48 protein-coding genes, 1 tRNA gene and 2 pseudogenes (2 of these 51 running past the window's edge) are annotated in these 57,671 nt (G+C 62.6%); 38 read left to right on the top strand and 13 right to left on the bottom strand.

Annotated features, from left to right (window positions below; all coding sequences use genetic code 11):
* From smc to ABMA59_RS05355, 13 genes and pseudogenes are all read left to right on the top strand, one after another.
* On the top strand, window positions 1-1,427 hold the end of the coding sequence (smc, locus tag ABMA59_RS05415) for a chromosome segregation protein SMC (RefSeq protein WP_349004282.1). It extends 2,032 nt beyond the left edge of the window; 1,427 of the gene's 3,459 nt are visible here — the last part of the coding sequence; its start codon lies beyond the left edge, outside the window; its stop codon occupies window positions 1,425-1,427.
* A 626-nt stretch (window positions 1,428-2,053) separates the two neighbouring features.
* Window positions 2,054-2,887, top strand: a complete 834-nt coding sequence (locus ABMA59_RS05410) for a hypothetical protein (protein WP_349004281.1) — start codon at window positions 2,054-2,056, stop codon at window positions 2,885-2,887.
* A gap of 231 nt (window positions 2,888-3,118) precedes the next feature.
* Window positions 3,119-3,403 carry a type II toxin-antitoxin system Phd/YefM family antitoxin gene (locus tag ABMA59_RS05405; protein WP_349004646.1) on the top strand — a complete coding sequence of 95 codons (285 nt, stop codon included), beginning with the start codon at window positions 3,119-3,121 and terminating at the stop codon, window positions 3,401-3,403.
* Window positions 3,400-3,825 (top strand): type II toxin-antitoxin system VapC family toxin, encoded by a 426-nt coding sequence (locus tag ABMA59_RS05400; protein WP_349004280.1) that lies wholly within the window; start codon window positions 3,400-3,402, stop codon window positions 3,823-3,825. The genes ABMA59_RS05405 and ABMA59_RS05400 overlap by 4 nt, the downstream gene beginning before the upstream one ends.
* Window positions 3,826-4,249: 424 nt before the next feature.
* Window positions 4,250-6,871, top strand: coding sequence for a bifunctional lysylphosphatidylglycerol flippase/synthetase MprF (mprF, locus tag ABMA59_RS05395; RefSeq protein ID WP_349004279.1), 2,622 nt, complete (start codon window positions 4,250-4,252; stop codon window positions 6,869-6,871).
* The gene (locus ABMA59_RS05390) at window positions 6,868-8,199 is read left to right on the top strand and encodes a virulence factor family protein (RefSeq protein ID WP_349004278.1); all 1,332 of its coding nucleotides are present in this window, start codon (window positions 6,868-6,870) and stop codon (window positions 8,197-8,199) included. The genes mprF and ABMA59_RS05390 overlap by 4 nt, the downstream gene beginning before the upstream one ends.
* Window positions 8,200-8,327: 128 nt before the next feature.
* Entirely contained in the window at window positions 8,328-9,350 is a 1,023-nt protein-coding gene (locus ABMA59_RS05385; RefSeq protein ID WP_349004277.1) for a stealth family protein, read from the top strand.
* A 535-nt stretch (window positions 9,351-9,885) separates the two neighbouring features.
* Window positions 9,886-10,221: pseudogene (locus tag ABMA59_RS05380) on the top strand (transposase family protein); the annotation flags it as partial.
* Between the two features lie 83 nt (window positions 10,222-10,304).
* Window positions 10,305-10,499 carry a hypothetical protein gene (locus tag ABMA59_RS05375; protein WP_349004276.1) on the top strand — a complete coding sequence of 65 codons (195 nt, stop codon included), beginning with the start codon at window positions 10,305-10,307 and terminating at the stop codon, window positions 10,497-10,499.
* Between the two features lie 197 nt (window positions 10,500-10,696).
* Complete coding sequence (locus tag ABMA59_RS05370; RefSeq protein ID WP_349004275.1) at window positions 10,697-11,641, top strand: substrate-binding domain-containing protein; 945 nt, start codon at window positions 10,697-10,699, stop codon at window positions 11,639-11,641.
* A gap of 127 nt (window positions 11,642-11,768) precedes the next feature.
* Window positions 11,769-13,337, top strand: a complete 1,569-nt coding sequence (locus tag ABMA59_RS05365) for a sugar ABC transporter ATP-binding protein (protein WP_349004274.1) — start codon at window positions 11,769-11,771, stop codon at window positions 13,335-13,337.
* Window positions 13,334-14,347: an ABC transporter permease gene (locus ABMA59_RS05360; protein ID WP_349004273.1), complete on the top strand. Its 1,014-nt coding sequence runs from the start codon at window positions 13,334-13,336 to the stop codon at window positions 14,345-14,347. Before ABMA59_RS05365 ends, ABMA59_RS05360 begins: the two co-directional genes overlap by 4 nt.
* A gap of 16 nt (window positions 14,348-14,363) precedes the next feature.
* On the top strand, window positions 14,364-15,377 hold the full coding sequence (locus ABMA59_RS05355; RefSeq protein ID WP_349004272.1) for a LacI family DNA-binding transcriptional regulator: 1,014 nt from the start codon (window positions 14,364-14,366) through the stop codon (window positions 15,375-15,377).
* Between the two features lie 98 nt (window positions 15,378-15,475).
* On the opposite strand, the pseudogene ABMA59_RS05350 reads toward ABMA59_RS05355, so the two are convergent.
* A pseudogene (locus ABMA59_RS05350) lies at window positions 15,476-16,284 on the bottom strand (hypothetical protein); the annotation flags it as partial.
* On the opposite strand from ABMA59_RS05350, the gene ABMA59_RS05345 reads away from it, so the two are divergent.
* A complete protein-coding gene (locus ABMA59_RS05345; protein WP_349004271.1) occupies window positions 16,176-16,583 on the top strand; it encodes a M10 family metallopeptidase C-terminal domain-containing protein in 408 nt (135 codons plus the stop codon). The pseudogene ABMA59_RS05350 and the gene ABMA59_RS05345 sit on opposite strands and share 109 nt — an antisense overlap.
* A 688-nt stretch (window positions 16,584-17,271) precedes the next feature.
* Here ABMA59_RS05345 and ABMA59_RS05340 read toward each other — a convergent pair.
* Window positions 17,272-18,204 carry a LysR family transcriptional regulator gene (locus ABMA59_RS05340; RefSeq protein WP_349004270.1) on the bottom strand — a complete coding sequence of 311 codons (933 nt, stop codon included), beginning with the start codon at window positions 18,202-18,204 and terminating at the stop codon, window positions 17,272-17,274.
* A 97-nt stretch (window positions 18,205-18,301) separates the two neighbouring features.
* Here ABMA59_RS05340 and ABMA59_RS05335 point away from each other — a divergent pair, with 97 nt between their 5' ends.
* Window positions 18,302-18,877 (top strand): YybH family protein, encoded by a 576-nt coding sequence (locus ABMA59_RS05335; protein WP_349004269.1) that lies wholly within the window; start codon window positions 18,302-18,304, stop codon window positions 18,875-18,877.
* A 26-nt stretch (window positions 18,878-18,903) separates the two neighbouring features.
* On the opposite strand, the gene ABMA59_RS05330 is transcribed toward ABMA59_RS05335, so the two are convergent.
* A complete protein-coding gene (locus ABMA59_RS05330; protein WP_349004268.1) occupies window positions 18,904-19,818 on the bottom strand; it encodes a LysR family transcriptional regulator in 915 nt (304 codons plus the stop codon).
* Window positions 19,819-20,101: 283 nt separating this feature from the next.
* On the opposite strand from ABMA59_RS05330, the gene ABMA59_RS05325 reads away from it, so the two are divergent.
* From ABMA59_RS05325 to ABMA59_RS05315, 3 genes are all read left to right on the top strand, one after another.
* Window positions 20,102-20,686: a GNAT family N-acetyltransferase gene (locus ABMA59_RS05325; RefSeq protein WP_349004267.1), complete on the top strand. Its 585-nt coding sequence runs from the start codon at window positions 20,102-20,104 to the stop codon at window positions 20,684-20,686.
* A complete protein-coding gene (locus ABMA59_RS05320) occupies window positions 20,679-21,122 on the top strand; it encodes a hypothetical protein (RefSeq protein ID WP_349004266.1) in 444 nt (147 codons plus the stop codon). The genes ABMA59_RS05325 and ABMA59_RS05320 overlap by 8 nt, the downstream gene beginning before the upstream one ends.
* A 228-nt stretch (window positions 21,123-21,350) precedes the next feature.
* Entirely contained in the window at window positions 21,351-24,119 is a 2,769-nt protein-coding gene (locus ABMA59_RS05315; RefSeq protein ID WP_349004265.1) for a beta strand repeat-containing protein, read from the top strand.
* A gap of 463 nt (window positions 24,120-24,582) precedes the next feature.
* Here the strand turns inward: ABMA59_RS05315 and ABMA59_RS05310 are convergent, their stop codons facing one another.
* The 3 genes from ABMA59_RS05310 to ABMA59_RS05300 form a co-directional block, all read right to left on the bottom strand.
* Window positions 24,583-24,825, bottom strand: a complete 243-nt coding sequence (locus ABMA59_RS05310; RefSeq protein ID WP_349004264.1) for a hypothetical protein — start codon at window positions 24,823-24,825, stop codon at window positions 24,583-24,585.
* Window positions 24,826-25,286: 461 nt separating this feature from the next.
* A tRNA-Gln gene (locus tag ABMA59_RS05305) sits at window positions 25,287-25,361 on the bottom strand.
* 118 nt (window positions 25,362-25,479) lie between these two features.
* Window positions 25,480-25,824 (bottom strand): VOC family protein, encoded by a 345-nt coding sequence (locus tag ABMA59_RS05300; protein WP_349004263.1) that lies wholly within the window; start codon window positions 25,822-25,824, stop codon window positions 25,480-25,482.
* A 179-nt stretch (window positions 25,825-26,003) separates the two neighbouring features.
* Between ABMA59_RS05300 and ppdK the strand changes: the two genes are divergently transcribed.
* From ppdK to ABMA59_RS05275, 5 genes are all read left to right on the top strand, one after another.
* Window positions 26,004-28,667: a pyruvate, phosphate dikinase gene (gene ppdK / locus ABMA59_RS05295; protein ID WP_349004262.1), complete on the top strand. Its 2,664-nt coding sequence runs from the start codon at window positions 26,004-26,006 to the stop codon at window positions 28,665-28,667.
* A gap of 32 nt (window positions 28,668-28,699) precedes the next feature.
* Window positions 28,700-29,086, top strand: a complete 387-nt coding sequence (locus ABMA59_RS05290; protein ID WP_349004261.1) for an ester cyclase — start codon at window positions 28,700-28,702, stop codon at window positions 29,084-29,086.
* Window positions 29,087-29,183: 97 nt separating this feature from the next.
* Window positions 29,184-29,654 carry a GNAT family acetyltransferase gene (locus ABMA59_RS05285; RefSeq protein ID WP_349004260.1) on the top strand — a complete coding sequence of 157 codons (471 nt, stop codon included), beginning with the start codon at window positions 29,184-29,186 and terminating at the stop codon, window positions 29,652-29,654.
* Between the two features lie 247 nt (window positions 29,655-29,901).
* On the top strand, window positions 29,902-30,951 hold the full coding sequence (locus ABMA59_RS05280; RefSeq protein ID WP_349004259.1) for a nucleotidyltransferase family protein: 1,050 nt from the start codon (window positions 29,902-29,904) through the stop codon (window positions 30,949-30,951).
* A 108-nt stretch (window positions 30,952-31,059) separates the two neighbouring features.
* On the top strand, window positions 31,060-31,785 hold the full coding sequence (locus ABMA59_RS05275) for a polysaccharide deacetylase family protein (protein ID WP_425475865.1): 726 nt from the start codon (window positions 31,060-31,062) through the stop codon (window positions 31,783-31,785).
* Between the two features lie 194 nt (window positions 31,786-31,979).
* Here the strand turns inward: ABMA59_RS05275 and ABMA59_RS05270 are convergent, their stop codons facing one another.
* Both ABMA59_RS05270 and ABMA59_RS05265 read right to left on the bottom strand, forming a co-directional pair.
* Window positions 31,980-32,357, bottom strand: coding sequence for a DUF427 domain-containing protein (locus ABMA59_RS05270; protein ID WP_349004258.1), 378 nt, complete (start codon window positions 32,355-32,357; stop codon window positions 31,980-31,982).
* Window positions 32,358-32,472: 115 nt separating this feature from the next.
* Window positions 32,473-32,829, bottom strand: coding sequence for a hypothetical protein (locus tag ABMA59_RS05265; protein WP_349004257.1), 357 nt, complete (start codon window positions 32,827-32,829; stop codon window positions 32,473-32,475).
* 191 nt (window positions 32,830-33,020) lie between these two features.
* On the opposite strand from ABMA59_RS05265, the gene ABMA59_RS05260 reads away from it, so the two are divergent.
* Window positions 33,021-34,658, top strand: a complete 1,638-nt coding sequence (locus ABMA59_RS05260; RefSeq protein ID WP_349004256.1) for a fatty-acid--CoA ligase — start codon at window positions 33,021-33,023, stop codon at window positions 34,656-34,658.
* Window positions 34,659-34,742: 84 nt separating this feature from the next.
* On the top strand, window positions 34,743-35,537 hold the full coding sequence (locus ABMA59_RS05255; RefSeq protein ID WP_349004255.1) for a DUF1499 domain-containing protein: 795 nt from the start codon (window positions 34,743-34,745) through the stop codon (window positions 35,535-35,537).
* A 7-nt stretch (window positions 35,538-35,544) separates the two neighbouring features.
* Here ABMA59_RS05255 and ABMA59_RS05250 read toward each other — a convergent pair whose 3' ends face one another.
* A complete protein-coding gene (locus ABMA59_RS05250; protein ID WP_349004644.1) occupies window positions 35,545-36,450 on the bottom strand; it encodes an MBL fold metallo-hydrolase in 906 nt (301 codons plus the stop codon).
* A 153-nt stretch (window positions 36,451-36,603) separates the two neighbouring features.
* On the opposite strand from ABMA59_RS05250, the gene ABMA59_RS05245 reads away from it, so the two are divergent.
* Entirely contained in the window at window positions 36,604-37,203 is a 600-nt protein-coding gene (locus ABMA59_RS05245; protein WP_349004254.1) for a biotin transporter BioY, read from the top strand.
* Window positions 37,204-37,237: 34 nt separating this feature from the next.
* Here ABMA59_RS05245 and ABMA59_RS05240 read toward each other — a convergent pair whose 3' ends face one another.
* Window positions 37,238-37,666, bottom strand: coding sequence for a helix-turn-helix domain-containing protein (locus tag ABMA59_RS05240; protein WP_349004253.1), 429 nt, complete (start codon window positions 37,664-37,666; stop codon window positions 37,238-37,240).
* The gene (locus ABMA59_RS05235; protein WP_349004252.1) at window positions 37,666-37,959 is read right to left on the bottom strand and encodes a type II toxin-antitoxin system HigB family toxin; all 294 of its coding nucleotides are present in this window, start codon (window positions 37,957-37,959) and stop codon (window positions 37,666-37,668) included. Before ABMA59_RS05235 ends, ABMA59_RS05240 begins: the two co-directional genes overlap by 1 nt.
* A gap of 142 nt (window positions 37,960-38,101) precedes the next feature.
* Between ABMA59_RS05235 and ABMA59_RS05230 the strand changes: the two genes are divergently transcribed.
* The 4 genes from ABMA59_RS05230 to ABMA59_RS05215 all read left to right on the top strand — a co-directional run bounded on the left by ABMA59_RS05230 (window position 38,102) and on the right by ABMA59_RS05215 (window position 43,831).
* Window positions 38,102-39,742, top strand: coding sequence for an FAD-dependent monooxygenase (locus tag ABMA59_RS05230; RefSeq protein WP_349004251.1), 1,641 nt, complete (start codon window positions 38,102-38,104; stop codon window positions 39,740-39,742).
* Window positions 39,743-40,001: 259 nt separating this feature from the next.
* Window positions 40,002-40,907 carry a sulfate adenylyltransferase subunit CysD gene (gene cysD, locus ABMA59_RS05225; RefSeq protein ID WP_349004250.1) on the top strand — a complete coding sequence of 302 codons (906 nt, stop codon included), beginning with the start codon at window positions 40,002-40,004 and terminating at the stop codon, window positions 40,905-40,907.
* Between the two features lie 3 nt (window positions 40,908-40,910).
* On the top strand, window positions 40,911-42,851 hold the full coding sequence (cysN, locus tag ABMA59_RS05220; RefSeq protein ID WP_349004249.1) for a sulfate adenylyltransferase subunit CysN: 1,941 nt from the start codon (window positions 40,911-40,913) through the stop codon (window positions 42,849-42,851).
* 152 nt (window positions 42,852-43,003) lie between these two features.
* The gene (locus ABMA59_RS05215) at window positions 43,004-43,831 is read left to right on the top strand and encodes a hypothetical protein (protein ID WP_349004248.1); all 828 of its coding nucleotides are present in this window, start codon (window positions 43,004-43,006) and stop codon (window positions 43,829-43,831) included.
* A gap of 98 nt (window positions 43,832-43,929) precedes the next feature.
* Here the strand turns inward: ABMA59_RS05215 and ABMA59_RS05210 are convergent, their stop codons facing one another.
* On the bottom strand, window positions 43,930-44,856 hold the full coding sequence (locus ABMA59_RS05210) for a carbohydrate kinase family protein (protein ID WP_349004247.1): 927 nt from the start codon (window positions 44,854-44,856) through the stop codon (window positions 43,930-43,932).
* Window positions 44,857-44,963: 107 nt separating this feature from the next.
* Complete coding sequence (locus ABMA59_RS05205) at window positions 44,964-46,190, bottom strand: ROK family transcriptional regulator (RefSeq protein WP_349004246.1); 1,227 nt, start codon at window positions 46,188-46,190, stop codon at window positions 44,964-44,966.
* Window positions 46,191-46,415: 225 nt separating this feature from the next.
* Between ABMA59_RS05205 and ABMA59_RS05200 the strand changes: the two genes are divergently transcribed.
* The 8 genes from ABMA59_RS05200 to ABMA59_RS05165 all read left to right on the top strand — a co-directional run.
* A complete protein-coding gene (locus ABMA59_RS05200) occupies window positions 46,416-47,432 on the top strand; it encodes a sugar ABC transporter substrate-binding protein (RefSeq protein WP_425475871.1) in 1,017 nt (338 codons plus the stop codon).
* A 96-nt stretch (window positions 47,433-47,528) separates the two neighbouring features.
* Window positions 47,529-48,578, top strand: coding sequence for an ABC transporter permease (locus ABMA59_RS05195; protein ID WP_349004245.1), 1,050 nt, complete (start codon window positions 47,529-47,531; stop codon window positions 48,576-48,578).
* The gene (locus tag ABMA59_RS05190; protein ID WP_349004244.1) at window positions 48,578-49,354 is read left to right on the top strand and encodes an ATP-binding cassette domain-containing protein; all 777 of its coding nucleotides are present in this window, start codon (window positions 48,578-48,580) and stop codon (window positions 49,352-49,354) included. The genes ABMA59_RS05195 and ABMA59_RS05190 overlap by 1 nt, the downstream gene beginning before the upstream one ends.
* Window positions 49,355-49,509: 155 nt before the next feature.
* The gene (locus tag ABMA59_RS05185; RefSeq protein WP_349004243.1) at window positions 49,510-51,957 is read left to right on the top strand and encodes a glycogen/starch/alpha-glucan phosphorylase; all 2,448 of its coding nucleotides are present in this window, start codon (window positions 49,510-49,512) and stop codon (window positions 51,955-51,957) included.
* 59 nt (window positions 51,958-52,016) lie between these two features.
* A complete protein-coding gene (gene glgB / locus ABMA59_RS05180) occupies window positions 52,017-54,233 on the top strand; it encodes a 1,4-alpha-glucan branching protein GlgB (RefSeq protein WP_349004242.1) in 2,217 nt (738 codons plus the stop codon).
* A gap of 19 nt (window positions 54,234-54,252) precedes the next feature.
* Window positions 54,253-55,515: a glucose-1-phosphate adenylyltransferase gene (gene glgC / locus ABMA59_RS05175; RefSeq protein WP_349004241.1), complete on the top strand. Its 1,263-nt coding sequence runs from the start codon at window positions 54,253-54,255 to the stop codon at window positions 55,513-55,515.
* A 4-nt stretch (window positions 55,516-55,519) separates the two neighbouring features.
* Complete coding sequence (gene glgA, locus ABMA59_RS05170; RefSeq protein WP_349004240.1) at window positions 55,520-56,965, top strand: glycogen synthase GlgA; 1,446 nt, start codon at window positions 55,520-55,522, stop codon at window positions 56,963-56,965.
* A gap of 3 nt (window positions 56,966-56,968) precedes the next feature.
* Window positions 56,969-57,671, top strand: partial view of an alpha-D-glucose phosphate-specific phosphoglucomutase gene (locus ABMA59_RS05165; protein ID WP_349004239.1) — the 5' end (the start) only. It continues 920 nt past the right edge of the window; only the first 703 of its 1,623 coding nucleotides appear in the window; its start codon is at window positions 56,969-56,971; its stop codon lies beyond the right edge, outside the window.

The following is a 57,671-nucleotide window of genomic DNA, read 5'->3' as shown; positions in this document are numbered from 1 at the left end:
GCTGGCGGAATGCCCAGCGACTGGTCGGCGAGGCGCGCGACGCTCTGGCGCGGGCCGAGCGCGCCGCCGGCGAACTCGTCAGCCGCCGCGCCGCGCTCGACGAGGCCAAGGCGCGTGTCGGCGCCGATCTCGCCGAGGCCGAGGCCGCCGTGACCGAGACACAGTCACGCCGCGCCGCGCAGCCGGATGTTTCCGCGCTGCAGGCAAAACTCGACCAGGCGACGCAGACGGTTTCGCGCGACCGGACCGCGGTGGTGGACGCGCGAGCCGCCTTCGACGGGCTGAAACGCGAAGCCGCGGCCCGCGCCCGCCGGCTGGAGGCCATCGCCGCCGAGCGGACGAGCTGGAAGAACCGCGCCGAAAACGCCGACTTCCAGATCAAGGCTCTGACGGACCGGCGGGCCGAGGCGGATGCCGAGCGCGAAAAAATCGCCGACGCGCCGGACGAACTCGACCAGCGCCGCCGGGCGCTGCTCTCCGAACTCTCCAAGGCCGACGAAGCACGCAAACAGGCGTCCGACACGCTGCAGGTCGCCGAAACCAAGCAGGTCGCGCTCGACAAGGCGGCGACCGAGGGAATCCAGATGCTGGCCAACGCGCGCGAGGATCGCGGCCGCGCCGAGGAGCGCCTGACCGCCGCCGACGACCGCCGCCGCGAGATCGAGGCGCATATCCAGGAAGCCCTCAACACCCCGCCGCATCTGGTCATTCGGCTGACCGGCCTGGAGCCCGACGCCCGCCTGCCGGAGATTGCCGAGGTCGACCGCCAGCTTGACCGGCTGAAGGTCGAGCGCGAACGGCTGGGCGCCGTCAACCTGCGGGCCGAGGAGGAGCAGCGCGAGCTATCGGAGCGGCTGGAGGCGATCGTCTCCGAGCGCGAAGACATCATCGAGGCGATCCGCAAGCTAAGGCAGGCGATCCAAAGCCTCAACCGCGAGGGGAGGGAGCGGCTGCTTGCCGCGTTCGATGTCGTCAACGAACAGTTCAAGCGGCTGTTCACCCATCTGTTCGGCGGCGGCACCGCCGAATTGCAGCTGATCGAGTCGGAAGACCCGCTGGAGGCCGGCCTGGAAATCCTCGCCCGCCCGCCGGGCAAGAAGCCGCAGACCATGACGCTGCTGTCGGGCGGCGAGCAGGCGCTGACGGCGATGGCGCTGATTTTCGCGGTTTTCCTTACCAATCCCGCGCCGATCTGCGTGCTCGACGAGGTCGACGCGCCGCTCGACGACCACAATGTCGAGCGCTTCTGCAACCTGATGGACGAGATGGCGCGCACCACCGAGACACGCTTCGTCGTCATCACCCACAACCCCATCACCATGGCGCGCATGAACCGGCTGTTCGGCGTCACCATGGCCGAGCAGGGGGTGAGCACACTGGTTTCGGTCGACCTTCAGGCGGCCGAACGCATGCGCGAGGCGGTCTGAGCCGGTCGGACCCGATTGCTCGTCCCGCCGGCGAAAGTCCGGGCCGAGACCGGACATTGCATAGCGTCGGCTTTCGTCGACGGACCTCCCAGGCAACGCGACGCCTCCACCGGATATGATGCCAATGCCGGCCATCTCTCCCCGCAAGGAATAGGGCAATCGCATAAGGGGCGCTTTTCCAGCTTGGGTTCCTCTCCCCGGACAGGGGGAGAGGTGGCCCGAAGGGCCGGCGAGGGGGTGGTGCCTCAGCGTCTCGCCGCGGGGGACGCGGAGAGGATCATTTGGCGAAGCAAACCATATGCGATTGACCTGCTTTATGCGGCGCGAGAGTCGATTGCCGCGCCGGGTTCGCCAATCACCGATCTTGGAGATTGGCAAAACCGGTAGCCGCTGCCCCCTTCTCTCGTCGTTACGGGGAGAAGGTCCCGGCAGGGGGATGAGGGGCGGGGCCGGCAATCTCGGCATAATTCCGATGGTAAAATACTGAAATTCCAGGGAAAATCTCTCTCGCGCGGTCCCTCGGCAACGGTCCTTGTGGGCATCCACCAGCATAATTTTTCCCGAACTTATCCCCGCCCTCCCGATCTGCGCGATAATTCCGGCGCCTGTGCTGGAAGGAAGCGGCGATGGACGGAAAGGCGGCATTCGAAAATAACCGGGAAGCGCTGAAGCGTTTCCTGGCAATGCTCATCGCCATGGCCGAAATGGGTTTCGCCGAGCTTGGCACTGGGGGACAGTTTCCTTTCTTTCGGCAGAAAAGCGCTGGCGGTGCGGAAATCGCACGGGCCGAAAAAAGGAAACTGTCCCCGGCGCTTCCGCCGCTTACCCTTCCCCGCCACCTCTATCGCGCTATCCTGAAACTGCTGCGTCCGGCCGAATCCGCCGTGCGGCGGCTGATCGTCGTGGCCGCGCGTGGCCTCGTGGTCACCCTGCCGCCGCTGCGCCAGCGCAAGCCGAAGAAGCCGCGCCGGCGCAGGGCCCGCGGCGCCGGCATGTCGGCGGAAAACCGGCACGTCCCGGCGCTGCCGCTGCTCGATCCGCTGAAACCGTGGAAGACGCGGCCATGGCGGCCGGCACCCACCAGCGTACCGCGCATCTTGTCGCTCGATGCCTATACGCCGTTCCAGCCGCTGCCTCCGCCGCCGTCGCGCGACGATCCGATCGATGCCGTGCGGCTCGCTCAGCGCCTCCAGGCATTGACCTCGGCGCTGGACGATCTGCCCGGCCAGGCAAAACGCTTCGCCCGCTGGAAGGCGCGACGCGAAGCCACTGTCAAAGAACCCACAGCGCGCCGCTGCCAGCGTCTCTCGCCGCTGCGGCCAGGGCGTCCCCCCGGCGGCCGGCTGTCGCGCTACGACCCGACTGCCACCCATCCCCGCAGCATCCGCGAGATCGACGAGATTCTTGCACATACCCACGCGCTCGCCGTGTATGCGCTGGAAACACCCGACACGTCATAAGGGCATTCCTGCCGGACACGAACATTGGATGATGAAAGCCAGCGCGGATTTTCCGCAGTCTGGCGGCGATGGATGCTGACTTCGAGCCTGTCGGCAAGCGGGAGAATCGAAAAAATCGCGCCTGGTCGCGAGGTAAGGCAGGGCGCTCTCGCGCTGGGTTTGATGACAAGGCCGGCGGCCGAACGCAAGCAAGCCTTGAACTCGACGGGAACCGGGAATATTCTAGTCAGTATGACCAGAAAGAAGGCGGTTCCGTCCACGGACGACCCATGGGCCTTACAGGATGCCAAGGCACGCTTCAGCGAACTGGTGCGTCGTGTCCACAGCGATGGCCCACAGCACGTCACCGTACATGGAAGGCGGGAAGTGGTTGTGATCACGGCGGAGGAGTTCCAACGGCTCAAAGGTGGCGCGACGGGTGAAGCCCTGATCGCCGTCATGCAAGCCTCGCCGTACCGGGACATCGAGATCGAGCCGGAACGGACGGCCATGCCGGTGCGCGACGTGATCCTTTGAGTGGCTGGCTCCTCGACACCAATATCCTGTCGGAGCTTCGCCGGACGCGACCGGAGCCGAAGGTTCTCGCCTTCGTCGCGGCCCAGCCGCTTGAAACCTTGTTCGTAAGCGCGGTCACCTTTGCCGAAATCCGCTTCGGCATAGAACGGCTTGACGACCCTGTCCGCAGAGCCGAACTGCACGACTGGCTGACCCATCGATTGAGGCCGATGTTCACCGGGCGCGTCTTGCAGGTGACCGAGGACGTGATGCTCAAATGGCGGGTGTTGGTCGAGGAAGGGCGCAAGGCACGCTACACATACTCTCAGCCTGACCTGCTCATCGCCGCCACCGCCCTGCACCACGGGCTGACGATGGTCACGCGGGATACGGCCGACTATGAGAAAGCCCATGCGCCGGTGCGCAATCCCTGGCTGGATTGAGTTCGCCGCCGCCTGTACGGCCGACCCGATCCGCGCGGTTCCCATCAACACTTGTGGCGCCGTTTGCCACAATTGCCGCTGTGCCGCGCCAATTGTGGCTTGTTCAAGCGGTTTTCACATTAATTTTCCGTTATTTGAAAACCCGCGCTGACGGCTCTAGTTCTGGTCGGAAAGCCAAGGCAGCCGGGAGCCGGATGATGCGGTCCCGCGCCTCGCGCTCGATGGGGGCTCCGGTGCACTCTCCGCGCCGGGAGCCACGTTCGTCATCGGGGAACGGCATGTCGCATACCATCGCAACTGTCGGCGTCGGTCCGGTCTGGCAAAAATCGTTGCCGGTCTGCCTTCGGCATTCGGATCGGCTGGATCGGCCCGTCTCCGCCACGGCGCGTGCTTGACCGGCCTTCCGCGATCGGGGTTGGAAAATATGCAGCAAGCTGAGACGGCCGTCGAGGAAACGCGCGGCCAAAGAAGCGTCCAGCAGTTTTGGGTCGGCCTGCTGGAGCCGCGCGTGCTCGGGCCGCTGTTCGGCGCAGGGCTGGTCGTCTTGGCGGTGGTCGTCATCCATCAGATCACCGGCCGCGTTCATCTCAACGACATCTATGCCGCGCTGGCTCAGACGATGCCGGCCGCCGTCGCCCAGTCGCTGGCGCTCACCGTCGTCAGCTTCGCGGCGATGGCGCTCTACGACGTGATGGCGGCGCGGCGGGTCGCCGCCGGCCGCGTGTCCGACAGGCTCGCCGCCTTTGCCGGCATGATCGGCTACGGCATTTCCAACGCCATCGGTTTCAATGTCTTCATCGGCGGGCCGGTGCGCTACCGCATCTATCAGTCCGCTGGGCTCGACGCGGCCGATGTCGGCCGCATCGTCGGCGTCTCCTTTCTCACCTTCGGCTCGGGCATCGTCGTGCTGGCCGGTCTTGCGCTGGTCCTCGATCCGGCCGGCGTCGCCTTCCTCAAGAACCTGTCGCCCTTCGCCGACCGTTTGATCGGCGCCGCCATCCTGTTGGCGGTGGCTGTCATCATGCTGTGGCTGGCCGGCGGCGAGCGCAACGTCGCGCTGTTGGGATGGCGCCTGCCGCTGCCGTCCGCCGGCAGCGCGCTCGCCCAGATCCTCGTCGGCGCCGTGGATATCGCCGCCGCCGCCGCGGCGCTCTACGTTCTCTTGCCGGCGGACGTCGCGCCGGGCTTCGCAACGTTCCTGCTGCTTTTTGTCGTGGCCATCACCGCCGGCGTGCTGAGCCATGCGCCGGGCGGGCTGGGCGTGCTGGAGGCGACGATCCTGGTCGGCCTCGGCGCCGGCACGCGGCCGGACGTGATGGCGGCGCTGATCGTCTTCCGCGTCATCTATTACGCGATCCCGCTCGTCTTCGCCGGCGTCTCGCTGCTTGTCTTCGAAGCCTACCGGGCGCGCGCCGCGGTGCGTTCCGTCTCGGGCCGCGCCGCCGCGGTCGTGCGGCCGGTGGTGGCGCCGCTGTCGGCGACACTGGTCTTCTGCGGCGGCGTGGTGCTGCTGCTCTCCGGCAACCTGCCGGCTGAAAACGACCGCATGGGCTTCCTGAGCGACGTGCTGCCGCTGCCCTTCGCCGAGGCCTCGCACCTTCTCGCAAGCCTCGTCGGCCTGATGCTGATCGTTCTGGCCCGCGGGCTCTACCGGCGCATCGCGCTCGCCCGCATCTTCTCGATCCTGCTTCTGGCAGCCGGCGCCGCCTTCTCGCTGCTCAAGGGATTGGACTGGGAAGAGGCGACTATCCTCATGCTCGTCGCCGGGCTGCTGTTCGCTTACCCCAAGGTTTTCTACCGGAAGGGCAATTGGCGTTCGTTCCGGCCCACCCCGACCTGGCTGGCGCTGATCGTCATCGTGCTCGCGGTGCTGACGCTGGTCGGCTTCCTTGCCTACCGCCATGTCGAGTACCAGTCGTCGCTGTGGTGGGAATTCGCCTGGGACGGCGATGCGCCGCGATTCCTCCGCGCCACGCTGGCGCTCGTGATCGTGGCGGCGGCCCTTTCCATCGACGCACTGATCAACAGGCCACACCAGCCCCGCCCTGCCAAGGCTCCGCAGCCTGTCCCCGAAGCCGTGCGCCGGCTGATCGCCGCGAGCCGCGACACCCATCCGGCGCTGGCGCTGCTCGGCGACAAGCGTTTCATGCTGTCGCCGGACGAGAAGGCTTTCATCATGTATGGCATCGCCGGCCGCAGTTGGATCACGCTCTGCGACCCGGTCGGCGAGCCGGAGGCGGCGCGAGGCCTGATCTGGCAGTTCGCCGAGGCCGCCGACCGCGCCGGCGCGCGGGCCGTCTTCTACGGCATCGGCCCCGATCTATTGACGACCTATCTCGACCTCGGCCTGGCGATCCTGAAGACCGGCGAGGTGGCGCGGGTGGACCTGGCGCAATTCACGCTGCAGGGCGGCGCGCGGGCGGATTTCCGTCACGCCGAGAAGCGGGCGGAACGCGAGGGCCTGGTATTCTCGGTCGTGCCGATGGCCGATGTCCCCGCGCTCCTGCCGGAGTTGCGGGCCGTCTCGGACGCCTGGCTCGCCACCAAGGCGGGCCGCGAGAAGCGTTTTTCGCTCGGCCGTTTCGACGAGAATTATCTCAGCGAATTCGACTGCGCCGTCATCCGCAAGGGCAACGACATCGTCGCCTTCGCCAATCTCTGGCGCAGCGGCGGCAAGAGCGAGCTATCGGTCGATCTGATGCGCTACCGTCATGGCGTGTCGAAGATCCTCATGGATGCGCTGTTCGCGAAACTGCTGCTCCACGGCAAGGCCGAAGGGTATCGCTGGTTCAATCTCGGCGCAGCACCGCTCGCCGGCCTCGCCGACCATCCGCTCGCCTCGACCTGGAACCGTGTCGGCACATTCATCTACCGGCGCGGCGACGAGTTCTACAATTTCGAGGGCCTGCGCGCCTTCAAGCAGAAATTCGATCCCGTCTGGACGCCGCAGTATCTTGCCTGCCCCAATGGCCTTGCCTTGCCGCAGGTACTGGTCGACGTCACGAACCTCATCTCAGGCAACCCGATCAGGATATTCAAACGATGAAGTTTCTTATCCCCTCCGTCATCGGCGCGGCCCTGATACTGGCAGCGCCGGCCCTCGCTCAGGCCACCGCGCCCGCCGCGCAGACGGTCTCGGCCGGGCGGCTGGAGAACATACCGATCCATGTCCCGGATGACGCCCCCGACGCGCTGGTCGTCTACCTGTCGGACCGCTCCGGCTGGAAACCGTCCGACGATGCGGCGGTCGAGGCGCTGCGGGCGCAGGGCGATGTGGTGCTCGCGGTCGACCTCGCGCGCTACGCCGCAAAGCTGGACGCCGACACCGGCGAGTGCCTTTATGTCGTCGGCGAGATCACCGATCTTGCCCAGACCGCGCAGCGGCAACTCGACATTCAGACCTACCTGCCGCCGATCGTCGTCGGCGCGGGGCAGGGCGCCACCTTCGCCTATGCGACGCTGGCCGATTCGCCGGCCAACACGCTTGGCGGCGCCGTCGCCTCCGGTTTCGATAACAGGCTCGACCTGAAGCTTCCCTTCTGCCCGGGTGCTTCCTCCAAGAAACGCGACGACGGCGGCTACAGCTACGGCTTCGACAGCGACGTTCCCGACCCGACCTATCTTTTCGTGCCGTCCGACACGCTCGACGATGTTCTGAATCGTGCCCAGGCCCGCCCGAATCTCACTGTCGACGCGCTCGACCAGAGCGACGAACCGGCGCAGATCGCCGATGCGGTAGCGGCAATCGCCGATACCGCAAAGCCGTTCGGCGACCTTCCGGCCGTCGACCTGCCGGCGGAAGGCGCGCCCAAGGCCGTGGCCGTTCTGGTCTCCGGCGACGGCGGCTGGCGCGACCTCGACAAGACCATCGGCGAATGGCTCTCGACCCAGGGCGTGCATGTCGTCGGGCTCGACGCGCTGCATTACTTCTGGGCCAAGCGTACGCCGCAGGAACTGGCCGCCGACATCGCCGACATATTGAAGGAAGCCGATCCCGACCAGAAGCTGCCGGTCATGCTGATCGGCTATTCCTTCGGTGCCGACACCGTCCCCTTCGCCTATCCGCTGCTGCCGAAGCCGTTGCAGGAGCGTACGAAACTGATCGCGCTAATGGCGCCGGGCCAGACGACGTCCTTCCAGGTCACCATCTCCGGCTGGCTCGGCATCGACGACAGCGGCTATCAGATCGTGCCGGCGATCGCCGCGCTCCCCGCCGCCGATGTCATGTGCGTCTATGGCGAGGACGAGGACGACAGCGCCTGCCCCAGCCCGGCGCTCAAGGACACGACCGTCGTGAAAACCTCTGGTGGACACCATTTCGACGGCAACTACGAGGCACTCGGCCGGCAGTTTCTGGACCGGATGGGGATATAGCCCTCGGGACTGGAACTGGCTGAAGCGCCTGAACATAAAATCCGCACATTTCGGCTTGTATCAGGCGCTTTGCGCCGGCTAAAAACGGGGCCAGCCGCATCCAAGGTAAAATCTGGATTTTCATCAAATTGCATTCAGATAAAACCCACGGGATCGATGCTGTCATAGCCTGGGTCGACGGGTCCGATCCGGAACATCAGGCAAAGCTGCATCGCTGCCTCAAACCCGCCGCCAAGGCGAGCACGACTCGCTACGCCGACCGTGGCGAGATCTATTATTGCATCGCCTCGATCCTGAAATATGCGAGCTTCATCAACCGCATATGGATCGTCACGGACGCCCAGCGGCCGCAATTCCTGGATGAATTCGCGAGAGCCGGCCTGTGCTCGCCGGATTTCATTCAGGTGGTCGACCACACAGAGCTATTCGGCGAGCATGCGGATGTGCTTCCGACCTTCGCCGCGCGCTCGATCGAGGCGATGCTGTGGCGGCTGCCGGGCCTCAGCGAGCATTTTGTCTATTTCAACGACGATTTCTTCGTGAACCGCATGATGCGGCCCGACGAATGGTTCGTCGACGGCCGGCCGGTGCTGCGCGGTGTCCGCACGCGGCCGGAACGCTGGCTGTTCCGCACCCATGCGAGGCGCATCCTGGGCGGGCTGAACGTCATCAAGCCGCGCAGCTTTAGGCAGGCCACCTATGCGCGCGCACAGGAGTTCGGCGCCCGGTGCGCTGGCGTGACCGGGCGTTTCATGCTGGCCGGTCATCATCCTCATCCTCTGCGCCGGTCGGTGCAGGAAGCGTTTTATACCTCCCATCCGGAACTGCTGCGAAAACAGATCGGCTACCGGTTCCGTGACATCGGTCAATTTTCGCCTGTCTCGCTCGCCAACCATTTGGAAATCACGCTTCACGGCGGTACCTTCGCAAGGCCGCCCAGGGAAGTTTACGCGCGGCCGGGCAGCAGGAACCTTGGCGGTCGGCTGACTGCCGGCATAGGCAGCGAGTCCCCGCTTTTCGGCTGCATTCAGAGCATGGACAAATTCGACGCCGAGACGCTGGGGCTTGTCCGCCGGCTGATGCGTCGCAAGTGGGGGGATTTCATGCCCGCCACGATCCGCCTGGTCGGAGAGGAAGGCGCGGTCGCCTGATTTGCGGCTGAAGCCTGACTGGCTTGTGTCCGCCGCATTTCGAATACGTCGCCGCGTGGCAGCACGTCCGGCGCTTCGCTGCGATCCGCGAAGCGTAGGAAATCGCCGGCAGCACCCGGCACGCGGTCCGTGTGGATCTCGGAAGATGGGTGGACGGGCTCGGCGGTAGGCGACCGCCGCCCGTCATTTGCCTGTCGCAGGCAGGCCTTAGGCGGACGGTGGGAGCATGGCTCTGTCAATGAGGTGGTCATGATGACTTCCAAGACCGTTCATCTTATCACCATCGGAATTTTGCTGTTTGGTTTGGTTGGATGCCAGACCGTCTCATTCACCAATGGCTACAAGGCCCACAACTGCGGTGGGACTGGCGCTTCCTGTACCCGGCAAGGCCGGAGCGGGACCGTGACGATGAATGCCCGCTGACAGCCGCTACGCGGAAGTGAAAGAGGCCGGCTCGAAGCCGGCAAGTTTCACGACAAGCGGCTCCATGCCGTGCGGATCATCCGCCTGACTGCGGCATTCAGCAAATTCCAATACGCCGGCTGAGGAAGCTATCGTAGTAGCATTCCGCCAAGAGACGCTGCTGCCTCTGGACGATGTGCTCGGTTGTCTGAAGGACACCATTCCCAATCTAAGCCGCAGCGCCTTGCATCGTTGCCTTCAGCGCCACGGCATATCCCGGCTGCCAGTCGAGGAGACCAAGACCCAGCGCAAGCGGTTCGAGACCTATGAGATCGGCTACGTCCATATCGACAGTTGCAAGTTGCGGCATGCCGACGGAAGGCTCGTCATGGTCCTGGCGATCGACCGGGTCTCGAAGTTCATCTATGTCGAGTTCCACGAGAGTGCCGGCAAGGTGGAAGGCGCGGCCTCGGCGGCAACGACACCTATCGCGTCTACAACGCCGGCGACCTCGTCGTCGAGGACGCGAGCCAGGGCAGCGCTGACCGGGTGATGACCTCGGTCAGCTCCACACTGGGCGCCGATGTGCATGTCGAGATTCTGACGACCAGCAGTTCCACCGCGACGGCGGCTATCAACCTCACCGGAAACGAACTCAAGCAGACGATCACCGGCAATGCCGGAGCAGACATCTTGAGCGACGGCCGCCGGCAAGGCCGATATCATGATCGGATTGGGCGGCAATGATACGTATCGTGTCTATAACGCGGGCGACGTTCAGACCTTCGGCTTACCAGGGGCTGAACCAAGCCTAGGTATCGCCGAGTGCGTCGCCTACTTTGCTGGCCGCATTCGGCATTGCGCAAACGTTTGGCTACCAATACATTTCTCCGGCCGTCACTGATGGAGGATCAGCGGCAATCGGCTATGGGAGGAGTATTTTGATGAACAGACGTGAGTTTTTACTGTCGTCCGTGGCGACCGGTGCACTGATAATTGCACCCTCGGCTCTCGCCCAGGACAAGCTGACGGTCCTCGGTTCGGTGCCGAGCCTCAGCTTCCCGTTCTTCGTGCACATGCTGAACCAGATCAAGCTCGAGGCGGAAGCCCAGGGCGTCAACCTGATTGAAAGCGACGGCCAGAATTCCGCGCCGAAGCAGACGGCCGACATCGAGTCAGCGATCGTCCAGAAGGTCAATGCCATTGTCATTTCGCCGCTGGACGTCAACGCTCTGGCGCCCGCAGTCGAGCAGGCCGTGCAGGCCGGCATCCCGCTGGTCACCATCGACCGCCGCGTGGACGGCGTGGAAGGTATTCTGGCCCATGTCGGCGCCGACAACGTCAAGGGCGGCGAAGCGGAGGCGCAGGCCATGGTCGCCGCCTTCCCGAACGGCGCGAAGATCTTCCACCTGCAGGGCCAGCCCGGCGCCGGCCCGGCGATCGACCGCAACAAGGGCGTGCATAACGTGCTCGACCCGGTCAAGGACAAGTACCAGATCATCTTCGAGCAGACCGCGAATTTCGCACGTGCCGAGGCGCTGTCGGTGACCGAGGCAGGCCTCGCCGCCAACGGCAAGCCAGATGCGATCATCTGTGCCAACGACGACATGGCACTGGGCGCCATCGAGGCCTGCGCAGCGCGCGGCTTCAAAGACGTGAAGATCTACGGCTTCGACGCCTTGCCTGAGGCCCTCGTGGCGGTTCGCGACGGCACGCTGGCCGGCACGGTCGAGCAGTTTCCGGGCGAGCAGTCGCGCACGGCGGTCCGCATTGCGGTCGCCTACGCCAAGGACAAGACCGAGCCGAAGGAGAAACTCGTGCTCTTGACCCCCGTGGTTATTGGCAAGGACAATCTCGACAAGGCTGAGCGCATCGGCGAGGTCAAGTAGACCGCGTCCCGCGATCCATTGACGGTCCATGGCCGGTGCCTTCAGGCTGCCGGCCATGCACAGGCGAGACCTCGCCGAAACGCGAAGACCGCAGGTCGGCGCCCACTGGCTCACGGAGGAGAGGCGAATGTCAGCCGAAGCAACCGCGCCCGCCGATGTGCTCCTGGCCGTCGAAGGCGTGACCAAGCATTTCGCCGGCGTCATCGCCCTCAGTAACGTCTCGCTCGACGTGCGCCGTGGCGAGATTCTCGGACTGCTGGGCGAGAACGGCGCCGGCAAATCGACGTTGCTCAAAATCCTCTCGGGCGCGCAGGCGCCGTCGGGTGGGCGCATCATCTTCGACGGCGCGGACTACAAGCCGGCCACGCCCGACGACGCCAAGAAACTCGGCATCGTCACCATCTACCAGGAACTCAGCCTTATCCCGACGCTAACCGTTGGCGAGAACATCTTCATCGGCCGCGCGCCAGTCAATCGTCTCGGCTTCGTCAATTGGCGACGCTTAGAGCGCGAATCGCGGGAGATTATCGGCCGCGTCGGTCTGAGGATCGACCCCAAGACGCCGGTCTCCGCACTGTCGGTGGCCGAGCAGCAACTAGTCGAGATCGCCCGGGCGCTGTCGCTCGAAAGCCGGCTCATCATCATGGATGAGCCGACCTCGGCGCTGACCGAGACTGAGGTGCAAAAGCTGCTGTCGATCATGGGCCGTCTCCGCAAGGACGGCGTCGCCATCATGTTTGTGACGCACAGATTGGAGGAAGCTTCCGGCATCTGCGACCGCATGACAGTCCTGCGCGACGGTAAGCTCGCCGGCCATCTTGCAAGAGATGGCAAGCCGATCGCCATCCCGCGCATCATCGAGCGCATGGTGGGCCGAGCGGCTTCCGAGCTTTACGCGCGGCCGACCGAGCGCAACATCGCGGGTGACGTCCGCCTGTCGGTGCGCGGCCTGCGCACGGTGCGCGACCCCGAGGCGCCGCATGCCATCGTGCTGGAAGGCGTCGATCTCGACCTCAAGGCCGGCGAGATTCTTGGTGTCGCCGGACTCGTCGGCTCGGGCCGCACCGAACTCGCCCGCGCCATCTTCGGCGCGGACCGCGTCGCCTCCGGAACGGTCAGCCTTGACGGCAGGCCGATCGCGCCTGAATCGCCGGCCGACGCGATCCGGCTTGGCATCGGCCTCGTGCCGGAGGACCGCAAGCATCAGGCGATCTTCGCAGCGCTCGGCATTCTGAACAATTTCTCGGTCGCCGCACTCGGCAGCTACAGCAACAAGCTCGGCTTCATGGCGGAGCGGCGCGAGCGCGAGGCGCTGGCCGTCTACAAAAAGATGCTGTCGATCCGCATGGCCTCACCCGAGCAGGCAATCGAGGGCCTGTCCGGCGGCAACCAGCAGAAGGTGATCCTCGCCCGTTGGCTGGCGCGCGACCCGAAAGTGCTGATCGTCGACGAGCCGACGCGCGGCGTGGACGTCGGCGCCAAGGCGGAGGTGCACCAGATTCTGGTGCAGCTCGCCGCGCGCGGCATTGCCGTGATGATGATTTCGTCCGAACTGCCGGAAGTGCTTGCTGTCAGCGACAGGATCGTCACCATGCGGCGCGGACGCATCACCGGCGAGATGCCGGCGATCGAAGCCAACGAAGAAAAGCTGATGGCGCTGATGGCGCTCGACCAGCGCCAGGGAGAGGCCGCATGAGCACAGTCGTCGAGGAAGAGCGCCGCGGCATCGATGTCGCTCGCTTGCTGGTCGGCTTTGGGCCGCTGATCTTTCTCGTCGCGCTAATGATCGTCTTCACCATCATGAAACCGAGCTTCATTGACCCGATCAATCTCTTCAACATCACCAGGCAAATCTCGATCACCGGCCTGATAGCGCTCGGCATGACTTTCGTCATCTTGACGGCCGGCATCGACCTTTCCGTCGGCTCGCTGCTTGCTTTCTGCGGCATGGTGGCGGCGGTCGTCGCCAAGGGCGGCACGGCCAACACGCTGTCGCTCGATCCATCTCAATCGGCCGGCTACGGCTGGTTCGCGGCGATGGTGGCCGCAATCGTTGTCGGCGCCCTCTGCGGCGGCATCCAGGGTTTCGCCATCACGCGCCTCAAGGTGCCGCCCTTCGTCGTGACCTTGGGCGGGCTCACCGTTTTCCGCGGCCTGACCCTGACCATATCGAATGGCGGTCCGATTTCCGGCTTCGACGCCTCGATGCGCTGGTTCGGCACCGGCTTGATCGGTCCGGTGCCTGTGCCGGCGATCATCTTCATCATTGCCGCCATCCTTTGCCACATCGTGCTGCGCTACACCCGCTACGGCCGAGCGGTCTATGCGGTCGGCGGCAATGCCGAGGCGGCGCGGCTTTCCGGCCTGCGCGTCGATCGCATCCTGGTCTCGGTCTACGTCATCGTTGGCTTCTTCGCTGGGCTTGCCGCCTTCGTGCTTTCAGCCCGGCTCAACTCCTCGGAAGCCGTCGCCGGCATCGGCTACGAACTAACCGTCATTTCGGCCGTGGTCATCGGTGGCACGTCGCTGTTCGGCGGCGTCGGCTCGATCACCGGCACGGTAGTCGGCGCGGCGCTTATAGGCGTCCTTCAGAACGGACTGCAGTTCAACAACGTCTCGTCTTATACGCAGTCGATCGTCATAGGCCTCATCCTGGTGGTGGCCGTGGCCTTCGACCGCTGGTTGAAATCACGGGTGAGGCGGTAGGGGAGAACGATCCCAGGTGGTCACCATCAAGGACGTCGCGCGGCAAGCGAACGTCTCGTTTACCACCGTCTCGCATGTCATCAACAGGACCCGCGCCGTCAGCCCCGAGACGGCGACGCGAGTGCACGCGGCGATCGCCGAGCTCGGCTACCTGCCGTCCGAGGTGGCGCGCTCGCTGAAGTCCAACCGCACGCGCACCATCGGCATGATTGTGACGACCACGTCGAACCCGTTCTTTGGCGAGGTCATACGCGGCGTGGAGCGGGCCTGCTTCGAGGCCGGCTACGCGCTGATGATCTGCAACACCGACGACGTCACCGAGCACCTCGTGGCCTACATGCACACGCTGTTTACCAAGCGGGTCGACGCGATCGTAGCGATGACTTCCAACGCCAGCCCGGATTTCTTCGAGGAGCTCGGCCGGATCCAGCGCGTGCCGGTGGTGGCGATTGACGCGCCGCCGCATGCCGTTTCATCGGTCGTCTCCGACGATTCTTTTCTGGGCGGACGCATCGTCGCCGACTATCTCGCAGACAGCGGTTTTTCCCGCATGGCCTGCCTCTCTGGTCCGGTTGATCACCCACGCATGATCGACCGCCTTGAAGGGTTTACGGCCGCGCTGGAGGAGCGCGGCCTGGCGCTCAATCCCGGTCTGCTGCGTCGTGCAAGTCTTACCATGGAAGGGGGGAGGGCGGCCGCTCTCGGTCTGCTCGATGGCCCGCCCGGAAGTTGGCCGCAGGCGATCTTCGCGCTGAGCGACGTGATGGCGATCGGGCTGCTGCACGGCATCCGCGAACTGGGCCTGAGCGTTCCGGAAGACGTTTCCGTCGTCGGCTACGACGACATCGATTTCGCCGCCTATACCTTTCCGCCGCTGACCACTGTCCGACAACCGGCAATCGAACTCGGCGCCGTCGCCGCCAACGCCGTCGTCGATCACCTCGACAACGACCGCCCGCTGCCGCGATCGGTCGCGATCAAGCCGACGCTGATCGTCCGCCAATCCGTGGCGCGCGTTCCTCCCGGCTGATTCCGCCAAGTGCATGGCGGCACGACAGAGCCCAATTCGCCTACCTGCACGCGCCGAACGACATACTCGTCTGCGATGTCGCGGTCTTCGACGAAGTGTTCGGCGACGAAGTCGACATCTATGTTCGGTGGCTCGCGACGTTCCTTGCTGACAAAACGCTCGAACAGCAGATCACTGATCGCGGGATCGATCGCTGTGATGCCGAGCACACAACAGACTGCGGAGTTGGCGGCCGAACCTCTCCCTGTCGCGCGACCGGGCAAACCAACAATGGAATTGACCGTCAGGAAGCAAGGGGCATAGCCGAGCCTGTCGGTCAGCGACCGTTCTTGCCTGAGCGACGTCACGACATGATCCGGCAGGCTGTCAGGATAGCGTGTCTCCGTACCTTCCCACGTCAGCTTCTCCAGGGTCTGCTGCGGCGTCCGTGAAGCATCATCGCGTTCCTCGGGATACTGATAGGTTAGTTCCTCAAGGGAGAAGCGACATCGATCTGCCATATCGAGAGTTTTGGCGATTGCCTCGGGATATTGGGCAAACAGCCGTGCCATCTCCTCAGGCGGCTTGAGATAACGATCCGCATGGCGCTCACGCCGCACGCCGACATCGATCGTGCAATTGTGTCTTATGCAGGTCACTACGTCTGCAGCATGCGCCGGCCCGGCTCGTGGACGAGCACGTCGTTGGTGACAACCGTGGGCACCTTTGCCTCACCCGCGAGATTTGCCAACTGGTGCAGACGGAGTTGATCGTTCGGCCGCCGTCGCAGGGTGAGCCCGAGATAGGCCCGCTCATCAAATGCCTGCCGTATCCGCCGCAGCCACAGCGCACAATCGTCGTTGGCCTGAGCGGGCAGGAAGATGCCGATTAGTCCCCCAGCATAGGCAGCGACATCGTCCCAGCGCAGATCGCCTCTTTGCGGCGCTCAACGAGTCGGGCATCGGCGCGGCGAAGGCAGACCAGATCACAGACTTTGCACCGGGCGACAAGATCGACATCTCCAAGATCGACGCGGTCGCCGACGGCGACGACAATGCGTTCAAGCTCGATGCAGGCGGAGCCTTTGTCGCCGGTGAAATTCACCAGACCCTCTCCGGAGGCAATCTGGTGATCGATTTCAACGTCGATGGCGACGCCGCCGCGGAAATGTCGATCGTCCTGGTCGGCCAGACAACCTTGCTCGCCGCAGCCGATTTCATCCTCTGACGAAACGAACTCGACTCAAGCCAGCACGCGACGGTTTCGCCGCGTGCTGGCGTCCACAATTTTCAGCATCGGTCCTTCAAAGTGAAGATTCTGATATGGCCGGGCAGATCGGTCCGGGTGGGAAACGCCAGAACCTGCCAATCAACCTAACTGCACGAAATGCTGGAAACCGACGCTTGCTGCAACTCGCGACTTAGCGAGGCGGATAGTTTAGGGCGCTCGTCTGCCAGTGGAATTTCCACTCGCCAGTTCTGAGCCTGGAGTAAATCTTGCAGACCCGACCCTTCCAGTGGAAATCCTCGCCGTTTCTCGTGCTGCGCCACAGCGTGTCGATATCCACCACAGCCAGGGCTGCGTCGGCGCTCGGTGCGACTTGTGAATCAGGTCGTGTGTGGCAAAGAGCGCTTGGTAGTCCTTGCGCCACTGTTCTTCGTCGAACCCACACATTCCAAAAAACGAATCGATTGGATCGTGGGCATCTGCGTTTGGAGCAATGCGGCTGACCGCCATTGTGAGTGACACGCAAAGCAGAGAGAGCCTCTCGAAATCCATTTGACGCGATGGGATGAGACGGTCGTGGCGGGCGGCATGGTGCCGATTTCAATACAGATGAATAAATAGACGCAAGGAGCGAGCCGGCGCTAATTTCTAATCCCTTTCAGTAAATGACCAAGTCGAGTTCGTATTCTCAGCTTCTCAGCAGATTGACGAGCCATGCGACTCCGCCATCCCGCAATGCAACCTGTGGCGTGACGATATTCAGCGTAAATGTGCCGAGCGGCAACGGCGGCTCAATGGCCACCACGCCGAACCGGGCGCCGTGCATGTCAACGAAGCGTCTTGGCAGTGCCGATAACAGATCGCTGGATGCCAGGACGGCAAGTGCGAACATGAAATTCGGAACGGTCAAAGCGACACGTCGGGACAGGCCCTGTCCCGACAGGATGTTGTCGACGAAGCCGTGCGGGTCGCCGGTCTGCGATACTACCAAGTGCTGCATCGCGCAGTAATTCGACAGGCTCGGATCCCCGGCGAATGGGTGCCCAGAGCGAACTGCGATGATGAAGTCTTCGCGGTAGAGCGGTTGGCGAGCGAACCGGGCTGGGAATTCCTCGTTGGGAACGATCGCCACATCCATCATTCGCGCCTCAAGATCGGCCAATGCATCCTTCCACGCGATAACGGGCGATGTCTCGCCTTGCCGAGGCAGCAACTGCCGAATGCCGATGGCGATCCCTGGGGCCGCGCGGGATAATTTCTTCATCAGGGGCGGCAAGAAGACAGCCGAGACACCGTCTGGCGATCCGATGGTGAAGCGTCTTGTCGAAGTCGCAGGATTAAATGGCTGTGCAGTGGCGACGACACTTCTCACCCGTGACAGGATATCCGCAACCGCACCGCTGATTTCTTCCGCACAATCCGTTGGCACCACACCCTTCGGTGTCTTCAGGAACAAGGGGTCCTCCAGGAGGGTGCGCAACCGGCCAAGACCGTGGCTGACCGCCGATGCCGAGAGATTGAGACGCTCCGCGGCTCGACCGACATGGCGCTCCTCAAAGACCACTTCGAACAGCACCAGGAGATTGAGGTCGAGCCGGGACAGGTCAATTTCATGCAGCATATTGATGAAATCATATCACTGGATTCACCACAAAGGAAGTGAGAGGAGAGTCCAAGCCCGGCACAACGTCGGCAACGACTTAGAAAGGTGGATTTCGATGTTCACGATCAGCCGTGAGACGACGCCAGGTGTAAAACCGAAGCAAACAAAAACAAAGTGCCTGTCCAGACGCGCAGCCTTGGGCCTGGCTCTGGCCGCTCCTATCTCCGCCGGCGCAGCGCAAGCCTCGTCTGAAAGCGAGGCCATTCTTGCCGACATCGTTCAGCGCACCGAGGAACAGGCCACCGCTTTCATGGCCGGCGACATCACGCGATGGGCGTCGCTCATACAGCTCTCCGACGACTTTACCTTGATGCAGCCCTTCGGCGGGCCGACCAGCCACGGTTTCGACGACAGCCCCGAGCACCTGGCCGAGCTTGCAGCCTACTTCCGAAACGGCGGTGGCGGACTGGAACTCATCCAATCCTACGTCACTGTTGATATGACCGTCCTGGTAATGATCGAGCGACAATTTGGGGAAGTCGGAGGTCTGCCAAGTCAGGAGTGGTCGCTGCGCGTGACCCAGGTCTATCGCCGAGACGGTTCGGTCTGGCGGCTGGTGCATCGCCATGCCGACCCGTTGACCAAGAAGATCAGCCTCGAGAAGGCAGCGGCGCTGGCGCGAGGAGAATGATGTCTCGAATGATCACGCCCGTTCCGTCAGCGCTCCGTCGCTTCCTCGGCCAGCGCTGCAGACGCAGTCCTGCGCCGCTGTTGGCGCCAATGTTTGGTGTGTGCGCTCAAGTGATCGACAAAGGCGCGGACATGCTGGGCACGACGAAGTCGTTCCGGATAGACGATCCAGATGCTTGGCGTGACGTGTTCAACGGAGCAGCAAAAATGAAGATCATGCCTGGCGTCTCCAACCGGTATTGGAAGAATGCCGACGAAGTCGTTCCCGACGATGGCGTCGACAAGCGTTGCCGTGCTGTTGGTCGAGTAGCTGATTTTGACATCGGAACGCCACGCTGCAAGCAGCACTTCCGCGCGTCCGGCGGGCGTTGCCAAAGGACGGCTGAGCGCTTCGTCCATGGTCCGCGGCGCTCCGTGCCGCTGCGCGTAGCCGACACTGCAATAGAACGCCCACGGGGTCTCGGCGACCTTGCGAGCGATCAGCGCAGGCTCATCCAACGAGAAACCACCGCGCAGCGCCACATCGGCTTCACCTCCGATCAGGTCCAATTTCCGGTCGCTCACCTCCAAGGCAATGCGGATGTCGGGGCGCTTCCGGGCGAATTGGGTGATCGCTGTTTGCGCAATCTGCTCGACCATCCAGTCGCTCGTCGTAAATCGGATCAGGCCGCGCTCGGTTCGCAGGGCTTCCACCTGCCGGCCAAACGCCTCGGCGCCGGTTTCGACAAGTTGGGCTTGCTCCATCAGGGCCGAGCCTTGGGGCGTCAGTTTGTAGCCGCTTGCCGAGCGCTCAAAGAGTGTGGTGTTCAACGCACGCTCAAGAGCAGTGATGCGGCGCGCACAGGTCGTCTGGTTCACATCGAGGGCGCGCGCAGCGCCAAGCGTCGTTCCGCTGCGCGCGACGGCGAGGAAATAACGCAGGTCGCTCCACTCGAAATGCATGGCAATCCCGGTTCTGCAATTGTGCAGAAGATTACTGCAATACGGTTGATTTCGTGTCGACCCCAACCTCGTCTAACTCAACGCATCCGAATGAGCGCGGAGAGGCCGGAAACTGGCTTTATCGATGGGACTCTCGGCAGGCCCGATCGAGCGAACACGAAGAGACAAGAGCGGGCCAGTTCTTGAAATCGTAGACCAGGTCGAGCGCAGTCCGCGCTCACCTTCCGAATCATTAATCCGGCCAACGCACCCGCAGCTCTCTCCGCTGACGATGCGATGCCGTATGGCTGAGGAACTGACAATGCTGGACATGCCAAAAACCACCATCCGGCGCGCGAGCCCAGGGGACGTGCTCGAAATCTCCGATCTCATCGGAACGGCACTGGCGCCGTTTCTTACGATGAGGCGTGAACCCGTCGATCGCTACATCGCCCACTCGCGCAACATCGTAGAGAGCTCGAACAGCGGTGACGTGCTGGTCGTCGAGGATGCCGAGGGTATCGCGGGCACGGTAACCTACATGGCAAGCCAGCGCAGGCGGGATAGACTTCTGCCCGAAGCCTGGGCGACCTTCCGCACTCTTGCCGTTCATCCGAGGGCGCGCGGTCGTGGCCTCGGGACCCGGCTCGTCAATCATTGCGTCGAGGCAGCCCGGACCGAGGGCGCCCCGGTCATCGGCCTCCACGCCGGCGCCTTCATGGCCACGGCTAGAGGCACCTTTCACAGGGCCGGGTTCGTGCGAAGCCCTGAACAAGATTTATTCGCCTCTTCTTTCCTGGCCTTTGATGCGTCGGAAGGCGACCTGCTGATCGCGGCCTATCGGCTCGACTTTGATGGCGGCACCAGACGGAAAAATCATCATGGATAAATTCTATCTGCTGCTATGGTCGTTGCTGTCGTTCTGGGAACTCGGGCAGATCTGGTTTGCACAGGTCGTCGTCTACCCGCTGTTCGCGAAGGTCGGCGAGACCGACTATGTCGCCTACCACCGCTTCTACACGAACCGAATTCCCTTTGTTGTCATCCTACCAGGCTTTGCGAGCTTCCTGCTGCCGACAGCGCTTGCCTTCTTCGGCCCAACGGTGCCCATATGGATGACGGCCGCCAACATCGGCTTGGGCGGAGTTGGCCTTCTAGTCACCGTTGGCCTGGAAATCCCCCGGCACGGGAAGCTGGAGAAGTTCGGCAAAAACGAGGCTCTTATCGCCGAACTCATCCGCTACAATTGGCCGCGAACGGCTTCGATCACTCTGCAAGCGATTGTAACTATGCTGATGCTGGTTCACGTGACCGGCTTGAGCTGACCGGCAGCGATGGACCGACAATAACAAGGCAGCGGCGATGCGCGTTGCACCGGCTTGGCCCACAATAGTCCAAGCATTCTCCGGCTGTCTCGTGCGCACGACCTAAGCCAACCCCAATCCGACTGGAACCCGACCGTCTCCGGCACCGCCGGATGGCGACCCTGCCGCTTGGCCGGCAGTAACCCGCCGCGCTTCGCGGCAGATCAAAATCTTCGAAAGGAACACATTATGGCTACTGTCAATGGTGACGGAGGCAACAACTTTCTGCAAGGATCCGCCTTTGCCGACACGATCAATGGCTTCGGCGGCAACGACACGCTGGTTGGTTTCGGCGGGCTCGATGTCCTAGATGGAAGCGTCGGTATCGATACTGTGGACTACAGTGCTTCGGGCGCGGCTGTTTTTATCGATCTCGTAAACGGAACAACGGGCGGCGGCGATGCCGAGGGAGACACTCTTGTCTCGATCGAGAATTTTATCGGCTCAGCGTTCGACGACGGTTTCTTTACAGACAATGGCAACAACACCATTTTTGGTGGCGCGGGCAATGACTTCGTTCTCGCCAACGGCGGTAACGACGTGATCGTCGGCGGCGCCGGAGGTGATACGATCTCTGGCGGCGATGGAGCCGACTTCGCCAGTTACGAGGGCTCCAATGTCGGCGTCGTCGTCAACCTGCTCACCGGCACCACCGGCGGTGGCGACGCGACCGGAGATATCCTCAGCTCTATTGAAAATCTGCGCGGATCATCATTCGGTGACACGCTTACCGGCGACAACGGCGACAATCGCATCGAAGGCGGCGGCGGCGACGACATCATCGACGGTCTCGGCGCCAACGACGTCCTCGTCGGCGGCGCTGGCCTGGACAGCCTGTCGGGCGGCGACAACAACGACTTCCTGGTCGGCGGCGCGGGTTCCGATCTGCTCAGTGGCGGTGCCGGCATCGACGCGGCCGACTATTCAGCTTCGTCCGCCGGTGTGACCGTCAAGCTAGACGGTGGCTTTGGCAATGCTGGCTTTGGTGCGGGCGGCGACGCCGAGGGAGACCTGCTTGGCGGCATCGAGAACCTTCAAGGTTCGAACCATGCCGACACCCTCGAGGGCGATGCGTTGGGCAACGCCATGAATGGTCTCAGTGGCGACGACAGCTTGCGTGGCCTTTCCGGCGACGACATTCTCGCAGGTCAGGTCGGCGCTGATACGATCGACGGCGGCGATGGTGTCGACACGGCGGCGTACGACTCGTCCGGCGCCGGCGTCAACGTCTCACTGCTGCTTGCCATCGCGCAAGGTGGCGACGCGCAAGGCGATACCCTCATAGGTATCGAGAACATCAATGGTTCGGGTTTCGGCGATATCATCAGCGGGGACGGCGCCGACAATCGCCTGCAGGGGTTGAGCGGTTCCGACGAACTCAACGGCTTCTCTGGCAATGATCGGCTGGAAGGCGGTGCGGGCATCGACCGGCTTTCCGGGGGCACCGATGACGATATCCTGATCGGTGGGGCTGATGGCGACGACTTGTTCGGCGACGACGACAACGACCTCCTGGTTGGCGGCTCCGGCGCCGATCATCTCGACGGTGGCGAGGGCATCGATATCGCGGACTATTCTGGCTCGTCGGCAGCCATCGTCCTTTCGCTCTCTTCCGACACGACCACGACCCGGGCCAATGGCCTTATAGCCCTCGGCGCCAGCGGCGGCGATGCAGAAGGCGATGTTCTCGACAATATCGAGCAGGTGCTGGGCAGCGTCTTCGATGATGACATTGAGGGGGATGCGCGTGCCAACAAGCTCAACGGCGGCGATGGTAGCGACCTTCTCAAGGGTGAAGACGGTGGCGATACACTGGATGGAGGGGCTGGTAGCGACATTCTGGTTGGTGGCGAGGGCAATGATCTCTACATCGTCACCCAGGCGGACAACGTCAGCGAAGTCGCTGGCGAAGGGAGCGCTGACCGCGTCGCGGCGCTCGAGAGCTTCATCCTAGGCGGCGGCGATGATATCGAAATCCTTTCGACGACGAATACCAACTTCAACGCAGCCATAAACCTGACTGGCAACAAGCTAAAGCAGGAGATTCTTGGCAACGCCGGCGCCAACATCCTCCACACCGGTGGCGGCGCCGCCGATGTGATGAAGGGCTTTCTGGGCAACGATACCTACCGGATCTTCAACTCCGCCGACGTCGTCGTCGAAACCGCCGGCAACGGCTCCGACACGGTGATCGCGGCGGTGGACTACAAGTTGTCGGCGAGCGCCGAGATCGAGAACCTGTTCACCAACGGCTCGTCCGGCACCTCGTCGATCGATCTGACCGGCAATGCGCTCAGACAGGAAATCGCCGGTAATGCCGCGGCGAACATTCTGCATGACGGCGGCGCCGGCGCGGCTGACGTCATGCGCGGCTTTAACGGCAACGACACCTACCGGGTCTTCAATTTCGGAGACATCCTCATCGAACTCGCTTGTGAGGGCATCGCCGACAAGGTCGTGGCCGCGGTGGACTATAGGCTCGGCTCAGGCGTCCATGTCGAGATCCTGCAGACCAACGGCTCGACCACGACATCGGCGATCGACCTGACCGGCAACGAGTTCGGCCAGCAGATCACCGGCAATGCAGGCGCCAATCGCATCGAGGGCAAGGGCGGCATCGACACCCTTCGCGGTGGCAGTGGGGCGGATACCTTCGTCTTCGCCTCGACGCTGGGCGCGGCGAACGTCGACAAGATCGTCGACTTCAGCGTGCCGGCCGACCGGATGCTCCTGTCGGACGCGACTTTCACCGCGCTCGCCACCGGAACGCTTTCGTCGGCAGCGTTCCGCGCCAACAACACCGGCCTGGCGCAGGATGCTTCCGACCGCATCATCTACGAGCGCGACAGCGGCAAGCTGTTCTATGACGCCGACGGCCTCGGCGGGCAGGGCGGCATCCACTTCGCGACGCTGACGGTCGGACTGGCGCTCACTAACGCCGACTTCTCGGTGGCTTAGCGGAAAATCAATATCCTGCCAGCGGCACGTCTGCCAGCACAGCGGCGCTGGGCTACGAATAAGCTTCAGCGTGGAGTTTGTGTTGGGCTGAGGAAACAATGAGTTCCGAGCATCTGCGGAACTCCCTGCAGAAATGGGACCGCCGGACCATAATCCAATTCACCCTTGGCCCGGCGGTCAGTGACCAGGCGTGGATGCGCTCCAGGCATCCCGACCCTCGCAGCAATATCGACGGGGATGGATTTTGAACTGTCGTACGATGAGACGACTGGCAGCGATAATCGTCCCTGCCTACGACCTGTCAGTCATCGGACGCCGGATCTGATTGAGCGTCTTTTTGGGCGGCTGAGCGGTGAAAATCTGGCGCTCCGTCTCGCCGGCTGCTAGGTGCTTCCGCATTGCGTCCAGCTTGGCGCGGCGGGCGTATTCATCGAACTCGCGCCGGCCCTTCACGACTTGAACGTCAAGCGCCGCGTCCATCAGGGTTTTTGATGTCGATGTTCTCGCGCTGCACTCGCGCAATCGCCGCTTGCTTGGCCGCGTCGATGTCGGCAGCGGTCGGCATCGCCTGCCGGGTGCGCTCGTCACGTTCAAGGCTCGCCGTGTAGTGCTGCCACGTCGCGTCCGCCTTGTCGTCAAGCGTCAGCAGACGGCGGGTGCGCACGTCATGGAATTCCCGGTTCCATGCCTCCACTACGGGCCACATGCGCCGCTTAGCCTCGCCTTCGTGCCGAGCGCCTTCACAACCTCCTTTTGCCGAAGCTATCAATGAGGTCTATGGGAACCTGACGCGGGCGTAGTAGCTCGCGCCGCGTCGTAGGAGGTAGCTAATTCGCGCCATTTTCGGACCCTGTGTAGCATCCCGGTGTTACAACTTCGTCCGAAAAAGGTCAATAATGGCAGTTAGTTAGGCGATTTCATGCCCTTGAATATTGGCTGGATTACTGTCCAGGAGTCCCAGCCATTCACTTTTTTCTCAATATGACGGTCCCAGAGCACCGTGCCGTCGACCAGGCAAACATGCATCCCCTGCTCGGCGCCGTGCTGGTCCTCCGGCTCAGCCCGTTCCATCTAATAGCCGTCTTGCGGTTTTGTGACCCGGAAACTGTTCCGGCTGCCATTTGTCCGATCGCTCTAAGTATTTGATTTTAATATATAATAGAGGATTGGCTGGGGCGCCTGGATTCGAACCAGGGGATGGCGGTACCAAAAACCGCTGCCTTACCGCTTGGCTACGCCCCAACGGTCCGGCGCGAACGCCGGAAACGCCGCCTTATAGGCAGAGTGCCGGTGAAGCGCAATTGTCATATCGCTGCTTTCCGCGTCGATCGCTTACCGAGCGAATCTGGCGCGGCGCCGGTTACTCTCCCCATACCGCCAACTCATTGCCGGCCGGGTCGACGAAATGAAAACGCCGTCCGCCGGGGAACGAGAAGATCGGCTTGACGATTTTGCCGCCGGCGTTTTCCACGGCATCGTATGTGTCGTCCAGCGCCTCCGAATAGAGCACCGGCAGCGGTTTTGCCGGCGCCTCCGCGCTGTCGGCCTGGAAGCCGCCTTCCAGCCCCTCGTCGAACGCCGAATAGGTCGGCCCGTAGTCGGTGAAGGACCAGGAGAAAGCAGCGCTGTAGAACGCTTTCATGCTGTCCAGCGTGCCATGCGCGGCCGGCAGTTCGAGATAGTCGAGCTTTCCTGTCTCTTTCATGATATGCCCCTGCATGTTCCTGATATGTTCTATATCTGCAGCGCCGCGATTGCAAGCCGCGAAAGGAGGGAACCTTCTAATCGATTGTAGGGTTCCAAGCCGCCGCGCCGCATCTTGTCTTTCGCACTGCACCACAATATCGCTGCCGATGGGGCCGGCGGTCGAGGCGAGGAGCGAGCATGACCAAATGGGTTTATACCTTCGGCGACGGAGCGGCCGAGGGGCGTGCCGGCGACAGGAACCTGCTCGGCGGCAAGGGCGCCAACCTTGCCGAGATGTGCAGCCTGGGCCTGCCCGTGCCGCCCGGCTTCACCATCACCACCCAGGCCTGCAATATCTACTACGCCAACGGCAACGTGCATCCGGCGGAGCTTGCCGGGCAGGTGAAGGATGCGCTGGCCGAGGTCGGCAAGATCGCCGGCCGGCGTTTCGGCGACCCCGAAAACCTGTTGCTGGTCTCGGTTCGCTCCGGGGCTCGCGCATCGATGCCGGGCATGATGGACACGGTTCTGAACCTCGGCCTCAACGACGTGACCGTCGAGGCGCTGGCGAAGGATTCGGGCGACGCGCGCTTCGCCTATGACAGCTACCGGCGCTTCATCCAGATGTATTCCGACGTTGTGATGGGCCTCGACCACGAAGTGTTCGAGGAAATCCTTGAGGACGAAAAGGCGCAGCGCGGCTACGAACTCGACACCGAATTCTCGGCCAAGGACTGGCAGAGCGTGATCGCGCTTTACAAGGCCAAGGTCGAGGAGGAACTCGGAAAGCCGTTTCCGCAGGATCCCGACGAGCAGCTCTGGGGCGCGATTGGCGCGGTCTTCTCGAGCTGGATGAACGCGCGGGCCATCACCTACCGCCGCCTGCACGACATTCCCGAAAGCTGGGGCACTGCGGTCAATGTCCAGGCCATGGTGTTCGGGAATATGGGCGAAACCTCCGCCACCGGCGTCGCATTCACCCGCAATCCTTCGACCGGCGAAAAGGCGCTCTACGGCGAGTTTCTGGTCAATGCCCAGGGCGAGGACGTGGTGGCCGGCATCCGCACGCCGCAGAACATCACGGAGAAGGCGCGCATCGCCGCCGGCTCCGACAAGCCCTCGCTGCAGAAGCTGATGCCCGAGGCGTTTTCGTCTTTCGTCGGCATCTGCGAGCGCCTGGAAAAGCATTACCGCGACATGCAGGACCTCGAATTTACCATCGAGCGCGGCAAATTGTGGATGCTGCAGACCCGTTCCGGCAAGCGTACGGCGAAGGCCGCGCTGAAGGCGGCTGTCGACATGGCCAACGAAGGGTTGATAACCCATGCGGAGGCCGTGGCGCGCATCGACCCCGCCTCGCTCGACCAGCTGCTGCATCCGACGATCGACCCGAAGGCGCAGCGTGATGTCATCGGCACGGGCCTGCCCGCCTCGCCGGGCGCCGCGACCGGCGAGATCGTGTTTTCCTCCGCGGAGGCCGAGGATGCGAAAAAGGCCGGCCGCAAGGTCATCCTGGTGCGCGTCGAGACCAGCCCGGAAGACATCCACGGCATGCATGCCGCCGAAGGCATCCTGACCACGCGCGGCGGTATGACCAGCCACGCGGCCGTGGTGGCGCGCGGCATGGGCAAGCCCTGCGTGTCGGGCGCCGGTTCGCTGCGGGTCGACTACCGCCTCGGCACGCTGGTCGCCATGGGCCATACGCTGAAGAAGGGCGACGTCATCACCATCGACGGCGGCACCGGGCAGGTGCTGAAGGGCGCCGTCGCCATGCTGCAGCCGGAGCTTTCCGGCGACTTCGCCGCGATCATGGAATGGGCCGACAAGTCGCGGCGCATGAAGGTGCGCGCCAATGCCGAGACGCCTGCCGATGCGCGCATGGCGCGCTCCTTCGGCGCCGAGGGCATCGGGCTCTGCCGCACCGAGCACATGTTCTTCGATGGCGACCGCATCATCGCCATGCGCGAGATGATTTTGGCCGACAACGAGAAGGGCCGCCGGGCCGCGCTCGACAAGCTGCTGCCCATGCAGCGCTCCGACTTCGTCGAACTGTTCGAGATCATGGCCGGCCTTCCGGTCACCATCCGCCTGCTCGACCCGCCGCTGCACGAGTTCCTACCCAAGACCGAGAAGGAATTCGAGGAAGTCGCGTCCGTGCTGAACGTGCCGGCGGAAAAACTCCGCCACCGCACAGAGGCGCTGCACGAGTTCAACCCGATGCTTGGCCATCGCGGCTGCCGGCTGGCGATCTCCTATCCCGAAATCGCCGAGATGCAGGCGCGCGCCATGTTCGAAGCCGCGGTCGAGGCCGGCAAGAAGACCGGCAAGCCTGTGGTTCCGGAAATCATGGTTCCGCTGGTCGGGCTGAAGAAGGAGCTGGATTTTGTCAAGGCGCGCATCGACGTCGTGGCGGCGGCGGTCATGGCTGAGACCGGCACCACGATCGATTACCTCACCGGTACGATGATCGAGTTGCCGCGCGCCGCCATCCGCGCCCATGTGATCGCCGAGAGTGCCGAGTTCTTTTCCTTCGGAACCAACGATTTGACGCAGACCACCTTCGGCATTTCGCGCGACGATGCCGCGATGTTCCTCGAGACTTACCGGCAGAAGGGCATCATCGACCGGGATCCGTTCGTGTCGATCGACGTCGACGGCGTCGGCGAACTGGTGCACATCGCTGCCGAAAAGGGCAGGGCGACGCGCCCTGCTATAAAGCTCGGCATCTGCGGCGAGCACGGCGGCGACCCCGCCTCGATCCATTTCTGCGAGAAGGTCGGGCTGGATTACGTGTCGTGCTCCCCCTTCCGCGTGCCGATCGCGCGGCTGGCGGCAGCGCAGGCGGCGGTGAATAAGGGGTAGGCTCGTCCCCTCGGTCACTGAGAAAAATCACGATGACCAAAGGCGAACTCTGTGAAGTCTATCGGGACTACATCGATTGCCTGAACATGCAGGACTGGCCGAGTCTGGGACGGTTTGTGGATGACGATGCCGCCCACAACGGCCAGCGGATCGGGCTGTCGGGGTATCGCGAGATGCTGGAAAGGGATTTTCGCGAGATTCCCGATCTTTGTTTCGATATCCGGCTGCTGGTTTCCGATCCGCCCTACGTAGCGAGCCGGCTCGGCTTCGACTGTAGGCCTGTGGGAAAATTCCTCGGGCTTGAAGTCAACGGTCGGAGAGTGTCGTTCACGGAGAATGTATTTTACGAATTTCGGAACGGCAGGATTTGCGAGGTATGGTCAGTGATCGATAAGGCTGCCATCGAAGCACAGCTTTAGGCGAAGCATTGCCGAACCTCACCGCGATACTGCCCCTTGGCAGTCCGCATCGGATGAGCAACATACGGGCGGCATCGTGGAAATGGCCGGAGGGCAAATGGCGCGGTTCAGCCGGTATCTTTTCGCGATAGCAGCAGGTTTCCTGATTGTGCTCGCCGCGTCGCTGATGGCCTTTGCCGCCTACCAGGTCGGCGCGGCTTTCGTCGCGTTGCTGACCGTCCTGGCCTCGGGCGACTTCGGCTACACCATCATCGATTCGATCGGCTACGTCGTCATCGCCATCGCCATCATCGATGTCGCAAAACATCTGATCGAGGAGGAAGTGATGGGCCGCCACGACGCGGCGTCCGGCTTCCGCGAGAATTTTTCGAAATTCATCTCCATCATTTCGATCGCCATCTTCCTGGAGGGCCTCGTGCTGGTCTTCAAGACCACGCAGGACGACATCAAGCTGTTGGTCTATCCGGTGCTGCTGCTTCTGGTCGGCGTGGCGATGACGGTCGGCCTGGCGATATTCCAGCGCTTTGGCTCCTCCCGGCCGCGCGACGGCGGACAGAGTGGGGCGTAGGAGACCGGCTCGATGGGTTTTGCATCCTTCGGCGTTCTTAAAAAGCTGGACTGTGGCACGGGAAAATAGGCCGACGGGTCGACCGCTGAAAGAAAAGCATTATTTGTGGCAGCCGGAGCGCCGTTTCCGCAGGCCAAATTCGACCCATGAATGGCTATACCCACTTTGCAAATTGGTTATAGCTTGATACGCAGCCAGCAGCCGCGTATCAAGCTATAACCAATTTGCAAAGTGGGTATAGCCATTCATGGGTCGCCGACTCGATATTATTTACACGACGATGGCCGCGGAATTGCTCGATCGCGCCCTTGATGCGCAATTTGATTCGGATTTTTCAGAAACGGGAACGTTTATCGAAGTGCCTGTCGAAGGCAGAAGCTACTGGTATTACAAATTTTCCCAGCGCGATGGGCAGAAAGATGGACGTAAATATGTTGGACCGGTCGACGACGCAGAACTGACTAGCCGAGTTCAGAAATTTCGAGAATTGAAAACCGATTTTCAGGCACGAAGGAAAATCGTCTCGACGCTCGTTCGCGAAGGCCGCCTCTTTAGCCCGGAGCGGCGGGTTGGTGACCTCATCGAAGCTTTTTGGAAAGCCGGCTTGTTCCGTCTGCGCGCCTGTCTGGTGGGAACGGTGGCATACCAAACTTACGGCACGGTCTTGGGATATCGGTTTTCCGGTTCGGCAATGCAGACTGGCGACATAGATGTGGCTCAGTTCCATTCCATCTCCGTCGCAGTGGACGATACGATCCCGCCCGTTCTCGATGTATTGCACGAGGTCGATAGCAGTTTTCGAGCAGCGCCTGCCCTCAATGACGCACAAGGATCGACGAGATATGTGGCTGATGGTGGACTTCGGGTCGACTTTCTCACGCCCAATCGAGGCAGCGACGAGTTTTCCGGAAAACCTGCGAAAATGCCTTCCTTGGGGGGAGCGGCCGCCGAGCCGCTCCGATTCCTTGACTTTCTCATCTATGAGCCGGTCCGGACAGTACTGCTGCACAAGGGTGGGATTCCCGTGACCGTTCCTGATCCGGCGCGCTTTGCCATTCACAAGCTGGTTGTCGCGGCCCGCCGCCGGATCGGCAGCGGTAAAGACATGAAAGATCTCGAACAGGCGGGAAACCTCGTCAAGGCCTTGGAGGAAACCGCGCGTCTGGAAGATCTGAGGGAAAGGTATCGCGAAGCACGTGATAGAGGGCCGGCGTGGCGCGAGGCTATAGACACTTCACTGTTGCGAATGCGCCAGTTGAAGATGAACCTTGCGCCTGACTTGCTAGCGCATGATTGAGCCGGGACCAAGCGCCGGCGTCGCAAATTTTCTTGATCATCATCGGTCACGAATAAGCCGCGATATGGCCGTCTGACCCTATCTGAACACGGCTGGGCCTAAGTATTCATGAACCCGTTGCGCAACATGCTCGTCGCCATTCTTTTTCTTCCGACGCTTTTTGACGCGGCATCGGCGGGCCAATTGGTCGAACCGACGCTGCATCTGAAGAAGTCCGCGGGCGGAGGAACGCGCGTCGCGCTGACGCTGGATGCCTGCGGCGGGCACACCGACAGCCGCATCCTGACGGCCCTGGTCGACAATAAGATTTCGGCGACCATTTTCGTCACCGGCCTTTGGCTGAAGCGCAATGCCGTGGCCTTCGCTATCATGCGGGCGCATCCCGACCTGTTTGAGATCGAGAATCACGGCGCGCGCCATGTTCCGGCCGTCGATGCGCCCGTTCATGTCTACGGCCTGAAGGCCGCGGGCAGCCTTGAAGCCGTGGATGCTGAAGTGCAAGGCGGCGCGGCCGCGATCGGAAAGGCCGGCGGCGATACCCCGCATTGGTTCCGTGGCGCCGCGGCCAAATACGACGCGACATCGCTGAAGGAAATCGAAGCTCTCGGATTCCGGGTTGCCGGCTTTTCGATCAACGCCGACGGCGGCTCGCTGCTGCCGGCGGCGACGACCGAGCGGCGCGTGGCGGCCGCCAAGGACGGCGACGTCATCATCGCACACATCAACCAGCCGACCCACGCCGCCGGCGCCGGGCTGGTGAAAGGTCTGCTGCAACTGAAGGCGCGCGGCGTGACTTTTGTTCGGCTTCAGGACGCCGACGAGATCGGCAGTTGAGGCGCGCCGCCGGGGGCTCCGACGGCGGTTGCGGATCGCGCGGCTAGGATTGGCGGTAGTCCCAATTTGCGTATGAGTAGCGCAACGAGCGTGATTCGCCGAATTCACCTGCGTTATAGGAAAGTGGAGCTTTTCCTATAACCGGAGTTTTTGCCTCGTGAAGCCTTCAGGTTTGGCGTCCGAATGGTCGGCTTTCATCCGGCTTTGATCTGCACCTTGTTCGGGTAGAACGCGCCGTGGTCCTTGATGGCAATCGTCTCATCATACGGCGCCTCATAGGCCCACATGGCGTTTTCGCCATTGTCACCCGCCGGCTTAACGCTCCAGTAGCTGGCGTCGCCCTTGTACGGGCAATGCGTCGAATGCGCGGTCTTTGAGAGTTTCCCGAAGTCGATATCTTCGAACGGGACATAGAGTACCGCCGGGTAGGGCGTTTCGCTGAGAACCTTGGCATGCGACGAGCGCGCGATCTCGACGCCGCCGGCGCCGACGGTGACGACGCCTTCATGCGGTTCGATGACTATGACCTTTGACGGATTCTTGGCGAAGCCCGGTGCCGGATTGGAACTCATCTCAAAATCCCTTCGATCTCGCGTCACGCAGCCGAACGCTTGATGTGGGGCATTTTCGGGGCGCCGCAAGGGTGGAATGGCAGGAGCGTGCAGGAACCAAGCAACCGTCGAGCGCCTAAGCCGCCGTTGCCAATGCCTCCGCTAGCCCGGCATACGACGCGGCAATGCCGGCGACCGGGCTCTTGCTGTTGGCGGCCTGCTCGACTCGCAACTGGCCGCCCGCGACCGGCAGGGAGAGAATCAGGAAATGACGGGTGTCGCCATTGCCGACCAAGGCTGCCGCGACGTGCTCGGCGTCACCCTCCGCGTCGATCCGCATCTTGAACAGCATGGTTCCGTCGACGCCACCCAACGCCTCCGTCACGATTTCCTCGAACCGCTCCTCGCTAACGGCCGGCGCGTCCTCCGCCGTCGCCGGCGTTTCCTCATTCACCGATTTGTCGAGTTTCTCGACGAGTTTCTGCGCGTCCATGACAAACCTCGCGCTCTGCCAACCGATCGTTTCGCCCACAAGCATGCTTGTCGCCGACATTGGCCGCAATGTGACGCGGGGCTCTGACACTGGGTGATGTCGTGCCTTTGGTATGGGGCGCCGTTCGGCCACTGGACATCGCGCCGGCTTCCACCCAAAACTTGCAGCAAGAACAAACGGGAGGAATTTCGATGCTCGGTCTCATGCAGCAGTGGCCTTTGCTCTGCCACAAAATCCTGGATTACGCCGCCGCCCAGCATGGGGAGCGCGAGATCGTGTCGCGCTCGGTCGAAGGTCCGATCGTTCGAACCAACTATGTGGAACTGCGCCGGCGTGCCTTGAGGGTCGCGCAGCGGCTGGAGCGCGACGGTTATGGCCTGGGCGACCGCATCGCGACGCTCGCCTGGAACACCGCCCGGCACCTCGAGGTCTGGTACGGCGCCATGGGCGTCGGCGCGATCTACCACACGCTCAACCCACGGCTTTTCCCGGATCAGATCGTCTGGATCATGAACCATGCCGAGGACCGCCTGCTGTTCGTCGACCTGACGTTCCTGCCGCTGGTCGAGAAACACTGCCCCGGCGTGAAATCGGCGAAAAAGGTGGTGGTGCTGACCGACCAGGCCCACATGCCGCAGACCACCTTGCCCAATGCCGTCGCCTATGAGGAATGGCTGGCGGAGGCCGACGGGGACTTCGCCTGGAAAAGCTTTGACGAAAACACCGCCGCCGGCATGTGTTACACCTCGGGGACCACCGGTAATCCCAAGGGCGTGATCTACAGCCATCGCTCGAATGTGCTGCATGCCATGATGGCCGCGATGCCGGACGCCATGGGCATTTCCACGCGCGACACCGTGCTGCCCGTGGTGCCGATGTTCCACGCAAACGCCTGGGGGCTGGCGCAGTCGTCGCCGATGGTCGGTGCCAAGATCGTCATGCCTGGCGGCAAGATGGATGGCGCCTCGATCTACGAACTGCTCGACACCGAAAAGGTCACCTTCACGGCGGCGGTGCCGACGGTGTGGCTGATGCTGCTCCAGCATCTTGAGGAGACCGGCAAGAAACTGCCTTATCTCAGAAAGGTTGTTATCGGCGGCTCGGCCTGCCCGCGCGCCATCACCGAAAAATTTCAGAAAAACTACGACGTCGAGGTCGTGCATGCCTGGGGTATGACCGAGATGTCGCCGCTCGGGTCCCTGTGTACCATGAAGCCGGAATATGACAATCTCGAAGGAGATGCACGCCTCGCGATCCAGCAGAAGCAGGGTTATGCGCCCTTCGGCGTCGAGATGAAGGTGACCGACGACGAGGACCGCGAGCATCCGTGGGATGGCAAGACGTTTGGGCGGCTGAAGGTGCGCGGCCCCGCGGTGGCCGCATCCTATTATGGCGGCGCCAGCCCCGAACAATTCGCCACCGACGGCTGGTTCGACACCGGCGACGTCGCCCATATCGACGCCCACGGCTACATGCAGATCACCGACCGCGCCAAGGACGTCATCAAGTCGGGCGGCGAGTGGATTTCGAGCATCGATCTCGAAAATCTCGCGGTCGGCCATCCCGACGTCGCCGAGGCGGCGGTCATCGGCGTGCGTCATTCCAAATGGGACGAGCGGCCGCTGCTGGTGATCGTCCGCAAGCCCGGGAGGGAGCCGGAAAAGGCGGACATCCTGTCATTCATGCAGGGCAAGATCGCCAAATGGTGGATGCCGGACGACGTCGCCTTCGTGTCCGAAATCCCGCACACCGCGAGCGGCAAGATCCAGAAAATGACCTTGCGCGAGCAGTTCAAGGATTATCGCCTGCCGACGGAAGCGGCGGTTTGATATTGGTTCGTGATGCCCCGTCGCGGACACGGTCGGGGCGACGGTCCTACCACGAAGACCTGACTTCTCGGCGGGCGTAGGGAGATGGCGGCTTATATCGAAAGACGCCGGACGCGGGCCGCCGGCTGGGCGCGCCGGCTCGGAGCTTTCTCGCTCGTCCTTTTGCTCACCGCAGGGGTGTCGCGCCGCTACGGCCTGCTGGAGCCCTCGGACTTTTTCCTTGTGGCGCGACTTGTGGCCGGTCTGGCGCTTCTTGCGTTGGCATGCGCGGCCTATGCCTTTTCGCGCTTCTGGAACGACAACGATCTCGGCGGACGGGATCTGAGCGTCGGTGCGATCCTGGCCCTGGCCGCGCTGATGCCATTCGCTGTCGTCTTCTGCCGGGCCATCGCCCTGCCGATTCCTGCCGACATCTCGACCGACACCGCCGATCCGCCCGCGCTCGTGGATTCGGCCGCCGGCGAGGAGGTCGGCGCCCAATCCGATGCGCTGGTTTCCGACGCGCCGTCCTCGACCCAAGCGGACATCGATCCGGCCATCCGCGGCCGCCGCTACGACCTGTCTGTCGACCAGATGGTCGAAGTGGCAAACGCGCTGGTGGCGCGGCAAGGCTGGATTGTCCGGACGGACGCGCGTCGCCAGACCGGGGAAAAGGAAATCACGATCGAAGCGCGGGCGGCGACACCCATCCTCGCCTTTCCCACCGACATAGCTGTTCGGGTCGCCGATGAGAGTGGTTCGGCCTATGTCGACATGCGCGCGGTGTCGCCCTACGGCGGCTACGACCTCGGCGACAATGCCGCGCTGGTCGCGGATTTCCTAGCCGAACTCGACACCGAGATCGCCCGGCGTCCGGAAGCAGTGCCGCCCTCGGAATAGGGCCGTTTCAGGCTGGCCTGAACTCGCCCTCCAGCGCCGGCGGGCCGTCGGTAAGGATCGCGCCGCGCGCAACGAGATCTTCGAGATGCGCCAGTACCGACATGCCGGCCGCGCCAAACAGCCTTGGGTCGGTGTCGCGATAGATCGCCGCGACGATGTCGGGAATGAGCCGGTCGCCCTGTGCGATGCGTTCGAGGATGGCGCGCTCCCGCATCTTGCGATGTGTCCGAAGGCCGCGGACGAAGGCCGGCGGGTTCCTGACCGGTCCACCGTGGCCGGGGAAATACAGGCTGTCGTCGCGCTCCAGCAGGCGGTCGAGGGAATTCATATAGTCCGGCATCGAGCCGTCGGGCGGCGCGACGATGGTGGTCGACCATGCCATGACATGATCCCCGGAAAAAAGGATGCCTGTCCCTTCGAGCGCGAAGGCGGCGTGGTTCGCGGCATGGCCGGGTGTGAGCACGGTGCGTAGCGCCCAGCCGTCGCCTTCGACGATTTCCCGGTCCGACAGTGCGTGGTCCGGGCGGAAATCGGCGTCGCCGGCCGCATCGAGCCGGTATTCCTCGCCGACATGAATCGCCCGCGCCGGCCGGTGCGGGCCTTCCGCGAGTACGGGCGCGCCGGTCGCTGCAACCAGCTGCCGCGCCAGCGGCGAGTGGTCACGATGTGAGTGGGTGACGAAGATATGGCTCACCGGCCGCCCGTCGATGGCCTTGAGCAGCGCGGCCAGATGCGAATCGTCGGCCGGGCCCGGATCGATGACCGCCAGGCTGCGTGTCCCGACGATATAGCTGTTGGTGCCGTGAAAGGTGAACGGACTGGAATTCGGTGCGGTCAGCCGGGATACGCCCGCCGCGATCTCGACCGCTTCGCCATGCTTCGGGTCGAACCGCATATCGAATTCCAATGCCATCATTCGTAGTTCCCCGACAAAAAGAGAGAACGCGATCAATTATGTCTGGCGTATCGCAGGTGCGAAAAACGGTTTGCCGCTTAACACGGAAGCCAATATACCGGAAGCCGACCGCTGGATGTCCGGCCGCCGATTTTGGAGATGGGGAAAACCATGGCAACTGCAGTAACCGCCGGCCCGCTTGTTTCGCTGGCGCTGCCCGAAAATCGCGCGATGCGCCTGGCGACGCAGATATTTCTGGCGGTGGCCGGAACGCTGCTGCTGACGGTTTCTGCCAAGACCAAGGTGGTGCTCGGCCCCGTCGACCTGTCGCTGCAGACGCTCGCGGTGTTCCTGATCGCCATCGCCTTCGGCCGCCGTCTCGCTGTCGCCACGCTGCTGCTTTATCTCGCCCAGGGCGCGCTTGGTTTTCCGGTCTTCCAGAGCACGCCGGAGAAGGGCATCGGTCTTGCCTATATGGTCGGCCCGACCGGCGGCTATCTCGCGGGCTTCGTGGTCATGGCGGCGATCGCCGGCTGGGCCGCCGACCGCGGATGGGACCGTAATCCGTTCAAGCTGTTCTCCGCGCTGCTCGTCGCCGAGATCGTCATGCTGGCGATGGGCTTTGGCTGGCTTGCCCATCTGATCGGCGCCGAAAAGGCCTGGCAGTTCGGCGTTGCGCCATTCATCGTGCCCGACCTGATCAAGGTCGCTCTCGCCTCCGCGATCGCCCCGGCCATCTGGTCGCTGCTGCCAGCCTCGCTCAAGCGCTGAGTGAGCCCGCCGGCCCGCCGCCGGCTCGAATTTCTCAAAGGCCCGCCTGGCGCGGGCCTTTTTGCGTTTCGACGCGCTCACGCTCGTCAACATCGAGATGGTATGGCTTCACCAGTTCGGCGGCCGGAAGCTTCCACGCGCGGGAAATCGCAAACACTTGCGCTACATTGAGTGCCCGCTTGCGGTTCATGATCTCCGACGCTCTCGATCTTGATCCGATGATCTCAGCCAACGCAGCCTGCTTCTTGCCGGTTCGCTCGATGTAGTCGGCAATCAGCGAGATAGGATCGAGAGCTTCGATCGGATAGTGTTTGTCCTCGTAAGCCTCAATCAGATCGGTCAGCATAACGAAACGGTCTGCATCGGGAGTACCAACAACAGGCTCGTTCTCGAAATATTTGGTCACCTCGGCGATCGCCCAGTCATAGTCTTCCTCAGTGCGGATCGGTCGTATGTTCTCCATCATACTGTCTCCGGGTCTATGCTGTCGTACTCGGCATGTGTGCCGACAAACTTGATGAGTAAGCTCTTGTAGGTATCGCTAACATGCGCGATGAGCCTGTAGTTGTTGCCGCCTATGTTGAAAATGACGCGGTCGTCGCCGATGAAATCAGCGGAACTGAAATCGTTGCGTATGTCCTGAGGGCTCCTCCATTCCGCAGCTCTTACGGCGACGAACCAATTCGACAGCGGAGCCTCGGCTTTCGGGTGCTTTTCCCAAGAAGCTATCAGCGTTCTCCGGCTTACGACCTGCATGACAAATATGTAGCGTGTTCCCATATGTGGAACAAGGGATGGATTCCAGTTTGTGGAACGTATCCGGTCGGTCACCAGTGGGTAATGCAAATGTGAAAGGCTCGGGAGACGTGAATGACCTGCAAACCGGGAGGGCGAAACATTGACGAAAGATATCGCGGAAAACGCCGTTCTTGTCGTGGGCGCCGGACCTGTCGGCCTCACAATGGCGTCCGAACTCGCCCGGCACGGATTGCGCTGCCGTCTGATCGATCGTGCGCCCAGCCCGCTTCCCTATTGCCGTGCCATCGGCGTGACGCCACGCACGCTTGAAGTCTGGGAGGATATGGGCGTCGCACGAAAAATGATCGAGCGGGGGCTGTGGCTGACCGGCATGCGTTCAGTCATTGCCGACCAGCCTGCCCAAGACATGGTGGCGCCGCCTCTCGGGCTGCCGTTCGAGCAACTTGGCTTGCCGCAATATGAGACCGAACGGGTGCTTACGGAGCATCTGCGCACCCTTGGAGTGGAGGTCGAGCGCGGCTCCGAACTCGCTGGGCTCGAACAGGATGACGACGGCGTCGGTGTGACGATCCGAACAGCCGACGGGTCTTTAGAAAGCGGGCTGTTCGCTTACGTCGTCGGCTGCGACGGAGCCCACAGCATCGTCCGCAAGGCCCTCGGCATCGGCTTCGAGGGCGAAGCCTATCCGTGGCCGTTCATGCTGGGCGACGTGCATATCGGCTGGGACCTGCCCTATGGCGTGGCGTTCCGCACGGTGCGTCCGGTCGAGGGCGGCCCGCCCGACATGTTCATTGCAATACCGCTGCCCGAACCGGGACGGTACAGGGTCTCGATGCTGGCGCCGCCCGCCCTCGTTCCTTCCGGCGGCACGGAACACGGCATCCAGGCTGAGATGAAAGGCCCGTCGCTTGCCGACCTGCAGGTCATCGCCGACGATCTCATTCCCGGCAAGCCGCGCCTCGCGGACCTTCGCTGGTCGTCGATCTTCCGCATCAGCATGCGGCTGGCGTCGCATTATCGCAGCGGCCGCGTCTTCATTGCCGGCGATGCCGCCCACATCCATCCGCCGACCGGAGGGCAGGGGATGAATACTGGCATCCAGGACGCCTACAATCTCGCCTGGAAGCTGGCACTGGTTGTCCGGGGCGTCGCCCGGGCGGAACTGCTCGACAGCTACGAGGCGGAACGCCGCCCAGTCGGCGCGGACGTGGTCAAGCGCACCCAGGCGGCGAGCGAGAATTATGGGCGCGAGCGCGGCAAGGCGCCGGACCGTCTCGCCGAGACGCAGATTCTCGTCTCCTATCGCGGCACGCCCTTTGTCGGCGACGAGAACCCTGTCGAGATGACCGGCCCCGCCGCCGGTGACCGCGCGCCAGACGTATTGGGATTGAGCCAGAATGGCCTTGGCTTTCCGCTGCGGCTTTTCGACGTTCTGCGAGGGACCGAACATGTTCTGCTGATTCAGTTGGCCGGTTCTGGCGCTTCAGACGAGTTGGACGAGGTTGTTTCTTTTGCGCGGGAGATGCAGCGGAAATGGTGCCCATTCATCCGGATAGCCGCAATTGTGCGTACGCCGCAGGCCGGGACGCCCTTGCTGACGGCTCTTCACGATCGTCAGGGCGGCTTTGCGAAAACCTATGGACACGAAGCCCGTGCCATCCTCGTACGGCCGGACGGCTACATAGGCTGGCGCGGGCCTTCGTGGCGTTCACCGGGCCTTGCCGGATATCTTGTCCAGGTTTTTTCCGGAACTGGCCTCGCTGCGTCAAACAAAAGTTGACCCGCCGCGTGCGGTGTTGCCCGACTGGAATTTGAGGGAAAGCGGCGGATAGTTATTCCGCCGAGGGTCCTCTCGAACCAGTTCTACTGGAATGACGTTCCAGACTTTCGCGCTTGACTGAAACTTCCACCCTCGATACGCCACCAATTTGGTAGGCATCCTCTTGAGAAGAAGCGCCTTTCTGCGAAACTGCCGACCAATCCGGAACTAAGGGCGGTCGCATGGCGAGGCGGTCCGTCCGTCTCGCAATTGGACCACCATGCTGGCAAAACTTTCCCATCTCGATCGGCTCGAAGCCGAGTCGATCCATATCTTTCGCGAGGTTGCCGCCACCTTCACCAAGCCGGTGATGCTTTATTCCGTGGGCAAAGATTCCTCCGTACTCATGCATCTGGCGGTAAAGGCGTTCTATCCGGCAAAACCGCCGTTCCCATTCCTGCATGTCGATACGACATGGAAGTTCCGAGAGATGATCGCCTTCCGAGACGAGATGGCGCGAAAGCTCGGCTTCGACCTTCTCGTCCATATCAACCAGGACGGCGTGCGCGACGGTATCGGGCCGTTCAGCCACGGCTCGAACACGCACACCCACATCATGAAGACGGTGGCGCTACGCCAGGCGCTCGACAAATACGGGTTCGATGCGGCCTTCGGCGGCGCGAGGCGCGACGAGGAGAAGAGCCGTGCCAAGGAGCGCATCTTCTCCTTCCGCAACGCGCAGCATGTCTGGGACCCGAAGCACCAGCGTCCGGAGATGTGGAGCATCTACAACACCCGCGTGGCCGCAGGCGAATCGATCCGCGTCTTCCCGCTGTCCAACTGGACCGAGGCCGACATCTGGCAATACATCCAGCGCGAGTCGATCCCGATCGTGCCGCTGTATTTCGCCAAGGAGCGGCCGGTGGTCGAGCGCGACGGCATGCTGATCCTCAGGGATGACGACCGTATGGAACTGCGCCCGGGCGAAAAGGTCGAGAACCGCATGGTGCGTTTCCGCACGCTCGGTTGTTACCCGCTGACCGGCGCCGTCGAATCGGATGCCGCCGACCTCGAGAGCATCGTCAGCGAAACGCTGGCCGCCGCCACCTCGGAGCGGCAGGGCCGCGCCATCGATCGCGACGAGGCGGGTTCGATGGAAAAGAAGAAGCGTGAAGGGTATTTCTGAAAAATGCGCCACTTGACTGCAGAGGCGCTGGTCGGCATGGCCGTCGAACCGGTTGTCCAACCCGTGAACAAGGACCAGAAATCGCTGCTGCGCTTCCTGACATGCGGTTCCGTGGACGACGGCAAGTCGACGCTTATCGGCCGGCTGCTTTCCGACACGCGCCAGATCTTCGAGGACCAGCTTGCAGCATTGGAACGCGACTCGCGCCGCCATGGCACGACGGGCAGTGAGGTCGATTTCGCGCTGCTGGTCGACGGGCTGGAGGCGGAGCGCGAGCAGGGTATCACCATCGACGTCGCATACCGCTTTTTCTCGACGCCGAAGCGCAAATTCATCGTCGCCGACACGCCTGGGCACGAGCAGTACACCCGTAACATGGCGACCGGTGCCTCGACCTCGGACCTTGCCATTGTGCTGATCGACGCCCGCCAGGGCGTGCTGAAACAGACCCGCCGGCATTCGATCATCGCTTCGCTGCTCGGCATTCGCCACCTGGTGCTGGCGATCAACAAGATCGATCTCGTCGGCTTCGACAGACAAGTGTTCGACAAGATCGTCGCCGATTACGCGGTGTTCGCGCGCGGGCTGGGTTTCTTAAGCGTGACGCCGGTGCCGATCTCGGCTCGCTACGGCGACAACGTCTCTGCTCGCTCCGAAAACACGCCGTGGTACGCTGGTCCGACGCTGCTCGAACATCTCGAGATGGTGGACGTGGAGGGTGCGTCCGCCGAAAAGCCGTTCCGTTTCCCCGTGCAATATGTGAACCGGCCGAACCTCGATTTCCGCGGCTTTGCAGGCACTGTCGCCTCGGGTTCGATTGCCGCAGGCGACGAGGTCGTGGTTGCCAAGTCCGGCCAGAAATCGCGTGTCCGCCGCATTGTCACAGCGGACGGCGACCTGAAGCGCGCCGTCGAGGGGCAGGCGGTCACGCTGCTGCTCACGGACGAGGTCGAGGTGTCGCGTGGCAACATTCTGGTCGCGCCGGATGCCCGGCCCGATGTTGCCGACCAGTTCGCCGCGACGCTGGTGTGGTTCGACGAGCAGGCGCTGCTCCCCGGCCGCTCCTACATCGTACGCACCGCCACTGACCAGGCGAGCGGCACGGTCACCGAACTCGAACATCGGCTGGACATCAACAGCCTGGCGCACCAGCCGGCGAAGTCGCTTGCCATGAACGAGGTGGGGGAGGTGAAGATCGCGCTGCAGACGCCGATCGCCTTCGACAGCTTTGCCACGAACCGCACCACCGGTGCCTTCATCCTGATCGACCGCATGACCAATGCGACGGCCGGCGCCGGCATGATCCTGCATCCGCTGCGGCGTGCCGGCAATATCCACTGGCAGTCGCTGGACGTAACCAAGAAGTCGCGTGCCGCCGCCAACAACCAAAGGCCGGCCGCACTTTGGCTTACCGGCCTCTCGGGCTCCGGCAAGTCGACCGTCGCCAACCTGCTGGAAAAGAAGCTGCACGCTGCGGGCCGCCACACCTACACCCTCGACGGCGACAACATTCGTCACGGGCTGAACCGCGACCTCGGCTTTTCCGACGCTGACCGCGTCGAAAACATCCGCCGGGTCGCCGAGGTGGCGAGGCTGATGGTCGATGCCGGGCTTGTGGTGATCGTCTCCTTCATTTCGCCGTTCCGTGCCGAGCGCGACATGGCGCGCAGCCTGTTGGGAGAAGGGGAGTTCGTCGAGATTTTCATCGACACGCCGCTGGAGGAATGCGCGCGCCGCGATCCCAAGGGGCTCTATGCAAAGGCCTTCGCCGGCGAGATCAAGAATTTCACCGGCATAGATTCACCCTATGAGCCGCCGGCCAAGCCGGAACTGCATCTGAAGACGGTCGGCCGCTCGCCGGAAGACATGGTCGAGGAGATCGAACGCTGGCTCGACCGCCGAGACGTAGCCGACACCCAGTTCGACGACGGCGGCGGAATTTAACGACGCGTTGGTCCGCGTGACCCGCACGCCATTGACGCCGTGTGGGGTGAGGATCATAGTCTTTGCAGTTGTGTCCGGTAGGCCTGCCACCGCAGCAAGAATAACGCGCAAGTATTCGTTCCTGGCATCAGTGCATTTCCCGGGAGCAGCCGATGGGCGAGAGGGACCGGCAGGATTTCCTTGAAGCGGCCGCGAAGGTATCGCAGGCCCGCAGAGAGGAATGGGGCGCAGCGGTCGCGGCACTGACCCGGATGGCTATGTTCGACATCATTCCGGCCTTCGCGGCCTTGCCAGCGATGGATAAATTTGCGTTTTTTGGCTATTGCAGCTCAAACAAGGGCAAGATTGGCGAAGTCAGCTACAACCGGATCGCATTCGCGCGCTGCGTCGTACTGAATGCTGAGATAAAGGACTATGGAATCCCGTTAGAGCAGGTCAATGACGGCCGGGAATATTTGGGGTGTACCCGGCTGGATGACAAAGGTGTTCAGGAGTACATAGATAAGGCCCTGGCCGCCGCGAACGCTGCGATCCTCAACAATGAAAAAGGCACCGACTACGCGCGATCGGGTCTTCCCGACGCGAATTGTTGCGGCAGGGTCGGCGTGGCGTGGAGCGTTATCCTCGTGGGGCAGCGGCGGGAGAAGCCGGGCGCATCCCTGATTTCGAACCTCGCTGCGGCCGCGCACTACATGCTGGCGCGGTATCACGTCTGCATGGCGAAAGCTCGTGAGTGGCAGATGAATTGGGTCACCGAAGGTTACGATGCCCAGAAGCGCGCGACAATCGCCGGCGGGGACCGTGAACTGAAATCGATGGCGCTGACTGCCAACCGCCCCTTTCCGCCTGACTATGCGATCACGGAATGGGCGAAAAAAGGCTCTGCGGACGGGGAGGCTGACCGGAAGCGGTGTAATTCGCTCGCCGATCAGCCTTGGATAGTCCCGATTGTCAACAAGAAGGAATGGGGCTTCGAATGAGTCGCCGTCCCGGCGACTCTTCATCGGGCTATTTTTTCAGGTGGGCCACTCTTGAAGGGACGCCACCTTTCCGCAGAAAGGTAAAACGGTCCCGGCGCTTATTTACTCATCTCACGCCGCCAGGGCGGATTGGCGCCGGGGCGCGAAACGGTGATCGCCGCCGCCTTGCCGCTGAAGGCAAGCACCGATCTTATCTGTTCCTCGCTCAGCGCCGAGATTGCGCGCTTGGTCAGCAATCCCTGGTCGCGCAGGTTAGCCAGAATGCCGGCATTGACGGTGTCTCCCGCCCCGACCGTGTCGACCACGGTGACCCGTTCCGCAGGCGTCGAAACCTTGTAGCGTTTTGAGAATGCGATCAATCCGTCGCCGCCCCGGGTCACCACCATGAGCTTCGGCCCGAGATCCAGCCAGCGAGCTGCAATCTCTTCCATACTGCCGGTTTCGCCGAACCAGTCGAGATCCTCGTCCGACAATTTCACAATGTCAGCATAGGCCAGCATTCGTTTCATGCGGGCGAGGTGGGAGGGCTTGTCCTTGATGAAGTTCTTGCGGATGTTCGGATCGAACATCATCACCCGCTTGCCGTGCTCACGGCGCATTAGCGCCTCGTAGGTAGCACCGCATGGTTCAGGGATGAGGCTGATGCAGGAAAAATGCATCGCCTCGACACCGGCTCCGATTGCCGGCAGATCGGTTTCAAACAGCATGCGGCCAGCGGTGTTCTCGTCGTAGAAGAGGTAGGTGGCGTGGCCATCGACAAGGCGGACGAAGGCGAGCGTGGTCGGCCGGTCCGAGAATTTGATATAGTCCAGCCCGACATTGCTGGCGCTCAGAGCTTCCTTGAGCAGGCCCCCGAAAAAGTCGGTGGAGATACCGGTGAAAAATCCGGCCGGGATGTCCAGCCGGCCGAGCGCCACCGCGGTATTGAACACCGCGCCTCCGACATAGGGAGCAAAACTGGGCTCGCCGCCGCGGCTTTCCCGGGGCAACATGTCGATCAGCGCTTCGCCGCAGCAGACGATCATGGTCTGTTTGCTCCCTCGGGAATCATTGCATTTTTTTGGATTGCCCGGCCGCCATACAACCGCGCCCGGTCTGCTGCAACGGCCATGGTTGCCTGCGGTTCAAGACTTCAGGCTTCCTTGGACGGGGTCGAGCCGCCCAGAAGGAAACGCTCCGATAGAGGCAGGCTGGCGCCGCCGAGCGCGCGCGCGTGGATGCCGACCGTTCCTTCGCGCACCTGGGGAACGGCGAGGCCCTCGACGTCGATCTTGCGCAACGCCTCCGCGACCAGAGTCACCAGCCGGGCGCGGATCGAGGCGGGCATCCAGCCGTCGACCACCGCCGCCTCGAAGTCGATGACGGCGGAAGCCGAGACGATCGCATAGGCGAGCGCGCTGGCGGCGCGTTCGATCCACCGGTCGAGTTCCGGCCCCACGTTGCCCCAGTCCTGCGGCGAGGTCCACAGATAGGAGGCATCAAACCCCTGTTCCTTAAGCGCTTTTTCCAGAATTGCGATGGATGCCACGTCAATCAACTGAGCCGGACGTCCGTCGATGCCGGGCACTGGCATCGAGCCCAGCGCCCCCGCATTGCCGGTCGGACCTCCATACAGCCTGCCGTTGAGCACCACACCGCCGCCGGCAAAGGCACCTATGTAGAAATAGACGAAGTCGCGCAGATTGCCGCTGCGGCCGAAGACCAGTTCAGCGCCGCAAGCCGAGGTCGCATCGTTCTGCAGATAGACCGGAAAGCCGAATTCGGCTTGCAGTTCGGTTCGGATGTCCAGGCTGCGCCACTGGTCCATCGCGCCGCGCGGCGCGCCGACCGTGTCGGCCCAGTTCCACAGTTCGAAGGGCATGGCGATGCCAAGCCCGGCAATGCGCCGGTCCTGCTCGGGCGAAAGCGTGCCACGCAGCGAGCGGATGCCGTTGCGCACAAAGGCCATAGTTTCCGCGGGCGCGGGGTAGAGGTAGGAACTGTGCAGCATGGCGCGCACCGTTCCGACAAAATCGATAAGCACCAACTCCGCGCTGCGACGCCCGATCTTCAGGCCGAGGAAAAAGGCGCCTTCCGGATTGAGCGACATCGGGATCGAAGGCTGCCCGATCTTGCCGCGGATGGGCTCTTCCCTCAGCAGCAGCCCGTCCGTTTCCAATTCGCGCATGATCACCGACACGGTTTGCGCGGAAAGCTTGGTCATGCGGGCAATGTCGGATTTGGCCAGGCTGCCATGCTGGCGCAGCAGCGAGAACACGAGGCGCTCATTATGCGCCCGCATGCCGCTCTGGTTGGTGCCCAGTTGGAACCGGCTGTCGCCAAGTTCCTGGGAGCCGAGCTTATATCCGCCGGTCTCCAAAAATTCCTCCTCCCGAGGCATGCAAAAACTTTGGGTCAGAATGGCGGGGCGTACGATGGCTGTCAATAATAAATAAGAGTGATTTAATTATTGACAAAGTATCGCCGATCCTGTTTTTTGAAGAAGGATACCGGCGGCAAAATCGCGTCGCGGTGTTCGTTCGGCGCCTGGAACCGGGCGTGAGGTTTTTTCACTGGGAGGATAATCGTGACCAAGATTGCATTCTTGAAGACCAGCGTGTTCGCCGCCGCGGCGGCAGGTCTGATGGCTCTTGCGGCGCCCGCTTCGGCAGCCGACGTGAGCGCCTGCCTGATCACAAAGACGGACACCAACCCCTTCTTCGTCAAGATGAAGGAAGGCGCCTCGGCAAAGGCTGCCGATCTCGGCATCAACCTGAAGGCATATGCGGGCAAGATCGACGGCGACAACGAAAGCCAGGTCGCGGCCATCGAATCCTGCATCGCCGACGGCGCCAAAGGGATCCTGCTCGTTCCGTCCGACTCCAAGGCGATCGTCGATTCGGTCAAGAAGGCGCGCGATGCCGGCATTCTCGTTATCGCGCTCGACACGCCTCTCGATCCGATCGACTCGGCCGACTCGACCTTCGCCACCGACAATTTCAAGGCCGGCGAACTGATCGGCGCCTGGGCCAAGGCAACGCTCGGCGACAAGGCTGCCGACGCCAAGATCGCCTACATGGACTTGAACCCCAGCCAACCGACCGTGGACGTGCTACGTGACCAGGGCTTCATGACCGGCTTCGGTATCGACACAAAGGACGTCAACAAGATCGGCGACGAAGATGACGCCCGCAACGTCTGCCACGATGTCACCAACGGCAACGAGGAAGGCGGCCGCAAGGCTATGGAAAATTGCCTCACCAAGGATCCGGGAATCAACGTAATTTATACCATCAACGAGCCTTCCGCCGCGGGTGCCTATGAAGCGCTGAAGGCCGTGGGCATGGAAGGCAACGTGCTCATCGTGTCGGTCGATGGCGGCTGCCCGGGCGTGAAGAACGTCGCCGAAGGCGTCATCGGCGCCACGTCGCAGCAGTATCCGCTGCTGATGGCCTCCATGGGCATCGAGGCGATCAAGAAGTTCGCAGACACCGGGGAGAAACCTGCCAACACCGAAGGCAAGGCCTTTTTCGACACCGGCGCCACGCTGATCACCGACAAGCCGGCCGCTGGCGTGGAATCGATCGACACCAAGAAGGGCCTGGAGCTCTGCTGGGGTTGATTTGAACCAGTCTTAGGCGGACACTTGGCCCTGGGCGGAAGGCGGCCTTCGGGCCGCCCTTTGCACAAGGGGCAACGACCCGCGGGAGGAACAATCATGACCGACGCATCCGCAGGTGCCCGGCAGCCGCAGGAGTTCGAGAAGGTTCTCTCGGGCAGCGACACGACCGTAGCCAGTTTCGATACGCATACCCGCTCGCCGCTTGAGAAGGCCCAGCACTTTCTCCACAAAAACCCGGCGGCGGTGCCCCTGATCGTTCTTGTGCTTTCGGTGGTGCTTTTCGGCCTTGTCCTCGGTTCGAAGTTCTTCGTGGCGCTGCCGCTGATCCTGCAGCAGGTGGCGATTTCGGCGATCATCGGCGCCGCTCAGACGCTGGTAATCTTGACCGCGGGCATCGACCTCTCGGTTGGTGCTATCATGGTCTTGTCGTCGGTTGTGATGGGACAGTTCACATTCCGCTACGGCCTGCCCGCGCCCATCTCGATATTGTGTGGCTTCGGCGTCGGAGCGCTTTGCGGATGGCTCAACGGCTGGCTGATCGCGCATATGAAGCTGCCCCCCTTCATTGTCACGCTGGGTACCTGGCAGATTATCCTTGCCACTAACTTCCTCTATTCGGCGAATGAGACAATCCGCAGCCAGGACATTGCGCAGAACGCGCCGCTCCTGCAGCTGATCTCCGGCAACAGGATCATCGTGCTGATGTTTCTGCTCGTCGGGTTGCTCTGGTATGTGCTCAACCACACGGCCTGGGGCCGATACCTCTATGCGATCGGCGACGATCCGGACGCTGCTGAACTGTCCGGCGTGCGCACCAAGCGCATGCTGGTCCAGGTCTATGTGCTGTCGGGCGTGATATGCGCGCTCGCGGGATGGGTATTGATCGGGCGCCTGGGCTCGGTCTCGCCAACATCGGGACAGTTCGCCAACATCGAATCCATCACCGCGGTCGTCATCGGCGGTATCTCGCTTTTCGGCGGACGCGGTTCGATCCTGGGCATGATCTTCGGTGCCCTGATCGTCGGCGTTTTCCAACTCGGTCTGCGTATGATCGGCACCGATCCGCAGTGGACGTACCTGCTGATCGGCGTCCTCATCATCGCTGCCGTCACCATAGACCAGTGGATCAGAAAGGTGTCGGGCTAATGGAACCTCTCCTCACCGCACGTGGGCTGGTCAAGCGGTATGGCCGCGTAACCGCCCTCAACAACGCCGACTTCGACCTATATCCGGGTGAGATTCTCGCCGTCATCGGCGACAACGGCGCCGGCAAGTCGTCGCTCATCAAGGCCATCTGCGGGGCAATCACGCCCGACGAGGGCGAGATCAAGCTCGAGGGCAACCTGCTGAACTTCAAGTCGCCGATGGAGGCCCGCGAGGCCGGCATCGAGACGGTCTACCAAAACCTTGCTCTCTCACCGGCTTTGTCGATCACCGACAACATGTTCCTTGGCCGTGAGATCCGCAGGCAAGGGTTCATGGGTAAATGGCTGCGCATGCTCGACCGGCCGGCGATGGCCAAGATCGCCCGCGACAAGCTGACCGAACTCGGCCTGATGACCATCCAGAACATCAACCAGGCGGTGGAAACGCTGTCCGGCGGTCAACGCCAGGGCGTGGCGGTCGCGCGGGCCGCCGCCTTCGGGTCCAAGGTTGTGATCATGGACGAGCCAACCGCGGCGCTGGGCGTCAAGGAATCCCGCCGGGTGCTGGAACTCATCCTCGACGTGAAGCGTAGGGGGCTGCCGATCGTGCTTATCTCCCACAATATGCCGCATGTTTTCGAGGTGGCCGACCGCATTCATATCCATCGGCTCGGCAAGCGGCTCTGTGTGGTCGACCCCAAGTCGATCTCGATGTCGGACGCCGTCGCCTTGATGACCGGCGCCAAGAAGCCGCCGGAGGAAGCGCTCGCGGCGTAGGGGCGGCAGGACCGCGCAGCAAAAAAAGCGGCGTCGATTGCTGCTAATCGATTGAACATCCCGCCACTTTCGCTAGCATGGGGTCGGGAGGTAGCCGATCAACTGGCGCTCGACGATGAGCGGGCGCCAACCCGTGGGGTATGAAGTTGAAAGCTATGGCCGCCGAACTCCCGAACCTGAAAACCGATCCCAAATCGCTGGCTGCGGACATTCTCAATGTCCTGCGCTACCGCGTCGGCAAGGACCCATCGGTCGCGACGCCGCACGACTGGCTCTCCGCTTCGATCAAGGCGGTGCGCGACCGCATCATCGACCAGTGGATCGAATCCACCAAGGAAACCTACGAGCACGGCAAGAAGCGGGTCTATTACCTGTCGCTCGAATTCCTGATCGGCCGGCTGATGCGTGACGCCTTCTCCAATATCGGCCTTATGGACGATATGCGTACTGCGTTGTCCTCGCTCGGGGTCAACATCGACCTGATCGCTACGCTTGAACCGGACGCGGCGCTCGGCAATGGCGGCCTGGGCCGTCTCGCGGCCTGCTTCATGGAAAGCATGGCGACCGTCGGCGTGCCCGGCCATGGCTACGGCATTCGCTACGTCAACGGCATGTTCCGGCAGGAGATCCATGACGGCTGGCAGGTCGAATTGCCGGAGACATGGCTCGACCACGGCAATCCCTGGGAATTCGAGCGGCGCGAACGGGCGTTCGAAATCGGCTTCGGCGGCACGGTGGAATCGATCACCGACAAGACCGGCCGGCTGGAGCGCCATGTCTGGAAGCCGCAGGAGCGCGTCCTTGCCGTCGCCTACGACACGCCTGTCGTCGGCTGGCGCGGCAATCGCGTTAACACGCTCAGGCTGTGGTCCGGCTTCCCGGTCGATCCGATCCTGCTTGCGGCGTTCAACGCCGGCGACCACATCGGCGCGCTCGCCGAGAGCAACAAGGCGGACGCTCTTTCGCGCGTCCTTTATCCTGCCGACTCCCACCAGGCCGGACAGGAACTGCGGCTGCGGCAGGAATATTTCTTCTCGGCCGCCTCCCTTCAGGACATCGTCCAACGTCATCTCAGCGCCTATGGCGATCTCATGTCCTTGCCCGACAAGGCCGCAGTCCATCTCAACGACACCCACCCGTCGGTGGCGGTGGCCGAACTGATGCGGCTTCTGATGGATGTTCACGGCATCGATTTCGACAAGGCTTGGACGATTACCAAGGGCACCTTCGGATACACCAACCACACGCTGCTGCCCGAGGCTCTGGAAAGCTGGCCGGTGCGGCTGTTCGAGCGGCTGCTGCCGCGCCACATGCAGATCATCTACGCGATCAATGCGGAGGTGCTGCTGGAGGCGCGCGCCATCGGGCGGTTCAGCGAGGAACAGGTGCGGCGCGTATCGTTGATCCAGGAGGACGGTGACCGCCGCGTGCGTATGGGCAACCTGGCCTTCGTCGGGTCGCATTCGATCAACGGCGTGTCGGCGCTGCACACCGAATTGATGAAGGAGACGGTGTTCGCCGACCTTCACAAGCTCTATCCCGACCGCATAAACAACAAGACCAACGGCATCACGCCGCGGCGCTGGCTGTTTCAGAGCAATCCGGGCCTGACCTCGCTGATACGCGAGGCCATCGGCGAGAAATTCCTCGATAATGTCGAACTGCTGAAGGAACTGGATGCCTTCGCCGACGACGCTTCTTTCCGTGAAAAATTTGCGTCGGTAAAGCGCGCGAACAAGGAAAAGCTGGCGTCGCTCACCGCTGAGCGGCTGGGCATCCGCGTCGATCCGTCGGCGCTGTTCGACATCCAGATCAAGCGCATCCACGAATACAAGCGCCAGCTCTTGAACATCATCGAGGCTGTCGCGCTCTACGACCAGATCCGCTCGCATCCGGAGCGCGAGTGGATGCCGCGCGTAAAATTCTTCGGTGGCAAGGCTGCGCCGAGCTACCACAACGCCAAGCTGATCATAAAGCTCGCCAACGACGTGGCGCGCGTCATCAACCGCGACCCGGCGGTGCGCGGCTTGCTCAAGGTCGTGTTCATGCCGAACTACAATGTCAGCCTGGCGGAAGTGATGATGCCGGCCGCCGATCTCTCCGAGCAGATTTCGACCGCCGGCATGGAGGCTTCCGGAACGGGCAACATGAAGTTTGCATTGAACGGGGCCTTGACCATCGGCACGCTCGACGGCGCCAATGTCGAGATCAAGGAATGCGTCGGCGGCGACAACATCTTCATCTTCGGCCTGAAGGCTGACGAGGTCGCCAGCCGCCGCTCCAATGGGTATGCGCCACGCGAACTCATCGAAAAATCGCCCGAACTGTCGCAGGCGCTGGCCGCCATTTCGTCGGGCGTGTTCTGTCCGGAGGAGCCGGATCGTTATCGCGCGCTGATCGACGGCATCTTCCAGAGCGACTGGTTCATGGTCGCAGCCGATTTCGACGCCTACGCGGACACGCAACGCGAAGTCGACTCCGTCTGGCGCAACAGTCCGGACTGGCACCGCAAGGCAATCCATAATGTCGCGCGCGTCGGCTGGTTCTCGTCCGACCGGACGATCCGCCAATATGCCAAGGAGATTTGGGGAGTTTCCCTGTAAGTTGATTTCGCGAAAGCTGCCGTCAGAGCAGTGGTCGCCGGAGGGAGGAAGGTTGCAGGATGAAGCAGGCGCGTCGGGAGACGGCGGCTCTGAAGCCGGGAGGCTCGGCTTCCCAAAGCGATGTCGAGGCCATCGTCGCCGGACGGCATCATGATGCGTTCGCGGTGCTCGGGCTCCAGAAGGGCGAGGCTGGTTTCGTCGCGCGTTGCTTTGTGCCACATGCCGAGACCGTCACGGCCTATACGCTTGCCGGCAAGAAAGCCGGCGAACTGACACGCCTCCACGACGCCGGTTTCTTCGGAGGCAAACTTTCGATCCGCAAGCGCCAGCCGCTGAAATACCATGCCCGCAACGCCGGCGGCGAGTGGTGGCTGACCGATCCGTTTTCCTTCGGCCCGGTGCTGGGGCCGATGGACGATTATTATATCGCCGAGGGCACGCATCTCAGGCTGTTCGACAAGCTCGGCGCGCATCTGATCGAGCATGAAGGTGCCAGCGGCGTGCATTTCGCCGTATGGGCGCCGAATGCCCGGCGGGTTTCGATCGTCGGCGACTTCAACGACTGGGATGGCCGCCGCCACCCGATGCGGTTCCGCCAGGACACCGGCATCTGGGAGATATTTCTCCCCGACATCGGGGCGGGCAGGGCCTACAAGTTCGAGATCATCGGGCCGAAGGGCCAGAGGTTGCCGCTCAAGGCCGATCCGTTCGCTTTCCATTCGGAGCTTCGTCCGGCGACCGCGTCCGTCACCACCGCGCCGCTGTCGCATGAGTGGGGGGACGAGGCGCATCGCGCCTTCTGGAGCAGTGCCAATGCCCGGCGAGAACCGATGTCTATTTACGAGGTGCACGCCGGCTCATGGCAGTTGCGCGATAACGGAACATTCCTGAACTGGGACGAACTCGCCGACCGGCTGATCCCCTACGTTGTCGATACCGGCTTCACCCATATCGAGTTCCTGCCGATCACCGAGCATCCGTACGATCCGTCATGGGGCTATCAGACGACCGGGCTCTATGCGCCGACCTCGCGTTTCGGCGACCAGGAAGGGTTTGCGCGCTTCGTCGACGGCGCACACCGGGCTGGCGTTGGCGTTATCCTCGACTGGGTGCCCGCGCATTTCCCGATGGACGAGCACGGGCTGATCTGGTTCGACGGGACCGCGCTCTACGAGCATGCCGATCCGCGAAAGGGGTTCCATCCCGATTGGAATACCGCCATCTACAATTTCGGGCGGCGCGAGGTGGTGTCCTACCTCGTCAACAACGCGCTGTTCTGGGCGGAAAAGTTCCATCTCGACGGGCTGCGTGTCGATGCGGTCGCCTCGATGCTTTACCTCGACTATTCGCGCAAGCAGGGCGAGTGGATTCCCAACGAGAAGGGCGGGCGTGAAAATCTGGAGGCCGTGAAATTCCTGCAGACCATGAACAAGGCGGTCTACGGCAACTATCCCGGCGTGGTCACCATTGCCGAGGAGTCGACCTCCTGGCCGAAGGTGTCGCAGCCGGTCCATGAGGGCGGGCTGGGCTTCGGCTTCAAGTGGAATATGGGCTTCATGCACGACACCTTGGAATATTTCTCCAAGGAACCCATCCACAGGAAGCATCATCACGACCAAATCACCTTTGGCCTGATGTACGCCTTCAGCGAGAATTTCGTGCTGCCGCTTTCCCATGACGAGGTGGTGCACGGCAAAGGCACGCTGATCGGCAAGATGGCCGGCGACGACTGGCAGAAATTCGCGACGCTGCGCGCCTACTATGCCTTCATGTGGGGTTATCCCGGCAAGAAACTGCTGTTCATGGGCCAGGAATTCGCCCAGCGCCGCGAGTGGAGCGAGGCCCGAGCGCTCGACTGGTTCTTGCTCGACTATGCGCCGCATCGCGGCGTGCGCGCGGTGGTGCGTGACCTCAATAACCTCTATCGTTCGCGTCCAGCACTGCACGCCCGCGACTGCGAACCCGAGGGGTTCAAGTGGCTGATCGTCGACGACCGCCAGAATTCGGTCTTTGCCTGGGCGCGCTATGCGCCCGGTCATGATCCGATCGTCGTCGTCTCCAACTTCACGCCGATCCAGCGCGACTTCTATCGGCTGCCTGTGCCGAAGGCCGGAAAGTGGCGCGAAATCATCAACACCGACGCGACTGACTATGGAGGCTCCGGCAAGGGGAATGCGGGCGCCGTCGAGGCTTTGCCTGAGGCAGGCGGAGAAGCAAAGGCCACAATGTTGCTCCCGCCGCTGTCGACGATCATGCTGGAATTCGTTGGGGAATGAAAAGCTTGGGAGGTTCTAGATGGTGGAGCTGAAAAGAAACCAGCCGCTGGCGCGCGACGCCATGGCCTATGTCCTCGCGGGCGGCCGGGGAAGCCGCCTCAAGGAACTGACCGACCGGCGGGCAAAACCCGCCGTTTATTTCGGCGGCAAGACGCGCATCATCGATTTCGCGCTGTCCAACGCGCTGAATTCCGGCATCCGCCGCCTGGCGGTCGCGACGCAGTACAAGGCGCATTCGCTGATCCGCCACCTGCAGCGTGGCTGGAACTTCCTGCGGCCTGAACGCAACGAGAGTTTCGACATCTTGCCCGCCAGCCAGCGTGTCTCGGAGACGCAGTGGTACGAAGGCACCGCCGACGCCGTCTACCAGAACGTCGACATCATCGAACCCTACGGCCCGGAATACATGATCATCCTCGCCGGGGATCACATTTACAAGATGGACTACGAACTAATGCTGCGCCAGCACGTGGAACAGGGCGCGGACGTGACGGTCGGCTGCCTGGAAGTACCGCGCATGGAGGCGACGGGCTTCGGCGTCATGCATGTCGACGAGAAGGACAAGATCATCTCCTTCATCGAGAAACCGGCCGATCCGCCGGGCATTCCGGACAAGCCCGACCATGCGCTCGCGTCCATGGGCATCTACGTGTTCAACACCAAGTTCCTGATTGAGCAACTCCGCCGCGATGCGGCCGATTCCAGCTCGAGCCGGGATTTCGGCAAGGACATTATCCCTTACATTGTCGATCACGACAAAGCGGTCGCGCACCGGTTCACCAAATCCTGCGTGCGTTCCTCCATGGAACGAGAGGCCTATTGGCGCGACGTGGGTACTGTAGATGCTTACTGGGAAGCCAATATCGACCTGACCGACGTGACGCCTGAACTCGACCTCTACGACCGCGACTGGCCCATCTGGACCTATGCCGAATTGAAGCCGCCGGCGAAATTCGTGCATGACGAGGAGGGCAGGCGCGGCATGGCGGTGTCGTCGCTGGTTTCTGGGGACTGCATCATCTCGGGCGCATCGTTGCGGCGCAGCCTGATCTTCACGGGCGCGCGCATCAACTCCTATGCGAACCTCGACGAAGTGGTGATGTTGCCGGACTGCGTGGTCGGCCGCAACGCGCGGCTGAAGCGCGCGGTGCTGGATCATGGCGTCGTGATCCCGGAGGGTCTTGTCGTCGGCGAGGATCGCAACCTCGACGCCAAGCGTTTCCGCGTTTCGGAGAAGGGCATCTGCCTGATCACCCAGCCGATGATCGACAGGCTGGGGTGACCCTATGCAGGTTCTTGCCGTCACGCCGGAAATCTTCCCGCTCATAAAAACTGGCGGGCTCGCCGACGTGACCGGCGCTTTGCCGATCGCGTTGGCGGGCCATGGCGTGACGACGCGCACGCTGGTGCCCGGCTATCCGGTCGTCATGGCGGCCTTCAAGAAAAAGAAGCCGGTCCACCAATATGCCGAGTTGCAAGGCGGCAGGGCTGCGATCCATGCGGCGAAGGTCGGCGAACTCGACCTCTTTGTGATCGATGCCCCGCACCTCTTCGACCGGATAGGCGGGCCTTATGGCGACGCCGGCGGGAAGGACTGGCCGGACAATTGGCGGCGCTTCGCGGCGCTGAGCCAGGTTGGCGCCGACATCGCGGCGGGTGCGATTGCCGGTTACGCGCCCGAGCTTGTCCACGTCCATGACTGGCAGGCGGCGCTGACGCTAGCCTATATGCGCTTTGGCAAGGCGGTCGGCGAACCTTCGGTGATCACCGTCCACAACCTCGCCTTCCAAGGACAATTCGGCGCCGCCATCTTTCCTGAACTCGGTCTGCCGCCGCAGGCCATGGCGCTCGACGGAGTCGAATATTACGGCGGCGTCGGCTATCTGAAGGCAGGTTTGCAAGCGGCCTGGGCGATCACCACGGTGAGCCCGACCTATGCGCAGGAAATCCGGTCGCCGCAGTTCGGCATGGGCCTTGACGGGCTGATCAACAGCCGCGCCGTCGACCTGCACGGCATCGTCAACGGCATCGATCCTGAAACCTGGGATCCGGCGAAAGACTCCTATCTCGTGTCGCGCTTTTCCCGATCGTCGCTGAAGGCACGCGAGCTCAACCGGCCTGCGGTAGAACAGCGCTTCGGCCTCGATAGCGACAGGAGCCCGCTGGTCTGCGTCGTCAGCCGGCTGACCTGGCAGAAGGGGATGGACGTCTTTGCCGCCGTGGTCGACGAGATCGTGGCCGCCGGCGTGAAGATCGCCGTGCTCGGCTCGGGCGATTCCGGGCTGGAGGGCGCTCTGCACGCCGCTGCCGCGCGTCATCGTGGCCGGGTCGGCGTGGTGATCGGTTATGACGAGGCGCTGTCGCACATCATGCAGGGCGGCTGTGACGCAATCGTCATTCCGTCGAGGTTCGAACCTTGCGGCCTCACACAGCTCTACGGCCTGCGCTATGGTTGCGTGCCGATGGTGGCGCGCACCGGCGGCCTCGCCGATACGATCATCGACGCCAACGAGGCGGCGGTTGCGGCGGGCGTGGCCACAGGGCTGCAGTTTGCTCCGGAGAGCGCCGCCGCGCTGCTTCAGGCGGTGCGGCGCATGGTGGACCTGCACGGCGACCGCGCTACATGGAACACGATCCAGAAGCAGGGCATGAAGGCGGATGTCTCCTGGCACAGGAGCGCCGCGAAATATGCCGAACTCTACAAATCACTGATCGCAAGGAAAGCGGCCTGACACATGATACGCAGCGTCGAGACCACTCCCTTTACCGACCAAAAACCCGGCACTTCCGGCCTGCGCAAGAAGGTGCCGGTGTTCCAACAGAAGAACTATGCCGAGAATTTCATTCAGTCGGTGTTCGACGCGCTGGAGGGTTTTGCCGGCAAGACGCTGGTGATCGGCGGGGACGGGCGGTTCTACAACCGCGAGGTGATCCAGAAGGCGATCGCCATGGCGGCCGCCAACGGTTTCGGCAAGGTGATCGTAGGCCAGGGCGGTATTCTGTCGACACCGGCCGCGTCCAACGTCATCCGCAAATACAAGGCGTTTGGCGGGCTTATCCTGTCGGCCAGCCACAATCCCGGCGGGCCGCACGAGGATTTCGGCATAAAATACAATATCGGCAACGGAGGGCCGGCGCCGGAGAAGATTACTGACGCGATCTTTGCGCGCACCCGCGCGATCTCGATGTACAAAATCGCCGATATCGGCGAGGTCGACATCGATACGGTGAAGAGCTTCGACGTGGCCGGCATGACCGTCGAGGTGATCGATCCGGTCAAGGACTATGCCGAACTGATGGAGACGCTGTTCGACTTCGAGGCGATCCGCGCGATGTTTTCGGGCGGTTTCCGCATGCGCTTCGATGCCATGCATGCCGTGACCGGCCCCTACGCAAAGGAAATCCTTGAACACCGGCTGGGCGCCGCGAACGGCACGG

Origin of the sequence: Mesorhizobium yinganensis (genome assembly GCF_040081985.1) — a bacterium.
Taxonomy (GTDB): Bacteria; Pseudomonadota; Alphaproteobacteria; order Rhizobiales; family Rhizobiaceae; genus Kumtagia; species Kumtagia yinganensis.
This window is presented reverse-complemented; position numbering and strand designations above follow the sequence as displayed.

Excerpts from the sequence above, each read along its gene's own strand:
- ABMA59_RS05250 (WP_349004644.1), bottom strand. The coding sequence starts at position 36,450 with ATGGCATTGGAATTCGATATGCGGTTCGACCCGAAGCATGGCGAAGCG.
- cysN (WP_349004249.1), top strand. The coding sequence starts at position 40,911 with ATGCGCCACTTGACTGCAGAGGCGCTGGTCGGCATGGCCGTCGAACCG.
- ABMA59_RS05300 (WP_349004263.1), bottom strand. The coding sequence starts at position 25,824 with ATGAAAGAGACAGGAAAGCTCGACTATCTCGAACTGCCGGCCGCGCAT.
- ABMA59_RS05365 (WP_349004274.1), top strand. The coding sequence starts at position 11,769 with ATGTCAGCCGAAGCAACCGCGCCCGCCGATGTGCTCCTGGCCGTCGAA.
- ABMA59_RS05190 (WP_349004244.1), top strand. The coding sequence starts at position 48,578 with ATGGAACCTCTCCTCACCGCACGTGGGCTGGTCAAGCGGTATGGCCGC.
- ABMA59_RS05195 (WP_349004245.1), top strand. The coding sequence starts at position 47,529 with ATGACCGACGCATCCGCAGGTGCCCGGCAGCCGCAGGAGTTCGAGAAG.
- ABMA59_RS05285 (WP_349004260.1), top strand. The coding sequence starts at position 29,184 with ATGGCGCGGTTCAGCCGGTATCTTTTCGCGATAGCAGCAGGTTTCCTG.
- ABMA59_RS05275 (WP_425475865.1), top strand. The coding sequence starts at position 31,060 with ATGAACCCGTTGCGCAACATGCTCGTCGCCATTCTTTTTCTTCCGACG.
- ABMA59_RS05410 (WP_349004281.1), top strand. The coding sequence starts at position 2,054 with ATGGACGGAAAGGCGGCATTCGAAAATAACCGGGAAGCGCTGAAGCGT.
- ABMA59_RS05320 (WP_349004266.1), top strand. The coding sequence starts at position 20,679 with ATGGATAAATTCTATCTGCTGCTATGGTCGTTGCTGTCGTTCTGGGAA.
- cysD (WP_349004250.1), top strand. The coding sequence starts at position 40,002 with ATGCTGGCAAAACTTTCCCATCTCGATCGGCTCGAAGCCGAGTCGATC.
- ABMA59_RS05260 (WP_349004256.1), top strand. The coding sequence starts at position 33,021 with ATGCTCGGTCTCATGCAGCAGTGGCCTTTGCTCTGCCACAAAATCCTG.
- ABMA59_RS05335 (WP_349004269.1), top strand. The coding sequence starts at position 18,302 with ATGTTCACGATCAGCCGTGAGACGACGCCAGGTGTAAAACCGAAGCAA.
- ppdK (WP_349004262.1), top strand. The coding sequence starts at position 26,004 with ATGACCAAATGGGTTTATACCTTCGGCGACGGAGCGGCCGAGGGGCGT.
- ABMA59_RS05405 (WP_349004646.1), top strand. The coding sequence starts at position 3,119 with ATGACCAGAAAGAAGGCGGTTCCGTCCACGGACGACCCATGGGCCTTA.
- ABMA59_RS05235 (WP_349004252.1), bottom strand. The coding sequence starts at position 37,959 with ATGCAGGTCGTAAGCCGGAGAACGCTGATAGCTTCTTGGGAAAAGCAC.
- ABMA59_RS05255 (WP_349004255.1), top strand. The coding sequence starts at position 34,743 with ATGGCGGCTTATATCGAAAGACGCCGGACGCGGGCCGCCGGCTGGGCG.
- ABMA59_RS05280 (WP_349004259.1), top strand. The coding sequence starts at position 29,902 with ATGGGTCGCCGACTCGATATTATTTACACGACGATGGCCGCGGAATTG.
- ABMA59_RS05345 (WP_349004271.1), top strand. The coding sequence starts at position 16,176 with ATGCCTGCCGTATCCGCCGCAGCCACAGCGCACAATCGTCGTTGGCCT.
- ABMA59_RS05340 (WP_349004270.1), bottom strand. The coding sequence starts at position 18,204 with ATGCTGCATGAAATTGACCTGTCCCGGCTCGACCTCAATCTCCTGGTG.
- ABMA59_RS05270 (WP_349004258.1), bottom strand. The coding sequence starts at position 32,357 with ATGAGTTCCAATCCGGCACCGGGCTTCGCCAAGAATCCGTCAAAGGTC.
- ABMA59_RS05240 (WP_349004253.1), bottom strand. The coding sequence starts at position 37,666 with ATGGAGAACATACGACCGATCCGCACTGAGGAAGACTATGACTGGGCG.
- ABMA59_RS05185 (WP_349004243.1), top strand. The coding sequence starts at position 49,510 with ATGGCCGCCGAACTCCCGAACCTGAAAACCGATCCCAAATCGCTGGCT.
- ABMA59_RS05390 (WP_349004278.1), top strand. The coding sequence starts at position 6,868 with ATGAAGTTTCTTATCCCCTCCGTCATCGGCGCGGCCCTGATACTGGCA.
- glgC (WP_349004241.1), top strand. The coding sequence starts at position 54,253 with ATGGTGGAGCTGAAAAGAAACCAGCCGCTGGCGCGCGACGCCATGGCC.
- ABMA59_RS05210 (WP_349004247.1), bottom strand. The coding sequence starts at position 44,856 with ATGATCGTCTGCTGCGGCGAAGCGCTGATCGACATGTTGCCCCGGGAA.
- mprF (WP_349004279.1), top strand. The coding sequence starts at position 4,250 with ATGCAGCAAGCTGAGACGGCCGTCGAGGAAACGCGCGGCCAAAGAAGC.
- ABMA59_RS05215 (WP_349004248.1), top strand. The coding sequence starts at position 43,004 with ATGGGCGAGAGGGACCGGCAGGATTTCCTTGAAGCGGCCGCGAAGGTA.
- ABMA59_RS05315 (WP_349004265.1), top strand. The coding sequence starts at position 21,351 with ATGGCTACTGTCAATGGTGACGGAGGCAACAACTTTCTGCAAGGATCC.
- ABMA59_RS05245 (WP_349004254.1), top strand. The coding sequence starts at position 36,604 with ATGGCAACTGCAGTAACCGCCGGCCCGCTTGTTTCGCTGGCGCTGCCC.
- ABMA59_RS05360 (WP_349004273.1), top strand. The coding sequence starts at position 13,334 with ATGAGCACAGTCGTCGAGGAAGAGCGCCGCGGCATCGATGTCGCTCGC.
- glgA (WP_349004240.1), top strand. The coding sequence starts at position 55,520 with ATGCAGGTTCTTGCCGTCACGCCGGAAATCTTCCCGCTCATAAAAACT.
- ABMA59_RS05265 (WP_349004257.1), bottom strand. The coding sequence starts at position 32,829 with ATGGACGCGCAGAAACTCGTCGAGAAACTCGACAAATCGGTGAATGAG.
- ABMA59_RS05375 (WP_349004276.1), top strand. The coding sequence starts at position 10,305 with ATGACCTCGGTCAGCTCCACACTGGGCGCCGATGTGCATGTCGAGATT.
- ABMA59_RS05370 (WP_349004275.1), top strand. The coding sequence starts at position 10,697 with ATGAACAGACGTGAGTTTTTACTGTCGTCCGTGGCGACCGGTGCACTG.
- ABMA59_RS05290 (WP_349004261.1), top strand. The coding sequence starts at position 28,700 with ATGACCAAAGGCGAACTCTGTGAAGTCTATCGGGACTACATCGATTGC.
- ABMA59_RS05330 (WP_349004268.1), bottom strand. The coding sequence starts at position 19,818 with ATGCATTTCGAGTGGAGCGACCTGCGTTATTTCCTCGCCGTCGCGCGC.
- ABMA59_RS05310 (WP_349004264.1), bottom strand. The coding sequence starts at position 24,825 with ATGTGGCCCGTAGTGGAGGCATGGAACCGGGAATTCCATGACGTGCGC.
- ABMA59_RS05325 (WP_349004267.1), top strand. The coding sequence starts at position 20,102 with ATGGCTGAGGAACTGACAATGCTGGACATGCCAAAAACCACCATCCGG.
- glgB (WP_349004242.1), top strand. The coding sequence starts at position 52,017 with ATGAAGCAGGCGCGTCGGGAGACGGCGGCTCTGAAGCCGGGAGGCTCG.